At 71.3% G+C, this 56,746-nt stretch carries 49 protein-coding genes and 1 riboswitch (2 of these 50 running past the window's edge); of the genes, 29 read left to right on the top strand and 20 right to left on the bottom strand.

Features of this window, described 5'->3' with window-relative positions; genetic code table 11:
• The 7 genes from ribD to Microterr_RS03130 all read left to right on the top strand — a co-directional run.
• Positions 1–814, top strand: the 3' portion of a protein-coding gene (gene ribD, locus Microterr_RS03160) for a bifunctional diaminohydroxyphosphoribosylaminopyrimidine deaminase/5-amino-6-(5-phosphoribosylamino)uracil reductase RibD (protein WP_263796183.1). 272 nt of this gene lie to the left of the window's left edge; 814 of the gene's 1,086 nt are visible here — the last part of the coding sequence; its start codon lies beyond the left edge, outside the window; it ends in the stop codon at positions 812–814.
• Positions 814–1,446, top strand: coding sequence for a riboflavin synthase (locus Microterr_RS03155; protein WP_263796184.1), 633 nt, complete (start codon positions 814–816; stop codon positions 1,444–1,446). The genes ribD and Microterr_RS03155 overlap by 1 nt, the downstream gene beginning before the upstream one ends.
• Positions 1,443–2,720: a GTP cyclohydrolase II gene (gene ribA, locus Microterr_RS03150; RefSeq protein ID WP_263796185.1), complete on the top strand. Its 1,278-nt coding sequence runs from the start codon at positions 1,443–1,445 to the stop codon at positions 2,718–2,720. Before Microterr_RS03155 ends, ribA begins: the two co-directional genes overlap by 4 nt.
• Positions 2,717–3,196: a 6,7-dimethyl-8-ribityllumazine synthase gene (gene ribH, locus Microterr_RS03145; protein ID WP_263796186.1), complete on the top strand. Its 480-nt coding sequence runs from the start codon at positions 2,717–2,719 to the stop codon at positions 3,194–3,196. Before ribA ends, ribH begins: the two co-directional genes overlap by 4 nt.
• 59 nt (positions 3,197–3,255) lie before the next feature.
• Entirely contained in the window at positions 3,256–3,612 is a 357-nt protein-coding gene (locus Microterr_RS03140; RefSeq protein ID WP_263796187.1) for a Fe-S protein, read from the top strand.
• Positions 3,613–3,785: 173 nt separating this feature from the next.
• Entirely contained in the window at positions 3,786–5,264 is a 1,479-nt protein-coding gene (locus tag Microterr_RS03135) for an MFS transporter (RefSeq protein WP_263796188.1), read from the top strand.
• Positions 5,265–5,368: 104 nt separating this feature from the next.
• The gene (locus Microterr_RS03130) at positions 5,369–6,490 is read left to right on the top strand and encodes an LLM class flavin-dependent oxidoreductase (protein ID WP_263796189.1); all 1,122 of its coding nucleotides are present in this window, start codon (positions 5,369–5,371) and stop codon (positions 6,488–6,490) included.
• Positions 6,491–6,500: 10 nt separating this feature from the next.
• Here Microterr_RS03130 and Microterr_RS03125 read toward each other — a convergent pair whose 3' ends face one another.
• Genes Microterr_RS03125 through Microterr_RS03095 form a run of 7 tightly spaced genes read right to left on the bottom strand, consistent with a single transcriptional unit; the run spans position 6,501 to position 16,309 of the window.
• Positions 6,501–7,184 carry an ABC transporter ATP-binding protein gene (locus Microterr_RS03125; protein WP_263796190.1) on the bottom strand — a complete coding sequence of 228 codons (684 nt, stop codon included), beginning with the start codon at positions 7,182–7,184 and terminating at the stop codon, positions 6,501–6,503.
• Positions 7,184–8,083 carry an ABC transporter ATP-binding protein gene (locus tag Microterr_RS03120; RefSeq protein WP_263796191.1) on the bottom strand — a complete coding sequence of 300 codons (900 nt, stop codon included), beginning with the start codon at positions 8,081–8,083 and terminating at the stop codon, positions 7,184–7,186. Before Microterr_RS03120 ends, Microterr_RS03125 begins: the two co-directional genes overlap by 1 nt.
• Entirely contained in the window at positions 8,083–10,632 is a 2,550-nt protein-coding gene (locus Microterr_RS03115; RefSeq protein ID WP_263796192.1) for an FtsX-like permease family protein, read from the bottom strand. The genes Microterr_RS03120 and Microterr_RS03115 overlap by 1 nt, the downstream gene beginning before the upstream one ends.
• A complete protein-coding gene (locus Microterr_RS03110) occupies positions 10,629–13,643 on the bottom strand; it encodes a hypothetical protein (RefSeq protein WP_263796193.1) in 3,015 nt (1,004 codons plus the stop codon). Before Microterr_RS03110 ends, Microterr_RS03115 begins: the two co-directional genes overlap by 4 nt.
• Before the next feature lie 40 nt (positions 13,644–13,683).
• Positions 13,684–14,505, bottom strand: a complete 822-nt coding sequence (locus Microterr_RS03105) for an ABC transporter permease (protein WP_263796194.1) — start codon at positions 14,503–14,505, stop codon at positions 13,684–13,686.
• Positions 14,502–15,371 carry an ABC transporter permease gene (locus Microterr_RS03100; RefSeq protein WP_263796195.1) on the bottom strand — a complete coding sequence of 290 codons (870 nt, stop codon included), beginning with the start codon at positions 15,369–15,371 and terminating at the stop codon, positions 14,502–14,504. The genes Microterr_RS03105 and Microterr_RS03100 overlap by 4 nt, the downstream gene beginning before the upstream one ends.
• Complete coding sequence (locus tag Microterr_RS03095) at positions 15,368–16,309, bottom strand: ABC transporter ATP-binding protein (protein ID WP_263796196.1); 942 nt, start codon at positions 16,307–16,309, stop codon at positions 15,368–15,370. The genes Microterr_RS03100 and Microterr_RS03095 overlap by 4 nt, the downstream gene beginning before the upstream one ends.
• Before the next feature lie 124 nt (positions 16,310–16,433).
• On the opposite strand from Microterr_RS03095, the gene Microterr_RS03090 reads away from it, so the two are divergent.
• Positions 16,434–16,646: an AsnC family protein gene (locus Microterr_RS03090; protein WP_263796197.1), complete on the top strand. Its 213-nt coding sequence runs from the start codon at positions 16,434–16,436 to the stop codon at positions 16,644–16,646.
• Between the two features lie 30 nt (positions 16,647–16,676).
• A complete protein-coding gene (locus Microterr_RS03085) occupies positions 16,677–18,578 on the top strand; it encodes an ABC transporter ATP-binding protein (RefSeq protein ID WP_263796198.1) in 1,902 nt (633 codons plus the stop codon).
• Positions 18,579–18,745: 167 nt separating this feature from the next.
• Here the strand turns inward: Microterr_RS03085 and Microterr_RS03080 are convergent, their stop codons facing one another.
• On the bottom strand, positions 18,746–20,635 hold the full coding sequence (locus tag Microterr_RS03080; RefSeq protein ID WP_263796199.1) for a phosphoenolpyruvate carboxykinase (GTP): 1,890 nt from the start codon (positions 20,633–20,635) through the stop codon (positions 18,746–18,748).
• Between the two features lie 114 nt (positions 20,636–20,749).
• Here Microterr_RS03080 and Microterr_RS03075 point away from each other — a divergent pair, with 114 nt between their 5' ends.
• The gene (locus Microterr_RS03075) at positions 20,750–22,192 is read left to right on the top strand and encodes an XRE family transcriptional regulator (protein ID WP_263796200.1); all 1,443 of its coding nucleotides are present in this window, start codon (positions 20,750–20,752) and stop codon (positions 22,190–22,192) included.
• On the opposite strand, the gene Microterr_RS03070 is transcribed toward Microterr_RS03075, so the two are convergent.
• Positions 22,193–23,272, bottom strand: coding sequence for a winged helix DNA-binding domain-containing protein (locus Microterr_RS03070; protein WP_263796201.1), 1,080 nt, complete (start codon positions 23,270–23,272; stop codon positions 22,193–22,195).
• Between the two features lie 68 nt (positions 23,273–23,340).
• Between Microterr_RS03070 and Microterr_RS03065 the strand changes: the two genes are divergently transcribed.
• From Microterr_RS03065 to Microterr_RS03035, 7 genes are all read left to right on the top strand, one after another.
• Positions 23,341–24,138: a transglutaminase-like domain-containing protein gene (locus tag Microterr_RS03065; protein WP_263796202.1), complete on the top strand. Its 798-nt coding sequence runs from the start codon at positions 23,341–23,343 to the stop codon at positions 24,136–24,138.
• Positions 24,139–24,188: 50 nt separating this feature from the next.
• On the top strand, positions 24,189–24,635 hold the full coding sequence (locus Microterr_RS03060; RefSeq protein ID WP_263796203.1) for a MarR family winged helix-turn-helix transcriptional regulator: 447 nt from the start codon (positions 24,189–24,191) through the stop codon (positions 24,633–24,635).
• Complete coding sequence (locus Microterr_RS03055) at positions 24,632–25,279, top strand: NAD(P)H-dependent oxidoreductase (RefSeq protein WP_263796204.1); 648 nt, start codon at positions 24,632–24,634, stop codon at positions 25,277–25,279. The genes Microterr_RS03060 and Microterr_RS03055 overlap by 4 nt, the downstream gene beginning before the upstream one ends.
• Positions 25,280–25,318: 39 nt before the next feature.
• Positions 25,319–25,864, top strand: coding sequence for a phage holin family protein (locus Microterr_RS03050; RefSeq protein WP_263796205.1), 546 nt, complete (start codon positions 25,319–25,321; stop codon positions 25,862–25,864).
• 172 nt (positions 25,865–26,036) lie between these two features.
• The gene (locus tag Microterr_RS03045; protein WP_263796206.1) at positions 26,037–26,894 is read left to right on the top strand and encodes an ABC transporter substrate-binding protein; all 858 of its coding nucleotides are present in this window, start codon (positions 26,037–26,039) and stop codon (positions 26,892–26,894) included.
• A gap of 25 nt (positions 26,895–26,919) precedes the next feature.
• A complete protein-coding gene (locus Microterr_RS03040) occupies positions 26,920–27,798 on the top strand; it encodes an amino acid ABC transporter permease (protein WP_263796208.1) in 879 nt (292 codons plus the stop codon).
• Positions 27,795–28,532: an amino acid ABC transporter ATP-binding protein gene (locus Microterr_RS03035; protein ID WP_263796209.1), complete on the top strand. Its 738-nt coding sequence runs from the start codon at positions 27,795–27,797 to the stop codon at positions 28,530–28,532. Before Microterr_RS03040 ends, Microterr_RS03035 begins: the two co-directional genes overlap by 4 nt.
• 108 nt (positions 28,533–28,640) lie before the next feature.
• On the opposite strand, the gene Microterr_RS03030 is transcribed toward Microterr_RS03035, so the two are convergent.
• Both Microterr_RS03030 and glyA read right to left on the bottom strand, forming a co-directional pair.
• Entirely contained in the window at positions 28,641–29,522 is an 882-nt protein-coding gene (locus Microterr_RS03030; RefSeq protein ID WP_263796210.1) for a bifunctional methylenetetrahydrofolate dehydrogenase/methenyltetrahydrofolate cyclohydrolase, read from the bottom strand.
• Positions 29,522–30,796 (bottom strand): serine hydroxymethyltransferase, encoded by a 1,275-nt coding sequence (gene glyA / locus Microterr_RS03025; RefSeq protein ID WP_263796211.1) that lies wholly within the window; start codon positions 30,794–30,796, stop codon positions 29,522–29,524. Before glyA ends, Microterr_RS03030 begins: the two co-directional genes overlap by 1 nt.
• A 36-nt stretch (positions 30,797–30,832) precedes the next feature.
• A riboswitch (ZMP/ZTP riboswitch) is annotated at positions 30,833–30,916 on the bottom strand.
• A 150-nt stretch (positions 30,917–31,066) separates the two neighbouring features.
• Between glyA and Microterr_RS03020 the strand changes: the two genes are divergently transcribed.
• The 5 genes from Microterr_RS03020 (at position 31,067) to Microterr_RS03000 (ending at position 36,814) form a co-directional block, all read left to right on the top strand.
• Positions 31,067–32,158, top strand: a complete 1,092-nt coding sequence (locus tag Microterr_RS03020; protein ID WP_263796212.1) for a ScyD/ScyE family protein — start codon at positions 31,067–31,069, stop codon at positions 32,156–32,158.
• A 210-nt stretch (positions 32,159–32,368) separates the two neighbouring features.
• Positions 32,369–33,829, top strand: coding sequence for a family 20 glycosylhydrolase (locus Microterr_RS03015; RefSeq protein WP_263796213.1), 1,461 nt, complete (start codon positions 32,369–32,371; stop codon positions 33,827–33,829).
• A complete protein-coding gene (locus tag Microterr_RS03010) occupies positions 33,826–34,992 on the top strand; it encodes an N-acetylglucosamine-6-phosphate deacetylase (protein ID WP_263796214.1) in 1,167 nt (388 codons plus the stop codon). The genes Microterr_RS03015 and Microterr_RS03010 overlap by 4 nt, the downstream gene beginning before the upstream one ends.
• Positions 34,993–35,033: 41 nt before the next feature.
• Positions 35,034–35,426, top strand: a complete 393-nt coding sequence (locus Microterr_RS03005; RefSeq protein WP_263796215.1) for a YrdB family protein — start codon at positions 35,034–35,036, stop codon at positions 35,424–35,426.
• Entirely contained in the window at positions 35,423–36,814 is a 1,392-nt protein-coding gene (locus tag Microterr_RS03000) for an FAD-binding oxidoreductase (RefSeq protein WP_263796216.1), read from the top strand. Before Microterr_RS03005 ends, Microterr_RS03000 begins: the two co-directional genes overlap by 4 nt.
• 116 nt (positions 36,815–36,930) lie before the next feature.
• Here the strand turns inward: Microterr_RS03000 and Microterr_RS02995 are convergent, their stop codons facing one another.
• The 6 genes from Microterr_RS02995 to Microterr_RS02970 all read right to left on the bottom strand — a co-directional run bounded on the left by Microterr_RS02995 (position 36,931) and on the right by Microterr_RS02970 (position 43,210).
• Positions 36,931–37,710: a glucosamine-6-phosphate deaminase gene (locus Microterr_RS02995; RefSeq protein WP_263796217.1), complete on the bottom strand. Its 780-nt coding sequence runs from the start codon at positions 37,708–37,710 to the stop codon at positions 36,931–36,933.
• Positions 37,703–38,629, bottom strand: coding sequence for an ROK family protein (locus Microterr_RS02990; protein WP_263796218.1), 927 nt, complete (start codon positions 38,627–38,629; stop codon positions 37,703–37,705). Before Microterr_RS02990 ends, Microterr_RS02995 begins: the two co-directional genes overlap by 8 nt.
• A gap of 43 nt (positions 38,630–38,672) precedes the next feature.
• Positions 38,673–39,575, bottom strand: coding sequence for a carbohydrate ABC transporter permease (locus Microterr_RS02985; protein ID WP_263796219.1), 903 nt, complete (start codon positions 39,573–39,575; stop codon positions 38,673–38,675).
• A complete protein-coding gene (locus Microterr_RS02980; RefSeq protein ID WP_263796220.1) occupies positions 39,575–40,537 on the bottom strand; it encodes a carbohydrate ABC transporter permease in 963 nt (320 codons plus the stop codon). Before Microterr_RS02980 ends, Microterr_RS02985 begins: the two co-directional genes overlap by 1 nt.
• Before the next feature lie 70 nt (positions 40,538–40,607).
• The gene (locus Microterr_RS02975; protein WP_263796221.1) at positions 40,608–41,945 is read right to left on the bottom strand and encodes an extracellular solute-binding protein; all 1,338 of its coding nucleotides are present in this window, start codon (positions 41,943–41,945) and stop codon (positions 40,608–40,610) included.
• 80 nt (positions 41,946–42,025) lie between these two features.
• Complete coding sequence (locus Microterr_RS02970) at positions 42,026–43,210, bottom strand: ROK family transcriptional regulator (RefSeq protein WP_263796223.1); 1,185 nt, start codon at positions 43,208–43,210, stop codon at positions 42,026–42,028.
• A 109-nt stretch (positions 43,211–43,319) separates the two neighbouring features.
• On the opposite strand from Microterr_RS02970, the gene Microterr_RS02965 reads away from it, so the two are divergent.
• The gene (locus Microterr_RS02965; RefSeq protein ID WP_263796224.1) at positions 43,320–44,768 is read left to right on the top strand and encodes a L,D-transpeptidase family protein; all 1,449 of its coding nucleotides are present in this window, start codon (positions 43,320–43,322) and stop codon (positions 44,766–44,768) included.
• A 61-nt stretch (positions 44,769–44,829) separates the two neighbouring features.
• Positions 44,830–45,282 carry a GNAT family N-acetyltransferase gene (locus tag Microterr_RS02960; protein WP_263796225.1) on the top strand — a complete coding sequence of 151 codons (453 nt, stop codon included), beginning with the start codon at positions 44,830–44,832 and terminating at the stop codon, positions 45,280–45,282.
• 103 nt (positions 45,283–45,385) lie between these two features.
• Here the strand turns inward: Microterr_RS02960 and Microterr_RS02955 are convergent, their stop codons facing one another.
• On the bottom strand, positions 45,386–47,605 hold the full coding sequence (locus tag Microterr_RS02955; protein WP_263796226.1) for an NADP-dependent isocitrate dehydrogenase: 2,220 nt from the start codon (positions 47,603–47,605) through the stop codon (positions 45,386–45,388).
• Between the two features lie 103 nt (positions 47,606–47,708).
• Here Microterr_RS02955 and Microterr_RS02950 point away from each other — a divergent pair, with 103 nt between their 5' ends.
• Entirely contained in the window at positions 47,709–48,680 is a 972-nt protein-coding gene (locus Microterr_RS02950; protein ID WP_263796227.1) for an acetylxylan esterase, read from the top strand.
• On the opposite strand, the gene Microterr_RS02945 is transcribed toward Microterr_RS02950, so the two are convergent.
• Entirely contained in the window at positions 48,677–50,812 is a 2,136-nt protein-coding gene (locus tag Microterr_RS02945; RefSeq protein ID WP_263796228.1) for an alpha-galactosidase, read from the bottom strand. The two genes, Microterr_RS02950 and Microterr_RS02945, sit on opposite strands and share 4 nt — an antisense overlap.
• Positions 50,809–51,834, bottom strand: coding sequence for a LacI family DNA-binding transcriptional regulator (locus Microterr_RS02940; RefSeq protein WP_263796229.1), 1,026 nt, complete (start codon positions 51,832–51,834; stop codon positions 50,809–50,811). Before Microterr_RS02940 ends, Microterr_RS02945 begins: the two co-directional genes overlap by 4 nt.
• A gap of 283 nt (positions 51,835–52,117) precedes the next feature.
• On the opposite strand from Microterr_RS02940, the gene Microterr_RS02935 reads away from it, so the two are divergent.
• The 4 genes in view from Microterr_RS02935 to Microterr_RS02920 are tightly spaced (at most 18 nt apart) and all read left to right on the top strand, a layout consistent with a single transcriptional unit that may run on beyond the window.
• Positions 52,118–53,437, top strand: coding sequence for an ABC transporter substrate-binding protein (locus Microterr_RS02935; protein ID WP_263796230.1), 1,320 nt, complete (start codon positions 52,118–52,120; stop codon positions 53,435–53,437).
• A gap of 18 nt (positions 53,438–53,455) precedes the next feature.
• Positions 53,456–54,454 (top strand): carbohydrate ABC transporter permease, encoded by a 999-nt coding sequence (locus tag Microterr_RS02930; protein ID WP_263796231.1) that lies wholly within the window; start codon positions 53,456–53,458, stop codon positions 54,452–54,454.
• A complete protein-coding gene (locus Microterr_RS02925) occupies positions 54,451–55,326 on the top strand; it encodes a carbohydrate ABC transporter permease (protein WP_263796232.1) in 876 nt (291 codons plus the stop codon). The genes Microterr_RS02930 and Microterr_RS02925 overlap by 4 nt, the downstream gene beginning before the upstream one ends.
• Positions 55,323–56,746: the 5' portion of a glycoside hydrolase family 2 protein gene (locus Microterr_RS02920; RefSeq protein ID WP_263796233.1), read on the top strand. It continues 1,090 nt past the right edge of the window; the window shows 1,424 of its 2,514 coding nt (coding positions 1–1,424); its start codon is at positions 55,323–55,325; the stop codon falls past the right edge of the window. Before Microterr_RS02925 ends, Microterr_RS02920 begins: the two co-directional genes overlap by 4 nt.

Below are 56,746 nucleotides of genomic sequence, written 5' to 3'. Positions count from 1 at the left end.
CGCGCTCATCGACGCCGGCATCGCCCGCGTCGTCTACGCGATCGACGACCCGGGCGACCGCTCGTCCGGGGGTGCCGGCGTCCTGCGCGCGGCCGGGGTCGAGGTGGAGTCCGGCGTCCAGACGGAGGATGCTGCCGCCCTCCTGCAGTCATGGCTCACGGTCCAGCGCCTCGGCCGCCCGCACGTCACCGTCAAGTGGGCTCAGAGCCTCGACGGGCGCGCCGCCGCCGCAGACGGCACCAGCCAGTGGATCACCGGCCCCGCGGCGCGCGCCGACGTCCATCGCCGTCGCGCGGACGCGGACGCCATCGTCGTCGGCACCGGCACCCTGCTCGCGGACGACCCCGCCCTCACCGCCCGACGCCCCGACGGCACGCTGTACGACCACCAGCCGATTCCGGTGGTGCTCGGTGCGCGTGCGATCCCCGACGGCGCGGCCGTCCTCGCCCACCCGCATCCGCTCGTGCACCGCGACGGGACCAACCTGTTCGCCGAGCGCCCCGGTGACGACGTGGCCGACTCGCTGCTCGAGGAGCTGCGCCAGCTCGGCGTGCAGCGGGTGCTCGTCGAGGGCGGCCCGACGATCGCGAGCGCCTTCCTGCGCGCGGGGCTCGCCGACGAGGTCCTCACCTACATCGCCCCCACGCTGGTCGGCCAGGGCGCCGACGGCTCGGACTCCCCCGCCCTGCGATCGCTCGGCGTGGAGACCATCGCCGCTCAGCGGCGACTGACCGTCGCATCCGTCGAACGGCTCGGCGACGACCTCCTCGTCGTCGCGCGCCCCGCCGTCCACCCCGAGACAGGAGCTGTCTGATGTTCACCGGGATCATCGAAGAGATCGGCACGGTCACGGCCGTCGAGCCCTCGGGCGACGGCGTGCGGCTGACCGTGCAGGCGCCGAAGGCGGTGACCGACGCGGCGCACGGCGATTCGATCGCCGTCAGCGGCGTGTGCCTCACCGTCGTCGACCAGGGCGCCGACTGGTTCACCGCAGACGTCATGAAGCAGACGCTCGACGTGTCGACCCTCGACGGCGTCGCCGAAGGGCGCGCCGTCAACCTCGAGCGCGCCACCGCCGCGCACGGCCGCCTCGGCGGCCACATCGTGCAGGGCCACATCGACGGCACCGGCGAGGTGCTCGAGGTGCGGCCGGGCGCGCAGTGGCGCGTCCTGCGCATCGGCCTGCCTGCCGACCTCGCGCCGCTCGTCGTCGACAAGGGCTCGATCGCGGTCGAGGGCACCTCGCTGACGGTGAGCGCTGTCAGCCCCGCCGCGGCGGTCGACCACTGGTTCGAGATCTCGCTGATCCCGGAGACCCTCGCCGCGACGACCCTCGGCACCCTCGACGCGGGCGACCGCGTCAACCTCGAGACCGACATCCTGGCCCGGCACGTCCAGCGCCTGCTCGCCTTCACCCCCGCAACGAACGAAGGAGGCTCACGATGAGCCTTTCGACCATCCCCGCCGCCCTCGACGCCCTGCGCGCCGGGCGTCCCGTCATCGTCGCCGACGATGAGAACCGCGAGAACGAGGGTGACGTCGTCCTCTCGGCGGAGCTCGCCACCCCCGAATGGATCGCGTGGACCGTGCGCTGGTCCAGCGGATTCATCTGCGCGCCCATGCCGGCGGACTGGGCCGACCGCCTCGACCTGCCTCCCATGGTCGAGGTGAACGAGGATGCCCGCGGCACCGCGTACACCGTGAGCGTCGACGCGGCCGACGGCATCACCACCGGCATCAGCGCGGCCGACCGTGCCCGGACCCTCAACGTGCTGGCGGACCCCGCGTCGGCCCCCGCCAGCGTGAAGCGCCCAGGGCACATCCTTCCGCTGCGCGCGGTGGACGGCGGCGTGCGCGAACGCGGCGGCCACACCGAGGCCGCCGTCGAGCTGATGACCCTCGCCGGGCTCAAGCCCGTCGGCGCGATCGCCGAGATCGTGGCCGAGGACGGATCGATGATGCGCCTGCCCGGCCTGATGGACCTCGGCGAGCGCGACGGCGTCCCGGTCATCACGATCGAGCAGCTCGTCGCGCACCTCGACGAGACCGACCCTCGTCCCGCCCAGGCGCACGCGGCGCACCGTCGGCGGGTCAGCCTGCGGGCCGAGGCGCAGGTGCCGACGGGCCATGGCAGCTTCCGCTTCCTGGCGTACAAGGACCGCGTCACCGGCACCGACCACCTCGCGATCGTCTCGGGCGAGCTCACCGAGCCGGCACCGCTCGTGCGCGTGCACTCGGAGTGCCTCACCGGTGAGGCCTTCGGCTCGCTCAAGTGCGAGTGCGGCCCGCAGCTGGAGGCCGCGCTCGACGCCATCGAGCGCGACGGCGGCGTCGTCATCTACATGCGCGGCCACGAGGGTCGCGGCATCGGCCTGATCAACAAGCTGCGCGCATACTCGCTGCAGGAGCGCGGGCTCGACACCGTCGACGCCAACCTGGCCCTCGGGCTCCCCGCCGACGCGCGCGACTACGCCGCCGCGGCCGGGATGCTCGCCGACCTCGGCATCGAGCAAGTGCGACTGCTGACCAACAACACCGACAAGGTCGCGCAGCTGCGCGAGCTCGGCCTCGAAGTGGTCGAGCAGGTTCCCCTGCTCGTCGGCGTCGGGCCGAACAACCACCAGTACCTGCAGACCAAGCGCGACCGGATGGGCCACATCATCGACGACGGCGACCTCGCCGACGCGCTCGACCAGATGAAGGAGACGAAGCACGCATGAGCGGCAAGGGAGCGCCGATCGTCGGCGGAACGGATGCGGCGGGCCTGCGCATCGTGATCGTGGCCGGAACGTGGCACGACGTGATCACCGACGGCCTCATCGCCGGCGCTGAGCGCACGCTCGAGGCGGCCGGCGCAGACTGGCAGCTGGTGCGGGTCCCCGGGTCGTTCGAGCTGCCGATCGTCGCGAAGGCAGCCCTCGAGGAGGGCGCGGACGCCGTGGTGGCGCTCGGCGTCATCATCCGCGGCGGCACCCCGCACTTCGAGTACGTGTCGGCCGCCGCGACCGACGGGCTGACGCGTGTCGCGCTCGACACCGGCAAGCCGGTCGGCTTCGGGCTGCTCACCCTCGACGACGAGCAGCAGGGCCTCGACCGCGCCGGGCTGGCGCACTCGCGCGAGGACAAGGGCGCCGAGGCGGCCGACGCGGCGATCCGCACCGCTCGGGTGCTGCAGGCGCTCCGACAGGCTGAGTGAGCGGACTGCATCGAATCCAGACCTTCAGCAAACCTGATGGTTGGGGGTAGACTCGCCCCATGCTCGAAGTCCTGCGCCACATCGTCGTCTTCATCCACCTGGTCGGCTTCGCCGTGCTGTTCGGCGCATGGGTCGTCGAGGCGGTCGCCCGGCGCATCCGCGTCACCCGGCTGATGAACATCGGCCTGGCGATCGCCGGTGTCGCCGGCCTCGCCCTGGCCGCGCCGTGGGGCATCGAGTACGACCTGAACTACGTCAAGATCGGCGTGAAGCTCGTCGTGCTGCTCGCGATCGGCGCACTCCTCGGCATCGGCGCCGCGCGTCAGCGACGCACCGGCAGCCTGCCGCCCGCGATGTTCTGGCTGATCGGCATCCTCACCCTGCTGAACGCCGCGATCGCGGTGATCTGGCGCTGACGCCGACGCCCCGCGCCCCAGGAGGGGCGTAGGCTGGACGCTTGTGCGTCGGCGATCCCGTCGGCGTCCCGGTGATCCAGCGTCGCGTCGCCCGCTGCACCACCCCCGCTCCGGGAGACCGCCACCGGCCCGTTCCACGAGGACGTCAACACCCACGTCGACAGGCCCCCTTCATGTCCTCTGCCTCCGCGGCGACCGCCGCGCCCGCCCCCGCCAACCCGCGCTCGCGCGTCATCACCGCGAGCCTGGTCGGCACCACCATCGAGTTCTACGACTTCTACGCGTACGCGACCGCGGCCGTCCTCGTCTTCCCGATCCTCTTCTTCCCGACCGGCAACGACACCACCGCACTGCTCGCGTCATTCGCCGTCTTCGGCGCGGCGATGGTCGCCCGCCCCCTCGGCGCGGTCGTCTTCGGCCACTTCGGCGACCGCTTCGGCCGCAAGGCCACCCTGGTCGCGTCGCTACTGACGATGGGCATCGCGACCTTCCTGATCGGCTGCCTGCCCACGTTCGCCGACATCGGCTGGTGGGCGGCGCTCCTGCTGCTGATCCTGCGACTGGCCCAGGGCTTCGCGCTCGGCGGCGAGTGGTCGGGCGCGGCGCTCGTCGCCACCGAGAACGCCCCGAAGGGCAAGCGCGCCTGGTACGGGACGTTCCCGCAGTTGGGCGCCCCGATCGGCTTCATCATCGCCAACGCGGTGTTCCTCGCGATCAACTTCGCCCTCCCCCACCCCGACGGCACCGCGCAGCGGTCCACGGAGTTCCTCACCTGGGGCTGGCGCGTGCCGTTCCTCTTCTCCGCCGTCATGGTCATCATCGGGCTGTGGGTCCGACTGCGCCTGGTCGAGTCCGAGACCTTCGCGAAGGCCGAGCAGAAGGGCGCGATCCGCAAGTTCCCGCTCGCCACGGTGCTGCGCCACCATTGGAAGCACCTCATCCTCGGCACGTTCATCATGCTGGCGACCTACGTGCTCTTCTACCTGATGACGAACTTCACGCTCTCCTACGGCACGAAGGCGGCCGACCTCGACACCGCCTCCGCCGTCGCGCAGGCGAGCGCCGAAGCGGCGGGCAAGCCGTTCGACGCGGCGGCATTCGCCGCGCAGTTCTACCCGGGCCTCGGGTTCGGGTACACCGACTTCGTCGTGATGCAGATCATCGGCGTGGTGTTCTTCGGCATCTTCACCCTGCTGTCCGGGCCGATCGCCGATGCGATCGGGCGGCGGAAGCTGCTCATCTGGGTGACCGTCGGGATCATCGTGTTCGGGCTGACGTTCAACCTCTTCCTGCTGCCGCAGGCCGACCCCAAGTTCACCGGCGCTCTGGTGCAGGCGTTCCTCGTGATCGGGTTCATGCTCATGGGTGCGACGTTCGGCCCGATGGGCGCGGTGCTGCCGGAGCTCTTCCCGACCAACGTGCGGTACTCCGGCTCGGCGATCTCGTACAACGTGTCGTCGATCCTCGGGGCGGCGCTCGCCCCTCTGGTCGCGGTGTGGCTGTGGGCGTCCGCTGACGGCAGCCCCTGGCTCGTCGGCGTGTACCTGTCGGCGATGGCCGTGCTGACGCTCATCGCGCTGCTGCTGTCCAAGGAGACGAAGGACATCGACTACGACAGCAACGTCGGCGTCGGCGAGACCGCGTCGGTCTAGTCACAGCGGGGATGGATGCTGCCGCACGGCGCAGCATCCATCCCCTCCGTCATAGAGCGAAACCCACGGAGGGCGGCCTCGCGCCCGAGCCGTAGCCTGAGTCGGTGACCCCGGACCCGACCGAGCTCGCCCCGCTGATCCTGGACTGGTTCCTGCCGCTCACGGGCGACTCCCGCACGAACCTCGCACTCGGCAGCGCGACCAACAACGACCAGGCGCTGCTGGCCGCGACCCGGCCGCCCGGACTGCCGTACATCTCGCAGATCGCACGTGCCGCCGAGCACCTCGGCTTCGCAGCCGTGCTCATTCCGACCGGCGGCGGCAACGAGGAGAGCTGGACGATGGCGACCGCCCTCACCCAGCACACCCGCGACCTCGACTACCTCGTCGCGGTGCGGCCCGGGTTGGTCTCGCCGACGCTGCAGGCGCAGGTGACCGCGACCTTCCAGAACGTCAGCGGCGGCCGACTGCGCATCAACGTCGTCGTCGGCGGCGAGGATGCCGAGCAGCACCGCTTCGGCGATCGGCTCGCCAAAGAGGACCGCTACCGCCGCGCCGACGAATACCTCTCGATCCTGCGGCGGTTGTGGACCGGTGAGCACGTCACCCACCACGGGGAGTTCTACGAGATCGATGACGCGTGGATCGCGCCGCTGGACCACGTGCCCGAGATCTACCTCGGGGGGTCATCGCCCGCCGCGCTCGATGTCGCGGCGGCCCACGCGGACGTCTACCTCACCTGGGGCGAGCCGCCTGCGCAGGCGGGCGCGAAGATCGCCCAGGTGCGTGACCGAGCAGCGGCGCTCGGCCGCACGCTGCGCTACGGGGTGCGCCTGCACGTGATCGCCCGGCCCACCTCGGACGAGGCGTGGCGCGTCGCCGACGAGCTCGTCGCCGGCCTCGATCCGGAGGTCATCGCACGCCAGCGCGCCGCCTTCGCCTCCTCGGGCTCGGAAGGGCAGCGCCGCCAGGCGGCCCTCGCGGGCGCGGGCACGACGCGCGCCGACCTCGAGGTGCACCCGGGCCTCTGGGCCGGTGCGGGTCTCGTGCGCGGCGGCGCAGGGACCGCTCTGGTGGGCAGCTACGACGAGGTGGCCGACCTCATCGCGGAGTATCGCGCCGAGGGCTTCCAGGAGTTCGTGCTGTCGGGGTATCCGCACCTCGAGGAGGCGTACTGGTTCGCCGAGGGCGTGCGCCCCGAGCTCGCGCGGCGCGGGCTGCTGTAGCCGGGCCGCCTCACCCGGCCGGCCGCACCCGGCCGTCGTGCAGCTCGATGACGCGGTCGGCGATGGCGACCAGGGCCGGGTCGTGCGTGGACACCAGGGCCGCGACCCCGTCCGAGTGCACCCGGTCGGCGAGCAGTCGCATCATCTCCTCCGCGGTGGCCGAGTCCAGCTGAGCCGTCGGCTCATCGGCGAGCACGACCGTCGGACGGTGGACGAGCGCGCGGGCGATGGCCACCCGCTGCTGCTGTCCGCCGGAGAGCTCGTCCGGACGCTGGTGGGCGTGCGGGGTGAGCCCGACCAGCTCGAGCAGCTCCGCCACGCGGGCGGCGCGCTCGTCCGCGGCGACCTGGGACAGCCGCAGCGGGAGCTCGATGTTCTCGGCCGCGGTGAGCATCGGGATGAGCGCGAACTCCTGAGCGACGATCCCGAGGGTGCCACGACGCAGATCGGCGAGCTCGGTCTCCGACGCGGCCGTCACCTCGAGATCACCGATCCACGCGCGACCCGTGGTGGGCGCGTCCAGCCCGGCCAGCAGGGAGAGCAGAGTGGTCTTGCCCGCCCCCGAGGTGCCGCGGAGCACGACGAGCTCTCCCGCCGCCACATCCAGCGCAGCATCCCTGAGCGCCACCGTCCGGATCGCCCCGTCCCCGAACACGCGACCCAGGCCTTCGCCCCGCACCACCCGCCGGCCCATCACTCCTCCGTCTCCGCCGGCGACTGCGCGGGGTGCACCTCGATGTGACGTTCCGCGAAGTCCAGGCGCACCCGGTCACGCAGCCCGATGCGATCGAGCTGGTCCTTCGGCAGCTGCAGGCGCCCGACGCGGTCGAGGACCGCGAACTCCTCGGCGACGTGGCTGCGGATCCCGCCCTCATCGACCGATGTGGATCGCAGCACCTCGGTGGAGGTGCGGCCGTCGCGGATCTGCACCGCGCGGCGCACGTGCGCAGCGACACCGGGATCATGGGTGACGATCAAGACCGTCACGCCGAGTTCCTCATTTGCTGTGCGCATCGCACCGAGCACGAGCGCGGAGCTCTCATCGTCGAGCTCTCCGGTGGGCTCGTCCGCGAACAGCACCTCGGGCTCGTTCGCGAGCGCGACCGCAATGGCGGCCCGCTGACGCTCCCCGCCGGTCATCGCGCCCGGCAGCCGACCGCGGACGTGGGAGACGCCCAGCAGGTCGAGGATCTCGTCCACCCGGGTCGCGCGCGCCTTCGACCCCCCGGTGTCGCGCAGCGAGAGTGCGAGCGCGATGTTCTCGGTGATGGTGAGCTCCGGCAGGAAGTTCCGCGACGTCTGCTGCCAGACGAAGCCGGCGACGCGGCGGCGGTACCGCGCCCGTTCGGGAGCAGACAGTGTCAGCAGGTCATGGGTGCCCACCCTGGCGCGCCCCGCGGTGGCGACGTCCAGCGCGGAGAGGATCGCCAGCAGCGTCGACTTGCCGGAGCCCGACGCACCCACGATCGCGGTGAGCTCGCCGCGATCGACGCGGAGGTTGAGGCCCTGGAGAGCCTGCACCTCGACGCCCGCGCCGCGGAAGATGCGCACGAGGTCGACGCACTCGATCTGAGGACTGGCGGACACGCTCATCATGCTCCCATCCGGACGGCGCCGCGGGGCGGAACCCGCACCGTCCACGCAGCGAGGGCGGTGCCGGCCCCCGCGATCACGAGGACGAAGACGACCCCGCCGAGCGCGATCGCGGCGATCGGCGGATCGAGGGCGAGCGCGACGCCCCCGACCGTCGCGCCGAGGTCGGCGGCGGCCACCAGAAGCGCGGCGAGGACGATTCCGAGCCCGGCGCCCGCGGCCGTCGCCGAGATCGCGCCGGGCAGCGTCTCCCAGAGCACCACCACGGCGGCTCGGCCGGCGGGCATGCCGAGCATGCGCAGCGCCCCGAGCGTCCGCGCGCGCTCGGCTGCAGCGCCGAGCACGGCCAGGAGCACCGCGAGCAGAGCCATCACGAGCGAGGCGACCGCACACAGCTGCAGAATGCCGCGCAGGGCGGCGAAGGCGGGCTGCGCAGTCAGCTCGGCGCGGGTCGTCTCCGCGTCGGCGATGTCGAGCTCTGCGCCGAAGGCCTCGTGCAGCCGCGCGGCGACCGTTGCCGTGGACGCGCCAGGCTCGGTGCGCACCAGCATCCACTCCGCTGCGGTGTCGTGCTCGCCGGCGACCGCGGCCGCATCGAGGAGCACCCACGAGGCGCCGTCCGTGGGCAGTTCAGCAGTCCGTGCGGTGGCCGCGCGCTCGAGCGGCGCGCCATCGAGGGTCAGCGCGCCGTGGTCGGCGAGCGTGAGCTCGTCGGAGAGGACGGCCGCGAGAGCGCCGTCGGACGCGGCCGGCAGGTCCAGGTCCGGGCGGGTGCGGTTCCAGCGCTCTGCGTCGGCGACCAGCACGAGGGCTGCGCGCTCGCGCCCCTCCTCCGCGATCACCGCTTCTTCGAGGCGCCGCACCTCGACGGCCGCGGCGACCCCGCCGACCCGGGCGACGCCGTCGACGGACGGCAGCGCGGAGTCGGAGCTGAGGCGGAGGTCCCCACCCACGCTCTGTCGCGCAGCGGCCGTGGCGGCGCCGTCCAGGGTCGCGGAGAGGGTCGCCGACAGTGTCGTGGCGCTCACGGCGATGACGATCGCGAGGGTCGCCGCGACACCGAGCGTGGCACTGCGGGCGACGCGCGCGACGGCCACGAGGCTCACCGCCCCACGCCCTCGGCTCAGCGCCCGCTCGATCGCCCTGAGCACCCACGGCAGCGCCCGCACGAGCAGCACACTCACCGCGAGTGCCGCCAGCAGCGGCGCGACCGCCAGCAGCGGATCGACGCCGGCGTCGGTGAGCGCCAGCCCACGCCGCAGGAGGAGGATGCCCGCGACGACCGCAGCGGAGAGCACGACGAGCTCGCCGATGAGACGGAGCGCCGGGTGCACCGACGCGGTGGCGGCCGCGCGCGCAGCGAGCACCGCGGCCACGACGCACGCGGCGATCGCGACGGCGATCGCGGGGAGGGCAGTCATCGGGCCGAGCTCGCCTGGTACGACCAGCACGGCGGATGCTGCTCCGAGCACGACAGCGGGAACGACGGCGATCGCCGTCTCCACCGCGCCGTCGCGCGCAAGACGGGAGACACCTGCGCCACGGGCGCTCAGCAGCCGGCGGGCGCTGCGGCGGCGCGCGGCGAAGGCCTGGGCTGCCAGCAGCACGGTGGCGGCGAGCCCGCCCAGCGGAGCGGACGCGATGAGCACCGCGGCCGCCGAGAGCGCCGCATCTGCCGCATCCAGCGCATCGAGTGCGACCGCCAACCGCGAGGTGACGTTCAGCGGCGCGGCGTTGCGGAGCAGCAGCCGCGCGCTCGAGGCGGCGCGCAGCGCATCGGTCAGGGCGGGGATGTCGTCGGGCGAGAGTCCCGCTCCGTGGATCGGGTACGACGCGGTGAGCCGCGCGCGGGCGAGCGACGCGCCGAGGGCGCCCGCGCCGCCCTCGTCGATCCACGCCCGGGCCGTGATCTTGGCGCCGCCCGCGGCGAGGGGCTCCTCCGCAGGAGGGGCGAACCGATCCGCGTCACCCGGGGAGGCCGACGCGTCCGCGCGCGGCGCGATGATCCCGCTCACCACGAGCGGCGCAGCGTCGGACTCGAGGCGGTCGCCGACACCCAGCCGCAGCCGATCGGCGACCGCCTGCGATACGGCGACCTCGAGCGGGCCGTCACCCTTCCACGGCGCGGGCGCGGCACCCGCGACGACATCCGCGTGCGCAGCGAGGGTGGGCGAGATGCCGAGCGCGAAACGCACGGCATCGCCTGGCGCCGTGGCGACCCCGATGCTCCATGGCTCCAGCACCAGCTGCCAGTCGGCCTCGCCCATCGCGTCCGCCAAGGGCGCGTCCACGAGCCGTGGATACGGCTCCAGCACACTCTTCAGCGTGCCGATGACGGTCGCAGGGTCGGCGGCTTCGGCGGGTTCGCCGCTGATCGTCACGTTCGCGATCGACTCCTGCGCGAAGACGGCGGCGAAGCGCTCGTCGGCGACCCGGGTGAGCACCCTCGGCAGCGTCGTCAGACCGGCCGTGAGCACACCCGCGGTGACCGCGAGCAGCACCAGAGCGGCCAGATGCGGCCGGAGCTGCCGTCGGAGCAGGCGGGTCATCGCTCGCCCGTCCTTCCCGCAGAACCCTGCGGGCGTGGCGCTGTGAGGAGGAGCGCGGCGGCGAGCGCGAGCAGGAACCCGCCCACCGACACCGCAAGCCACAGCGGATCGGTGGCGGGCGCGATCGATCCGAGGTCGGTGCCGGCCACCGCGCCGCGCGCGACCGCGGGCACCAGCAGCAGCGCGATGCTCGCGCCGGCCGCCACGCCGATCAGCGAACCGGTGCCGCAGGCGATCGCCAGCTCGCTCACTCGTGCACCGGACTGCCGCCGCGCGGTGAGCCCGATCATCCGGAGCGCATCGGATTCGTCGCGCCGTGACCAGGCCTGGGCGCCGGCGACGCCTGCTACGGCGCCGAGCGCGAGGAGCGAGGTGCCGATCGCGCCGATCCACAGCGCGATCGCCGACGCGGTTGCGGCGGTGTCGGCGTGGGAGACCGCCGTGCCGTCGACCGTGTATGCCGTCGGAAGCGCTTCTCGCACCGCGGCGATCACCTCGTCGGTCTGGCCGGTGACCTCGAGCCACGCTCGGTCCGGTGCCGGCGTCTGGCGCTGGTGGATCAGGTGCACGGGCAGGACGGAGCGCAGGTCGACCAGCAGAGCCACGGGGGTGCCGGCTCCGGGAACGGCCTGCACGACCGCGGCGACGCGGACCGACGTCGGGCCGGTGAACGAATCCAGCACCAGCGGCACGAGGTCGCCGACCTCGACCCCTGTGCGCTCCGCGAACAGGGCAGACACCACCACCGGCGGCGGGGCCGGCACGGGCACCGCGACGAGTCGCACCCCGTCGATCCCCGGCGGGACGAGGAGGGCGTTCCCCGTCTCGGGTCGTTCGAGCGGAAGCGGATAGTCGCCGAGGTCGCCGCCGTCCCATCGACCGGGCGCGACGTCGGCCCCGTCGACCTCCAGTCCGGTGACCTCGATCGTGCTGCCCGATGCCGGCGGCGCGGCGGCGACCACATCGACGCCCGCAAGTCGCCAGGTGCCGGTGGCAGCTCCATCCGAGCCGGGGACCTCGACGCGCACGGTGCCCGCGCCGTCATCGAAGCGGATCGCCTCGAACGCCGACGACGCGATGTTGCCCCACTCGTCGGCGAACACCCCCGAGACCGTGGCCTCGGCCGGGCCTCCGGCCCAGTCGAGGGAGACGCCGACGCTGTCGCCGGGCGCCACGAACCCTCCCGTCTGCGCAGGCGTCATCGCCGCGACGGCGTCCGCGAGGTCGGGGATCGCCGGGTCCCCGAGTTCGGCCAGCGCCGGCGCCGACATGGTGACGAGAGCGGTCGACTCCGCCGCGACCGAGATCGACTGCACGCTCACCGGTGCAACCGCACCGACTCCGGGGATCGCTGACACGCGCGCCATGACGTCGGAGGTGAGCGACCCGACGGGGCCGGTGACACCCACGGCGGTCCCCTCGTGGCGGGCGGATGCGGCAGCCGACGCCGCCTGCCATGTGCCCGTGTAGCCGGCCGCGATCACCAGCTGACCGATGGCCAGGGCGCACAGCAGGATGGGAGTCAGCGCGAAGCCGCGCCGCCGGACGAGGCCCCGCACCACCAGGGATCGCGTCGCACGAGTGGTCCGCGCCGCCCACCGTTCGAGCGGACGACGCGCCAGCAGGAGGGCGCTCTCGAGCAGCAGGACGATGCCGATCAGGCACAGGGCGGGGGCGACGACGGCGAGCGGGTCCGCGCTTGCGCGGATGCCCGCATCGCTGCGCGCCGACCCGTAGAGCATCAGCTGCCAGCCCGAGACAGCCGCCGCGAGCACCGCCACGACCACGAGCACTGCACGGCCGGTGGCCGCCAGCCGGGGGTCGCGCCGGCGAACCGGGGCGTCCAGCGCGCGAGCGTCGTTCGCCGTGCGGGCGACGATGATCGCGGCCGCGGCGACGGCCGCGACGAGCGATGCGGTCACGAGCGAGGGCGCTCCGTCACGGAGCATCGACACGCCCCCCACGGCAGCGAGCGCGACCGCGGCCGCGACGGCGCCGCCGAGCGCGCCCAGCACGGTCGCGGGTGCGACCTCGCGGGCGGCGTCGGTGATCAGCCGGCGCCGCGAAGCCCCGCGGGACCAGAGCAGGGTCAGCTCGGACGTGCGGGTGGCGCCGAGCAGCCGCGCAATCTCCACGAGGGCGACAAGAGCGACGATGCCGAAAGTCGACAGCGCCAACGGCGGCGCGGTGGCCATCGCCGCCGCCTGAGCACGCGCGACGAGCACGGTCGGCAGGAGCCTTCCGCTGGTCTCGAGCTCGTCGACATCGACGCCCGCTGAGCGCAGCGCCGCAGGCACCGCGCGCCACGCAGCGACCGCGCCGTCGAGCCCGCTCGCGGTGGCCGTGGCCACGTTCGGGACGACCGTCCAATGGGCTGTGACCTCGACGCCGGCGCCTCGCGCCACCTTCTCGAGGGTCGCCTCGTCGACGACGATGCGCGTGCGGGACTCTCCGTCCACCGGCGACGGCGGCTGAGGGAGGGCGAACCACCGTCCGTCCCGATCGTCGAGAAGCCGCCAGGTGCCGGCCACCGTGAGCGCGACGCCGCCGACTTCGAGCGTCTCGCCGGCATCCGTCGCCCGCGCTCCTGCGCTGTCCGCCTCGATCGCCGCATCTCCCGCGGTCCGCGGCCAGGCACCGGCATCGAGGACCGCTTCGTCATCGAGGTGCGGGATCGATGTGACGATCACCGCGCCGATCGGCGTGGAGATCGTGCCTGCGGCGACCGTCCGATGCACCGAGATCGCCAGTCCTGCGCCTCCGGGCCCGAACTCCGCCTCGATCGCGCCCCGCACTGCCGCGTCCTGCTGCGCGGGGTCGACCGCATCCAGCGGCAGGGCGATGTCGAGCGCGACGTCGCCGCCGTCGCGGCTGCCCAGCAGCTGCCGCGCCCCCTCGTCCGTCGCGTAGGCCAGGTAGGCCGGAAGGAACGCACCGAGGGCGGCGACCACGGCGACGACTCCGGCGGTGGCCAGCAGCAGAGAGCGGCGCGGGCGGTGGGGGGTGGACAACACATCCTCGTCGATCGGGTCTGTGCCCAGGGTAGTGCGCTCAGTCGAGGAAGAGCGCGCGCAGCCGCTTCGTGGTGAAGACGAGCCCGATCGCGATCATCACGACGTAGTACAGGATGTGCCAGCCCATGTCGGGGCTCATGACGCCCGTCGTGAAGCCGCGGATCAGCTCCACCCCGTGCCACAGCGGGAACGCCATGATGATCCCCTGCACCCACTCGGGGTAGACGGTGATCGGGTACAGCGTCGCCGAGAACAGGAACATGGGCAGCAGCACGAGGTTGATCCAGTCCATCTGCTGGAACGTCTTCATGTAGCTGGTGATCGCCATGCCCAGGCTCGCGAACCCGAACGCGATGAGCAGGACCGTGGGGATGGCGAGGATCGCCGTCCAGGCGAGGTTGAGCCCGAGGATCTGCATGATCACCATGAACCCGGTGGCGTACAGCAGTCCGCGCAGCAGGGCGTAGAGGATCTCGCCGAGCGCGACGTCGAGCGGACCGAGGGAGGTCGCCAGCATCCCCTCGTAGAGCTTTCCGTAGTTCATCTTGAAGAAGACGTTCCACGTCGAGTCGTAGATGGCGCCGTTCATGGCGGACACCGCCAGCAGGGCCGGCGCGATGAAGGCCGCGTACGGAACGGAGATGCCGCCGCTGGTCTGCACGTCCCCGATCAGCGCGCCGAGACCGAGTCCCATCGAGGCCAGGTAGAAGACGGGCTCGAAGAACCCGGAGAACACCACGACCCAGCTCGACGAGCGCGCGGCGATCAGCCCGCGCTGCACCACGGCCTGCGGGTTGCCCGCCCACAGCGCGCGGACTCCCCCGCGACGCGTCTGGGTGTCCTCTGCCACGGCGGTCATTTGGCGAGCCTCCTGGTGAACACGCGGCGCGCCACGATGTGGCCGCCGACGGCGAGGACGAGCAGGTAGACGACGTGCACCGCGATCATCACCGGCGCGACCGGCTTGCCGTAGGTGACCACGCGCCCGAGCTCGGAGGCGTGCCACAGCGGCGAGATCCATCCGATCCACTGCAGCCAGATGGGCAGCACCCCGAGCGGGTAGAACGTGCCGGAGAACAGGAACATCGGCATGAAGACGAACCGCTGGACGAGGGCGAACTGGCCGGTGTCGTCCTCGAGCGTGCCGGCGTATGCCATCAGGGGAATGCCGAATGCCAGGCCGCCGAGCAGGCCGATCGGCACCGAGAGCCAGGCGGTCCCGGGCGAGGTGACGCCCGGATACATCCACACGAAGAAGATCGCGATGAAGACGAAGTAGGCGGCCACCGCGAGCAGCATGCGCGCACCCGCACCCAGCACGACGCCGTTGGCCAGCTGCCCCGATGACAGGGGCGACGCGTTGAAGCCGTAGAAGTAGCGGCGCCACTTGAAGCCCTGCATCACGGGATACGTGAACTCCTCTGACGCCACCGCGATCGCCGCGGTGGCCAGCAGCGCCGGCGCGACGAACACCAGATACGGCACTGCCTGCCCTGCGTCGTCGATCGGCTCCGCGATGAGGGCGGCGAGCCCGACGGCGAGGCCGAGCAGGTAGAGGATCGGCTGCCCGAGGGCGCCGACGACGATGGTCCAGCCGTAGGCGCGCATCGCGCGCACGATGTGCTCGGTGACGTACCAGGTGCCGCGGCTGCGCGGCTTGCGCGCCCACTCGATCGCCTCGGCGCGCAGCTCGTCGAGCGAGAGCCCGGTCTCGGCGGCGGTCATTCGATCAGCGACCTTCCGGTCAGCCGGAGGAACACATCCTCCAGGCTCGAACGGCGCACCAGGCTCGTCACCGGCTGGAGCCCGAGCTGCGTGATGCGCTCGAGCGCCGCTTCGCCGTCGGCCGTGTAGATCAGGATGCGGTCGGGCAGAGCCTCGACCCGATCGCCGAGACCCTGGAGCTGCGCGGCGACCTGCTGGTTGCGGTCGGAGCCGAAGCGCACCTCGAGCACCTCACGGGTGGAGTGCTCGCGGATGAGCGCGGCAGGGGTGCCCTCCGCCATGATGCGGCCCTTGTCGACCACGATGAGCCGGTCGCAGAGCTGCTCGGCCTCGTCCATGTAGTGGGTCGTCAGCACGAGCGTCGTGCCGCGCTCCTTCAGACGGAACAGACGGTCCCACAGCACGTGGCGCGCCTGCGGGTCGAGCCCGGTGGTCGGCTCGTCGAGGAGCAGGATGCGCGGGTCGTTGATCAAGCCGCGGGCGATGGTGAGCCGGCGCTTCATGCCGCCGGAGAGCTGGTCGACCTTGCTCTTAGCCTTGTCTTCGAGCTGCGCGAAGGCGAGCAGCTCGTCGGCCTTCTGGTGGCACACTTTGGCCGGCAGGCCGAAGTAGCGGCCGTAGATGTAGAGGTTCTCGCGGGCGTTGAGCTCGCCATCGAGGTTGTCCTGCTGGGGCACGACGCCCAGGCGCGAGCGGATCTCGGGGCCGTACTGATCGGGGTCGAGGCCGAGGATGCTGAGGTCGCCGTCGGTGCGGGTCGAGACCGCGCCGACCATCTTCATCGTCGTGGACTTGCCGGCGCCGTTGGGCCCGAGGAGACCGAACGACTCGCCGGGTGCCACCTCGAAGCTGAGGCCGTCGACGGCCAGGAAGTCGGGCTTGCCCTTGACCTTGTAGGCCTTGACGAGGTTCTGCGCAGAGATCACGGGAGCGGGCACCGGACAAGGTTACCCGGCGGTTCGGACATCCCTGCCCGTCAACCGGAGTTGACTTCCGGTGGCGGTGTCAACTACGGTTGACGATCGGATGCGGTACACCACCGCATCCGATCCAGGAGAAACCGTGAGCGATCAGATCCGCACCGCCATCGGCGCCATCGACGGCGGCGAGCCCCTCGCCCAGCTGCGCGAGCTGACGGAGCTGCGCTCCGTGCTCTCGCGGGCCGAGGCCGAGCAGGTGCGTCGGGCACGCGCGTCGGGCTACTCCTGGGTCGCGATCGCCGCCGCCCTCGGTGTGAGCAAGCAGGCCGTGCACAAGAAGTACGGTCGTAGGTAACCCCCCGACCAGGATGAACGAGGCACCACCATGTCCGCACCCGCCCCTCGCCGCGGCCGCCGCTCCGCACCCCAGGACGGCCCCCGCGCCCGCCTGACGCAGCTACTGCCGTACATCTTCGAGCACAAGCCGGTGCTCGTGGTCATCGTGATCCTCAGCATCGCGGGCTCGATCACGACCCTGGCCCAGCCGCTGCTGGTCGGCCAGGTCATCGAGCGCGTGCAGTCGGGCGAGGCCCTCGGCGTGCTGGTGTGGGGCATCGTCGCGCTGGTCGTGGCGTCCTCCGTCATCAGCGGATACCAGCACTACCTCCTGCAGCGCACCGGCACCGCCGTCGTGTACTCCAGCCGCCGCAAGCTCATCGCGCGCATCCTGCACCTGCCGATCAGCGAGTTCGACTCGCGGCGCACGGGGGATCTCGTCTCGCGGGTGGGAACCGACACCACCCTGCTCTACGCCGTGCTCACCCAGGGCCTGGCCGACTCGGTCGGCAACGCGCTCCTGTTCGTCGGTGCGATCCTCGCGATGGCGTTCATCGACCCCGTGCTGCTGGTCTCCATCGTCGGCGTGCTCGGCATCTCGGTGGTCGGCGTCACGCTGCTCAGCAGCCGCATCCGCACGGCGACGCAGGAGCAGCAGGACAAGGTCGGCGAGCTCGCCTCGGGCGTGGAGCGCGCGGTCGGCTCGATCCGCACCGTGCGCGCGGCCGGCGCGACGGAGCGCGAGGCAGCGGACGTCACGCGCGTCGCGACCGACGTGTACGGCGTCGGCGTGCGGATCGCGAAGGTCTCGGCCCTGGTCGTCCCGATCGCGGGCATCGCGCTGCAGGTGTCACTGCTGGTCGTCCTCGGCCTCGGCGGGTACCGCGTCGCGTCCGGAGCGATCACGGTCGCCGATCTGGTCACGTTCGTGATGTTCCTGTTCCTGCTGATCGCCCCCCTCGGCTCGTTCTTCGGCGCGATCACCTCGGTCAACCAGGCGCTCGGCGCGCTGGGCCGCATCCAGGAGGTGCTCGATCTGCCGATCGAGACGGATCAGGATGTGGCGATCGCCGCGACCGTGCAGCCTGCTGCGACCGCGCCCGGGGCGAACGACTCGCACGCGGCGCTCGAGTTCCGCGACGTGCGGTTCCGCTACCCGGCGTCGGTGGTCGCCGCTCGTCGGACCGCCGAGTCGGCCGCCCTCGCGGCGCTGAGCGACGCTCATGTCGACACCTCCGCGGTCGAGCTGCCGGCCACCGCGGACTCCGACGGCGAGGTGCTCAAGGGCGTCTCGTTCCAGGTGCCGCGTGGGTCACGCGTCGCCCTGGTCGGGCCGTCCGGCGCGGGCAAGTCGACCACGCTCGCGCTGATCGAGCGCTTCTACGACCCCACCGACGGCGCGATCCTCCTCGACGGCGTGGACGTCCGCACGCTCGACCGCACCGACCTACGTGGACAGCTCGGATACGTGGAGCAGGACGCCCCGACCCTGGCAGGCACCATCGCCGAGAACCTGCGACTCGCGTCGCCCACCGCATCCGACGAGGAATGCGAGCGGGTGCTGCGCGCGGTGAACCTCGGCGAGGTGCTCGAGCGCAGCCCGCTCGGCGTCGACGCACCCGTCGGCGAGGCGGGCGTCATGCTCTCGGGCGGCGAGCGCCAGCGCCTCGCGATCGCGCGGGCGCTGCTGGCCGCTCCCCCGATCCTGCTGCTCGACGAGTCGACCTCGTCGCTCGACGGGCTGAACGAGCAGCGCATGCGCGACGCGATCGACGCCGTTGCGACGGGCCGCACGCTCATCGTGATCGCCCACCGCCTCTCGACCGTGGTCGACAGCGATCTGATCGTCGTGCTCGACCACGGACGGGTCGTCGGGCAGGGCACCCACTCCGAGCTCGTCGAATCGACCCCGCTGTACCGGGATCTCGCGCGTCACCAGCTGCTGGTCTGACCCAGGGCCGCGCCGCGCGCCCTCACCCGCCCGAAACAGGGGATCCGGCCGGCACAGGACGCTTCCGGCACGGTTCGTCCTGTCTCCGCCAGATCTCCTGTTCTGGAACGGCCGGCGGGCCGCCCAGGAGCCGCCCAGGACCGACCCAGGAGCGACCCAGGAGGGGCTCAGGCCTGCTGCGAGCGCTTCAGGCGGTAGCGGAGGGCGGCCAGCTCGGCGAACAGCTGCGCCGGGACTCGCCCCTCGAACGTGGAGTAGAACTGCTCGGTGAGGTCGGCTTCGGTGAGCCACGAGTCCTCGTCGACGGCGAACAGCTCGTCGAGGTCGGTCTGCGGCACGTGGATGCCGTCGAGGTTGAGGTCGTCCGTCCGCGGCAGGCGCCCGATCGGGCTGTCGACGGCGGCGACCTGGCCCTCGACGCGGCGGATGATCCAGTCGATCACGCGCGAGTTGTCGCCGAAGCCGGGCCACAGGAACCGGCCGTCCGTGCCCTTGCGGAACCAGTTCACCTGGAACACGCGGGGCGCGCGGTCGAACCGCAGCTTCTGCCCCACCTTGAGCCAGTGGCCGAAGTAGTCGGCCATGTTGTAGCCGCAGAACGGGAGCATCGCGAACGGGTCGCGGCGCAGCTCGCCGACCGTGCCCTCGGCTGCCGCCGTGCGCTCCGACGAGATCGTCGAGCCGAGGAAGACCCCGTGCGCCCAGTCGGTGGCCTCCACGACGAGCGGGACGTTCGTGGCGCGGCGGCCGCCGAAGAGGATGGCGTCCAGCGGCACGCCCTCTGGCGCGTCCCAGTCGTCGGCGATCTGCGGACACTGCGCAGCGCTGACCGTGAAGCGCGAGTTCGGGTGCGCGGCCGGGCGGCCGGATGCGGGCGTCCACGGCTTGCCCTGCCAGTCGGTGAGCTCTGCGGGGGCCTCGTCGGTCAGGCCCTCCCACCACACGTCGCCGTCGGGGCGGAGGGCGACGTTCGTGAAGATCGTGTTGCCCCACAGCGTCTCGACCGCCGTGACGTTGGTCGACTCGCCCGTGCCGGGGGCGACGCCGAAGAACCCCGCCTCGGGGTTGATCGCCCAGAGCCGCCCGTCCTCGCCCGGGCGCAGCCAGGCGATGTCGTCGCCGAGGGTCTCGACGCGCCAGCCGGGGATGGTGGGCCGCAGCATCGCGAGGTTGGTCTTGCCGCAGGCCGAGGGGAAGGCCGCGGCGACGTGGTACGCCTTGCCTGCCGGGCTGATCACCCGGATGAGGAGCATGTGCTCCGCCAGCCAGCCCTCGTCACGGCCGATCACCGAGGCGATGCGCAGCGCGAAGCACTTCTTGGCGAGGATGGCGTTGCCGCCGTAGCCGGAGCCGTAGGAGTAGACCTCGAGCGTGTCGGGGAAGTGCACGATGTACTTCTCCGCGTTGCACGGCCACGCGACGTCCTCCTCGCCGGGAGCGAGCGGGGCTCCGACGCTGTGCACGGTCTTGACCCACGCGGCGCCGGCGGCGATCTCGTGCAGCACGGCGGTGCCGACGCGCGTCATGATGCCGATCGAGGCGACCGCGTAGGGGCTGTCCGTGATCTGGACGCCGATGTGCGAGAGCGGCCCGCCCACCGCGCCCATCGAGAAGGGCACGACGTACATCGTGCGTCCGCGCATGGCGCCGGCGAAGAGCCCGTCCATGGTGGCGCGCATCTCGGCGGGGTCCGCCCAGTTGTTGGTGGGACCGGCATCCTCCTCGCGCTCGGAGGCGATGAAGGTGCGCCCCTCGGTGCGGGCGACGTCGCTCGGGTGGGAGCGGGCCAGGTACGAGCCCGGCCGCCACTCGGGGTTCAGCTTGATGAGCGTGCCGTCCTCGACCATCTGACGCAGGAGCGCCTCGTTCTCACCGCGCGATCCGTCCATCCAGTGCACCCGGTCGGGCTGGGTGAGCGCGGCGATCTCGTCCACCCACGCGAACAGCGCGGCGGCACCATCGCCGTCCAGCGCCGGGCGCGCACCATGTGAGAGCGTCGCGAGCGGGGCAGTCGTGGTGCGGGGCTCGGGTCGGGTGAAGATGTCCGCGATGGCCATGGGGTCTCCTTGGATGCCGTCAGATTCAGGCTTGTGTCCACTATCCGCGGGCGACAGCATCCCTTCTCCGGAAACGCTCGCTAAGAAATCGACTTCTTTCGTTATGCTCAAGGAATGCCCCCCACCGCCCTGGAACTGTCCACCCTGGGTCACCGCATCCGCCATCAGCGGGTCGCCCACGGCTTCACGCTCGACGAGCTCGGCGCAGTGGTCGGCGTCGCGGGCAGTCAGCTCAGCCTCATCGAGAACGGCAAGCGCGAGCCCAAGCTGTCGCTGCTGCAGGCCATCGCCACGGCGACGGGCGTCGGCGTCGCCGACCTGCTCTCGACCGAGCCCCCGAACCGTCGCGCCGCGCTCGAGATCGAGCTGGAGCGCGCCCAGGCCAGCAGCGTGTTCCGCCGGCTGGGGGTCGCCCCGGTGAAGGTGACCAAGGGGATGAGCGATGAGACCCTCGAGTCGATCCTCGGGCTGCACGCCGAGCTGCTGCGCCGCGAGCGCGAGGCCATCGCCACCCCGGAGGAGGCGCGCCGCGCCAACACCGAGCTGCGCCTCATGATGCGCGAGCGCGACAACTACCTCGGCGACATCGAGAAGCTCGCCGAGAAGCAGCTCAAGTCCGCCGGCCATGTCGGCGGCGCGCTCACCCACCGCTCGGTGAGCATCATGGCCGAGCAGCTGGGCTTCGAGCTGATCTACGCGAGCGACCTGCCGCACTCGACCCGCTCGGTCACCGATCTGGAGAACGGCCGCATCTACCTGCCGCCCGCATCGATCCCCGGCGGTCACGGGCTGCGCTCGATGGCCCTGCAGGCGATGGCGCACCGTCTGCTCGGCCACGAGCGGCCGAGCGACTACGCCGACTTCCTGCAGCAGCGGCTCGAGATCAACTACTACGCCGCCTGCTGCCTCATGCCCGAGACCGCTTCGGTCGCCTTCCTCACGCAGGCCAAGAAGGACCGCAACCTCGCCGTCGAGGACTTCCGCGACGCATTCGGCGTCACGCACGAGGCAGCCGGGATGCGGATGACCAACCTGCTGACGCAGCACTTCGGCATCCCGCTGCACTTCCTGCGCGTCGACGGATCGGGGGCGATCGGACGCGTGTACGAGAACGACGATCTGCCGCTGCCGACCGATGTCACCGGCGCGGTCGACGGCCAGATCGCGTGCCGCAAATGGTCGGCGCGGGCAGCGTTCGAGGAGCAGAACCGCACCACCGAGCACTACCAGTACACCGACACCCCCGCCGGCACGTTCTGGTGCTCCAGCCAGACCGGCACCACCGCAGAGGGCGAGTTCTCGATCACGGTCGGCGTGCCGTTCGACGACGCGAAGTGGTTCAGGGGCCGCGAGACCGGCAAGCGCGCCGTCTCGACCTGCCCCGACGACGCCTGCTGCCGCCGCGCGCCGAGCGATGTCACCCAGCGCTGGGCCGGCAAGGCCTGGCCGAGCGCCCGCGTGCACATGCAGATGTTCTCGCCGCTGCCGCGCGGCGCCTTCCCCGGCGTCGACGACAACGAGGTGTACGCGTTCCTCGATCGGCACGCGGCCGGCTGATCAGGCGGTGATGAACGTCCGGTAGCGATCGAGCGCCGCCGCGACCTCCTCGTCGGGGACGACGCCGGGCACGAACAGCTCGGGCACGGGGTCGTTCGCGTGCCGCCCGACCGCGAGCGAGTGCGCCCACACCCCGACGATGGTGCCGTCCGCGACGATGATCGGCCGCACGATGCCGTTGAGCCCCGGCCCGACCGCGCGCAAGAACTCCGGCGCACAGGGCACCGTGCGATCCGCGTACGAGATGAAGTACTCCTCGAACGGCGGCAGTGCCAGGACGGCGGATGCTGTCGCGCTGCGCCGCGGTGCGCTCCCCGCGGCGATCCACACCGGCTCCGGCGTCTCGTCGACGAGCTCGAGCCGGTCCGCCGCCGCCGCAGCCGCGAGGCGCGCCTGACCGAGCGGCAGCCCAGACCACCAGGCGAAGTCGCGGGCGCCGGCGGGCCCGTGCGACGCGATGAACCGGGCGAACATCTCGGCGAGCGGATCGGCGGGGGTGGCGACATCCGACAGCCATTCGTCCGTCCGCACGATGTACTGCTCGCGGGTCGGTCCGCCCTCCCGCGGCACGACCGGTCCCTGGCAGACCAGACCGCGCACGGACAGGCCCACCAGCACGTGGTAGCCGCGCTGACCCGCGGTGGACACCCCGCCCTGCTCGAGAACCTCGAAGAGCTCCCTGCGGGAGAGCCGACCGCCGCCGGCGAGCGCCCCCAGGGCGATCCGCTCGGCCCGGGCGAATTCGCGGGCATCGAGGCCTTCCCGCCGGTGCGTGGCCGCCGCCGAGCGGAACTGCCGGTCACCGGTCACCGAGAGCACCGTGCCGAGGTCGCGGGCCGGCACGATGTGGATCGTGCCCCGCATCGTCCACGAACGCACGATCTCGCCACGGTCGAAGGCGGCGTCGACGTCGCGGACGCTCGGGTTCCCGGCCGTGCGGGCCGCGAGTGCCCACCGGCCGCCCCAGAACTCCTGCCCCTGGGTCGCGAGCATGTGCGCGGCCGCATCCGCGACGGTGGGCGCCGGCGCCGCCAGCCGGTGCGAGCGCAGGCGGCGGGCGATGACGTCGGCGGGATGCACGGCACCATCCTCGCGCACCGGATGTCAACCGTCATCCGCCCGCAACGACGACGTGCCAGGCTGTGCCCATGCAGCGAGACATCACGAGTCGGATCACCCTCGACGTCACCGAGCCCGCGGACCTGGTGTTCGCGGTCGCAGCGGCGAGCTCGTATGCGCCGTCGCGCGAGATCATCACCGCGACGGTCGACGGTTCGCCCGTCGAGGTCAGCGAGGTCGCCGATGCGCACGGCGGCCGGCTGCACCGGGTGCGGGCCGCGGCCGGTCGGTTCGTGTTCGAGTACGCCGCGACCATCTCCGGCTCCGCTGCGCCCGCGGAGGGTGCGGAGGCCGACCTGCTCGTCTACCAGCGCCCCAGCCGCTACGCCGAGTCCGATTCGCTCGCGCCGACCGCGGCCGCCGAGTTCGGCGGCATCACCGACCACGCGCAGCTGCTCACCTCGGTGTCGTCCTGGGTCGGCACCCGCCTGGCCTACGTCTCCGGCTCGTCGCTGCCGACGGACGGAGCGATCCGCACCCTGCTCGGCCGCCGCGGCGTCTGCCGCGACTACGCCCACCTGTGCGTCGCGCTGCTGCGGGCGCTCGGGGTGCCGGCCCGCCTCGTCGCCGTGTACGCGCCGGGGCTGCACCCGATGGACTTCCACGCCGTCGCCGAGGCGTGGGTCGGCGGGCAGTGGCGCGTCGTCGATGCCACGACGCTGGCGCCGCGCTCGACGCTCGTGCGCATCGCGACCGGACGGGATGCTGCCGACACGGCGTTCCTGAACGTCCTCTCCGGCCGCGCCGATCTCGTCGACGTGCAGGTGAGCGCTGTCGCCGACTTCCTCCCGAACGACGACCTGGATCAACTCGTCTCGATCGGCTGATCTCGAGTAAACCTGTTGACACAGTGCGAGTCAACAGGTTTACTCAGTGCATGACCGCACGCATCACCGCGACCCTCCATCATCTGGTGGGCACGCTCGACGGCTTCGCCGACGACTTCCTGCGGCGGCACCACGGCGTCTCCTTCGCGACGTTCCACTTCCTCGCCGCCGCCGCCGACGTCGAGCCGGTCGACATCACCACCCTCGCGCGGTGCCTCGGCGTGACGAAGGCAGCGGTCAGCAAGCGGGTGCCTGGTCTCGTCGCCGACGGCTGGATCACGACGACCACCGGCTCGGGCCAGGGCCGTCGGGTGCTCATCTCCCTCGCCCCCCGCGCCCGCGAGCTCGTGCACGCCGCCGGCGGTGAGCTCGAGGCCGCGTTCACCGAGCTGTTCACCGACCCGCGACTCGCCGCGCAGTCCATCGACGTCGACGCGCTCCGCGCACAGCTCGACCTGCTGATCACCCTCGTCCAGGAGAAAGGCCCCCTGTCATGACCCGCCGCATCCTCGTCATCATCGGCACACCGCTGCCGACGACCCTCACCCACGCGCTCGCCACCGCCTACATCGAGCGCGCCCGCGTCGGCGGCGCCGACGTGCGCGTCATCGACCTCGCCGAAGACCCCATCCCCGGGCACCCCACCAGCCGCGACCAGCTCCGCGCGCCGCGCACTGCCGACGACCGGCAGCTCGATCCGGAGGTGGCCGCCTACCTCGGCGACGTGCAGTGGGCGGAGCATGTCGCGCTCTTCTTCCCGCAATGGTGGGGCACTTACCCCGCTGCCCTGAAGGCGTTCATCGACCGCGTCTTCCTGTCGAACGCCGCTTTCCGGTACCGCGAGCGCTCAGCGATCTCCGACCGGCTGCTCACCGGGCGCACCGCCCGCCTCGTCATGACGATGGACTCCCCGCGGTTCTGGAACCGCCTGGTCTACCGCAATGCCGCCGAGACGAGCCTCACCAAGGCGATCCTGGGCTACTGCGGCATCCGGACGACGGGGATCACCCGGTTCACGCCCGTGCGGTTCTCCGAGACGGAGGCGCGTGCGGGGTGGGTCGCGAAGGCCGCACAGCACGGCGCGACGGATGCGACAGCATCCGGTTCCCGCGTGAAGGAGCCCGCGCCGACCCTCGCGTGACTCCTGGCCGGTGCGTCGCGGCCGTGACACCCTGGAGGAATGAAGGCCTGGATCGTGCGTTTCGCCTCGCTGTATGTGTTCAATGTCGTGGTGCTCTGGCTCATCGGAGCGCTGCTGCCCAGTGTGTCCGTCGGCTGGGCCGCGCTCTGGGCGGCGGTGGTGCTGACCGCCGCGACCCTGTGGCTGAAGCCCCTCGTGGCGAGGCTGCTGTCCGGCCGCGCCGCGAAGAGCGCGCACCAGCGGACGAAGGCGGGCGAGAAGCTCGTGCAGTTCGGCCTCGTGTTCGTCGTCGAGCTCATCGTCTGGGTGCTGGTGGTGCTGCTGTCGGCCGTCGACGTGCGGGGCTTCTTCTGGGGCTACGTGCTTCCGCCGCTCCTGCTGCTGCTCGTCTGGATCGTGTACGACGCGATCGACGACACGCTCGAGGCGCGTGCCGGCTCGCTCTACGACCGCGCCCGCGGCATCTCCCGCGGACGATCGAGCGCTGACCCGGCGCCGAGCTCCGTGGAGAGCCCCGCCGCCCGCGACGAGCTGCGCGACGGCCTCACGGCCGAGCAGCGCCGGATGCTCGACGAGCTGGGCTGACGCACCCCGAGTCCCCCGCGACGTGCCGCGACGTGCTGCGACGTCGCCGCGACGAGCGGCGTAACACGGCGACCCGCACCGGGCGCGGCCCGCGCGATCCGAGCAAGATGGGACACGCCCGCAGGCGCACAGCACGCCGGCGCGCCCCGCACCCGAATCCTGGAGGCCTCCCATGTCGCGTCCCATCCTGCGCATCGCCGCGTTCGCCCCGCTCGCCGCAGCCGCCCTTCTGCTCGGAGCCTGCAGCTCCGGCACCGGCTCCGCCGCGCCGAGCGAATCGGCCGCCGCCGACGAGGGGTGGGTGACCGACGGGAAGTTCACGGTCGCGACCGGCGAGCCGGCCTACTACCCGTGGGTGATCGACGACGCCCCCGAGAGCGGCGAGGGCTTCGAGTCCGCCGTCGCCTACGCCGTCGCGGCCGAGCTCGGGTTCGCCGAAGAGGACGTCGTCTGGGTGCGCACGACGTTCGACGAGGCCATCGCGCCGGGCCCGAAGGACTTCGACGTCAACCTGCAGCAGTTCTCGATCACCGACGAGCGCAAGGAGTCGGTCGACTTCAGCTCGCCGTACTACGAGACCACGCAGGTCGTCATCACGACCGGCTCGTCGCCGGCGGCCGACGCGACGTCGCTCGCCGACCTCAAGGACCTCCTCATCGGGGCTCAGGTCGGCACGACCAGCTTCACCGCGATCGAGCAGGCGATCGCTCCCACCCAGGGTGCGCAGGCGTTCAACAGCAACGACGATGCGAAGCTCGCGCTCGAGAACGGCCAGGTCGACGCGATCGTCACCGATCTGCCCACCGCCTTCTACATCTCCGGGGTGGAGCTCACCGACGGCAAGCTCGTCGGCCAGCTGCCCGCCATCGAGGGGCAGGACGCCGACGCGTTCGGGCTCGTGCTCGCGAAGGACTCCCCGCTGACCGACCAGGTCACCGCCGCCGTCGACGCGCTCCGCGAGGACGGCACCCTCGACGATCTGGCCACCGAGTGGCTGGGCGGCGAGGGCCAGGCGCCGCTGCTGCAGTGAGCCGCCCCTGGGCTAGCCTGGCCGGATGACCCGCGCACCCGCCCCGGTCGTCGGCGCGCGCCGGGAGGTCAGCGCCGTCGAGCTCGAACGACAGGCGTATCGCAAGCGCCAGGGCGGCCGCTCGGTCGTCATCAGCCTGATCTCCACCCTCGTCGTCGCCGCGCTCATCTGGGTCGCCATCATCAACACGCCCGGCTGGGCGCGCGTGCAGCAGCAGTTCTTCAACGGCGAGGTGTTCCTCGCCTCGCTCCCCCGGGTGTGGGACGGCTTCCTGCTCAACCTCCGCGTGCTCGCGATGTCGGCGGTCCTCGTGCTGCTGTTCGGGATGCTGCTGGCCACCGTCCGCACGCTGCGTGGCCCGGTCTGGCTGCCGCTGCGCGCGCTCGCGGCGGGGTACACGGACGTCTTCCGCGGCATCCCGCTCATCATCGTGCTGTACCTCGTCGGCTTCGGGATCCCCGGCCTGCAGATGATTCCGGTGCGGATGCCGACCGAGTTCTGGGGCACCATCGCGATCACTCTGACCTACTCGGCGTACGTCTCCGAGGTCTTCCGTGCGGGCATCGAGGCGGTGCACCCGTCGCAGCGCCACGCGGCGCGGTCGCTCGGCCTGAGCCACGCCAAGACGATGCGGCTGATCGTGGTGCCGCAGGCGGTGCGCAAGGTCACCCCGGCCCTCATGAACGACTTCGTCGCGATGCAGAAGGACGTCGGCCTCATCTCGCTGCTCGGCGCCGTCGACGCGGTGCGCGCCGCGCAGATCGAGACCGCCGCGTACTTCAACTTCACCCCGTACGTCGTGGCCGCGCTGCTGTTCGTGCTGCTGGCGATCCCGACGATCCGGCTGACCGACTGGTACACCGCCCGCGTCCGCGCCAGGGAGCAGATCGGGGGCATCGTATGACCGCGCCGCTGCTGCGTCTCGAGGACGTCTGGAAGTCGTTCGACGGCCACGACGTGCTCCGCGGGATCGACCTCGAGGTCGCCGCGGGCGAGGTCGTCGCCCTGATCGGCGCGAGCGGGTCGGGCAAGTCCACGCTGCTGCGCACGGTGAACCTGCTCGAGCCGATCGACGACGGGCGGATCTGGCTCGACGGCGCGGACATCAGCGACCCGCGCGTGGACCCCGACGCCGTCCGCGCGCGCATCGGGGTCGTCTTCCAGCAGTACAACCTGTTCCCGCACCTCACGGTGCTGGCCAACATCACGCTCGCGCTGCGCCATGTGCACCGCACCTCGAAGCGGGATGCTGCCGCCGCCGCCCTCGCGCTGCTCGAGCGGGTGGGGCTCGCCGACAAGGCGGACGTGCACCCGGACCGGCTCTCCGGCGGTCAGCAGCAGCGGGTGGCGATCGCGCGGGCCGTCGCGACCTCCCCCGCGCTGCTCCTGCTCGACGAGATCACCTCGGCTCTCGACCCGGAGCTCGTCGCGGAGGTCCTGGACCTCGTGCGCAGCCTCGCCGACGACGGCCGGACGATCGTGATGGCCACGCACGAGATGGCGTTCGCCCGCGACGTCGCCGACCGCGTCGTGTTCCTCGACGACGGGCGCATCCTCGAACAGGGTCCGCCCGCCGAGGTCCTCGTCGCCCCGCGGGAGCCGCGCACGCGCGAGTTCCTCGCCCGCTTCACCGCCTGACGCGGGTCGAGCTCCTCGCCCCGCACCGTTTACGGACGGGACACGCCGCGCGAACGGGCGCACAAGCGGCGTGTCGCGTCCGTAAACGGGTTGGGGGCGGAGCCGGGGTCAGGCGGCGGAGCGCTCCGCCGCCTCGACCACGTTGGTGAGGAGCAGGGCCACGGTCATCGGGCCGACGCCGCCGGGGTTCGGCGACACGAATCCGGCGACCTCGGCGACGTCGGGGTGGACGTCGCCGTAGACCCGCGCCTTGCCGGTCTCGGGGTCGGTCTCGCGGGTCACGCCGACATCCAGCACGGCGGCGCCGGGCTTCACGTCGGCGGCCGTGACGAGGTGCTTGACCCCGGCCGCCGCGACGATGACATCCGCCTGCCGCAGGTACTGCGCAGCATCCACGGTTCCGGTGTGGGTGAGGGTCACGGTCGCGTTGATGTCGCGGCGCGTGAGCAGCAGCCCGATCGACCGGCCGATCGTGACGCCGCGGCCGACCACGACCACGTGCTTGCCCCTGAGGTCGTAGTCGTTGCGCAGCAGCAGCTCGATCACGCCCCGCGGCGTGCACGGCAGCGGCGAGGTGATCGGCGCGTTGACGTTGAGCACGAGCCGGCCCAGGTTGGTGGGGTGCAGCCCGTCGGCGTCCTTCGCGGGATCGATGCGCTCGAGGATCGCGTCGGTGTCGATGTGCTTCGGCAGCGGGAGCTGCACGATGTAGCCGTGGCAGTCCGGGTCGGCGTTGAGCTCGTCGATCAGCGCCTCGACCTGCTCCTGCGTCGCGTCCGCGGGCAGTTCGCGCTGGATCGAGTTCATCCCGATCGCCTCGGACTGCCTGTGCTTCATCCCGACGTACAGCTGCGAGGCCGGGTCGGCGCCCACCAGCACGGTCGCGATGCCGGGCGTGATGCCGCGCTCCTTCAGCGCGGCCACCCGCTCGACCAGCTCGTCCTTGATCGCTGCGGCCGCAGCCTTGCCGTCCAGGATCCGAGCGGTCATCACTGCGTCAGACCGGGGTACAGCGGGAAGGCGGCCGTCAGCGCGGCGACGCGCGCGCGCAACGCCTCGACATCGGCACCGGGGAGCAGCGCGAGGGCGATCACGTCGGCCACCTCGGTGAACTCGGCGTCGCCGAATCCGCGCGTGGCGAGAGCCGGCGTGCCGATGCGCAGGCCCGACGTCACCATCGGCGGACGCGGGTCGTTGGGCACCGCGTTGCGGTTGACCGTGATGTGGATCTCGTGCAGCAGGTCCTCTGCCTGCTTGCCGTCGATCTCGGCGTTGCGCAGGTCGACGAGCACGAGGTGCACATCGGTGCCGCCGGAGCGCACCGCGATGCCGGCGTCCTGCACGTCCTGCTGCGAGAGGCGCTCGGCGATGATGTGCGCGCCGCTGAGCACGCGCTCCTGGCGCTCCTTGAACTCGGGGGTCGCGGCGAGCTTGAACGCGGTCGCCTTGGCGGCGATCACGTGCATGAGCGGGCCGCCCTGCTGGCCGGGGAAGACCGCGGTGTTGATCTTCTTCGCGATGTCGGCGTCGTTGGTGAGGATGAAGCCGGAGCGCGGGCCGCCGATGGTCTTGTGCACGGTCGAGGAGACGACGTGGGCGTGCGGCACCGGGTTCGGGTGGAGGCCCGCGGCGACGAGGCCGGCGAAGTGCGCCATGTCGACCCAGAGGAGCGCGCCCACCTCGTCGGCGATCGCGCGGAACGCCGCGAAGTCGAGCTGGCGGGGGTACGCCGACCAGCCGGCGATGATCACCTTGGGCTGGTGCTCGACGGCGAGCCTGCGCACCTCGTCCATGTCGATGACGCTGGTCTCGGGGTCGACGCCGTAGGCGACGATGTTGAACAGCCGGCCGGAGAAGTTGATCTTCATGCCGTGCGTGAGGTGACCGCCCTGATCGAGCGAGAGGCCGAGCAGCGTGTCGCCGGGACGGGCGATCGCGTGCAGCACGGCGGCGTTGGCGGTCGCGCCGGAGTGCGGCTGGACGTTCGCGAACTCGGCGCCGAACAGCGACTTGGCGCGCGCGATCGCGAGCTCCTCCGCGACGTCGACTTCCTCGCAGCCGCCGTAGTAGCGGCGACCCGGGTAGCCCTCGGCGTACTTGTTGGTGAGGACGGAGCCCTGCGACTGCAGCACCGAGACGGGCACGAAGTTCTCGGAGGCGATCATCTCGAGGTAGCCGCGCTGACGCTCGAGCTCCCGCTCGAGCACCTCGGCGATCTCGGGATCGACCTCGGAGAGGGGGGCGTTGAAGTACTGATCGGTCATGGCGATCTCCTGACGACGGCTCGCAAATGGATGGTCCGCATCGGCCCAGGCGTGCGGTCGAATGCCGTGTCGGTCGCTTCCCGATGGTGACCCACCTCAACGCCAGTCGCGACGACCCGAGCATACCGGATGCGCCTGTGCCGCTCGTCTCCGTCGGCGGTGCCGGGAGCGCCCGCGGCGGCAACATCCCAGGAATGTGGGATGGCCCGCCCGCTGGGCCGGGCGGGACGATCGGGAGATCCCCCGTGCCGATCGAACAGAAGGACAGTCATGAGACGACAACTCGCCCTCGCCGTCGGCGCGGCGCTCGCACTGCCGCTGGCGCTCATCGCAGCCCCGGCCACCGCCGCACCGGCACCGCCACCGCCGAAGGTGCTGCACGAAGACCTGTTCAGCCCACTCAAGCTCGCCCACGATCTCGACGGCAGCGTGTACGTGACCGACAACTTCGCCGGCTCGCTGCACAAGATCGCCCGCGGGGGGAAGTTCTCCACCCTGTACACGACGGCGACGCCCGGCAACGAGGTGGGGGCGGTGTCCGCCTTCCTCGGGTCGGTGTACTTCGCCGAGACCACGGCCGACGGCGCGCTGCTGAAGAAGGTGGACCGCAAGGGCAGGATCACCCAGCTCGCGGACCTCGGCGCGCACGAGAAGGCGAAGAACCCGGACGGGAAGTCGTCGTACGGCTTCAGCGATCTGTCCGCCGACTGCCTCGCCCAGGTGCCGGAGGGCATCCCCGCGTCGTACACGGGCGAGGTCTACTCGCACCCCTACGCGACACTGGGCACCCCGCTCGGGACCGTGGTCGCCGATGCCGGCGGCAACGCGCTGCTGACGGTGAGCAGCCGCGGCACGGTGCGCACGCTCGCGGTGCTGCCGCCGCAGCGGGCCATCATCGGCGAGTGGGCGCTCGAGCTCGGCTTGCCGGAGTGCTCCCTGGGGCACCCGTACGATTTCGAGCCGGTGCCCACCGACGTGGAGCTCGGACCGGATGGCTGGCTGTACGTCTCGCTCCTGCCCGGCGGGCCGGAGACACCGGCCGCGGGCGCCCGTGGCTCGGTCGTCAAGGTGAACCCGCTCACCGGCAAGCTCGTCACGGTCGCCACCGGGCTCGTCTCGGCGTCCGACCTCGCGGTGTCTCCCCGCGGTGACATCTACGTCACCGAGCTCTTCAGCGGCCGGATCGCGGTCATCAAGAAGGGCACGAAGACGGCGGTCACGTTCCGCGAGGCTGCACTGCCCGCCGCGGTCGAGTGGGCGCCGAAGGGCCTCTACGCGACCGTCGACGCCGTCCCGGCCTTCGGTCCGCCGGAGACGCCCCCGCCGCCGCCTGCCGGCGACGTGGTCTTCTTCCGGTTCTAGTCCGCCACAGCCCCGAAGGGCGCGGTGCCAGCGCACCGCGCCCTTCGGCGTGCGCGCGCTCGCCTCCCGGCGGGCGGCGCGATAGGCTGGCTCCAGCCTTTTGTTAGGACTCTTTACATGCGTGGTGGCCGACGCCGTTCCTTCGCAGCCGTGCTCGCTCTCGGGTTCGCGCTGACAGCGTGCGCGCCACCTGCCGAGAATGGAGACACCGTGTCGCAGCCCGCCATCGTCCCCGCACCCGCGCACCTCCGGATCGCCGCGGATGCCGAGCCGTTCGGCCTGCCCGGCGCAGAGCGGGACGACGCCATCGCGGCGGCGCTCGACACCGTCGAGGAGACGGTCGACGCCGACGCGGCACTGGGCGCGGAGGGCTACCGCCTCACCGTGGACGCCTTCGGCCTCCGCGCCGAGGCCGCGAGCGAGGCCGGCCTGTTCTACGCGCGCCAGACGCTCACCCAGCTCGTCGCGCCCTCCGGCGACGGCTGGGTCGTCCCCGCGGTCGCCATCACCGACGTTCCGCGCTTCGCCTATCGCGGCGTGATGCTCGACGTCGCGCGGCACTTCTTCCCCGTCGAGACCGTCGAGGCGTACATCGACCGCGCGGCCGCCCTCAAGTTCAACGCGCTGCACCTGCACCTCTCGGACGACCAGGGCTGGCGCATCCAGATCGACTCCCGCCCTGAGCTCACCGCGCGCGCATCGGCCACCGCGGTCGGCGGAGACGCCGGCGGCTTCTTCACGAAGGACGACTACCGCCGGATCGTCGACTACGCCGCGTCACGTCACGTGATCGTGGTGCCCGAGATCGACATGCCCGGCCACACCCACGCGGTCGGCCTCGCCTACCCCGAGCTCGCCGAGGAGCCGGTGCTCTCGGACGAGATCCTCGCCACCGCGCGCGAGTACGGCGGCGGCACCCCCACCTCCGGCACCCCGTACGAAGGCATCGCGGTGGGCTTCTCCTCGCTGAAGATCCACGACGAGGCGACGTACGACTTCGTGTCGGATGTGCTGGGCGAGCTCGCCGAGATGACACCGGGGCCGTACCTGCACATCGGCGGCGACGAGGCCCTCGGCACCGATCCCGCTGACTTCGCGCTGTTCGTCTCGCGCGTGAGCCGGATGGTCTCCGACCTGGGCAAGACCCCGGTGGCGTGGCACGAGGCGGGCACCGCCGCCGACCTGTCCCCCGACACGGTCGGCCAGTACTGGGGGTTCCTCACGCCGACCGACGGGATGGACGACAAGGCCAGGGCGTTCGTGGCGAACGGCTCGCAGGTGATCGTCTCCCCCGCCGACGCCATCTACCTCGACATGAAGTACGCGGACGACGCGCCGCTCGGGCTGACCTGGGCGAACGCGCCCGTCACGGTCGAGCGCGCCTACTCGTGGGATCCGGCCGCCCTCATCGACGGGATCGCCGACGATGGCATCCTCGGGGTGGAGGCGCCGATGTGGGCCGAGACGCTGCGCACCCTCGACGACATCGACCACATGGCCTTCCCCCGCATCGCGGCGGCGGCCGAGGCGGCCTGGTCGCCGGCGCTGGGCTCCACCGACCTGCGCACGTGGGAGTCCTTCCGCAGCCGCGTGGGTGCGCTCGGCCCGCTGTGGACCGACGCGGGCATCGCCTTCCACGCGTCCGACGAGATCCCGTGGGTCTCCGAATGACCGCAGCCGCAGCATCCGTCATCCATTCGGTGCGCCTCGCCGGCGCCGACGGCATCGTCGCCGACGGGTGGGTGCGCTTCGCGGCCGGCCGGGTCGTGGCGACGGGCACCAGCAGGTCGTGGACGGCGGATGCTGACACCGCCGTGCTCGACGGGCGCGCGCTCGCCGGCGAGGGCGCGATCCTCAGTCCTGGCTTCATCGACATCCACGGCCACGGCGGCGCAGGCGTCTCGTACGACGACGGACCCGCCGCGATCCGCGCAGCGCGCGCCCTGCATCGGGAGCACGGCACCACGAGAGCAGTGCTCTCGCTGGTGACGGCGCCGCTCGCCGAACTGGAGCAGCGCGCCGCGATGGTCGCCGACCTCGCGGCGACCGACGCCGACGTCCTGGGCTCTCACCTCGAGGGTCCGTTCCTCGACCCCGGCCACAAGGGCGCCCACGACGCGGCGCTGCTGCGGGCACCCGACGCCGACGGCCTCGACCGCCTGCTCTCGGCGGGGCGCGGAACCATCCGCCAGATCACCCTCGCCCCCGAGCTCCCCGGGGGTCTCGACGCGATCGGGCGCATCGTCGAGGCGGGCGTCGTCGCCGCCGTCGGACACACCGCCGCCGCCTACGACCTCTGCCGCGCGGCCTTCGACGCCGGCGCCACGGTCCTGACGCACGCGTTCAACGCCATGCCCGGCCTGCACCACCGCGATCCGGGCCCCGTCGCCGCTGCAGCGGGCGACCCGCGCGTCACGCTCGAGGTCATCGCCGACGGCGTGCACCTGCACCCCGAGATCGTGCGGCTCGCATTCGCTGCGGCGCCCGGCCGGGTGGCCCTGGTCACCGACGCGATGGCGGCGGCCGGTCACTCCGACGGCCACTACGTGCTCGGCAAACTCGGCGTCGACGTGCAGGGCGGCGTCGCCCGCCTCACCGACGGCGGTGCGATCGCCGGATCGACGCTCACGCAGGACGCCGCGCTGCGCACGGCCGTCGGTGCAGGGGTCGGGATCACCGAGGCGCTCACCGCGCTCACCACGACCCCCGCCAGGGCGATCGGGCGCGGCGACGACCTCGGCCGCCTTGCGCCGGGGTTCCTGGCCGACGCGGTCCTCCTCGACGGCGATCTGACCGTGCGAGGAGTCTGGACGGCGGGCGAGCGCTCGCTCTGACCCCGCGGCAGCCGCGCACGGCTGGTCGTAGACTGGAAGCCATGTCCGACACCCCCCGCGTCGTCCCTCAGGCGCCCGCCGCTCCCGCGCCGGGCACGCGCGCCCCGCTGTCGGCGATCGACGTGCTGGCCTTCGTCTGCGAGCTGTTCGCGTTCGGGTCGCTGCTGCTCTGGGGCTTCGCCGCCTGGCCGTTCCCGTGGAACATCGTCGTCGGCATCGGCGCACCCGTCATCGCCATCCTGGTCTGGGCCCTGTTCGTCTCTCCCCGCGCGGTCTTCGCGGTGCATCCCTTCGTGCGCGCCGTCGTGGAGCTGCTCGTCTACGTGTCGGCGACCATCGCCTGGTGGAGTCTCGGCTTCGCGTGGGTGGGCATCGTCTTCTTCGCCGTCGCCGCCGCCGTCGGCGTCATCGCCGGTCGTCGCCGCTTCACGTGACTTCTGCCGCCGACGTCCTCGCGCAGCTGCGCGATGCGCTCGGCGAGCGGGTCGACACGTCGCCCGCAGCCCTCTCGGCCGCCCGCGCCGACAAGTCCGGCCACGCCGCACCAGGGGCACCGCTCGCCGTCGTCCACGCGGCATCCGTCGCCGACGTGCAGGCCGTGCTGCGGATCGCGCACGAGAGCGCGACTCCCGTCGTCACCCGCGGCGCCGGCACCGGCCTCGCCGGCGGTGCGAACACCGGCTCCGGCGAGATCGCCCTCTCGGTGCGGCGCATGGACCGCATCCTCGAGGTGAGGCCGGACGACCTGCTCGCGGTGGTCGAGCCCGGCATCATCAACGCCGACCTCAACGCCGCCCTCGCCGCGCAGGGGCTCTGGTGGGCGCCTGACCCGGCCAGCCGCGCCATCTCCACCGTCGGCGGCAACATCGCCACCGGCGCGGGCGGACTGCTGTGCGCGAAGTACGGGGTGGTGCGCGACGCCGTGCTCGCCCTGGACGTCGTGCTCGCCGACGGGCGACTGCTGCACCTCGGTCATCGGACCGTGAAGGGCGTCTCCGGCTACGACCTCACCTCGCTGCTGATCGGCTCCGAGGGCACGCTCGGCGTCGTCGTCGGCGCCACCCTGAAGCTGCGCCGCCTCGTGCCGGGGCAGATCTGCACCATCGCGGCGACGTTCGCGGACGTCCGCGCGGCGGCCGTGGCCTCGTCGGCCGTGACGGCGGCGGGCCTGCAGCCATCGATCATGGAGCTGATGGATGCGGCGTCCCTCGCGGCGGTGCACGCCCTGCTCGCCCTCGATCCGCCGACTGCCGGAGCCGCTCAGCTGACGGTGCAGACCGACGGAGCAGCGGCGACGGCCGACGCCGACGCGATCGCCGACGTGCTGCGCGCGGCGGGAGGCGCGGTCGCGGTCACCCACGACAGGGCGGAGGGCGAACGGCTGCTCACCATCCGCCGGTCGATGCACCCGGCGATGGAGACGCTGGGCACCACGCTGATCGAGGACGTCGCCGTGCCGCGCAGCGCGCTGCCGGAGATGTTCGACGAGATCGCCCGCATCGAGCGGGCCTACGGCCTGGTGATCCCGACGGTGGCGCACGCAGGCGACGGCAACCTCCACCCGAACTTCGTGTTCGAGCCGTCTGCCGGTGCAGGGGCGGACGGCGCGGTGCCGGACGAGATCTGGGATGCTGCCGGCGAGCTGTTCCGCGCAGCGCTCCGCCTGGGCGGCACGCTCACCGGCGAGCACGGCGTCGGCGTGCTCAAGCGCCGCTGGCTCGCCGACGAGCTGGGCGACGACCAGTGGGCGCTGCAGCGCGGGATCAAGTCGCTGTTCGACCCGACCGGCGTCCTCAACCCCGGCAAGGTGTTCGCTCCCTGACAGGTCGGGCCGCGGCGCCCACAACTCAGGCAGAACCCACGCCGGAGGAGTCTCTCGGGCCGCGGGCACACCGGTCTGCCTGAGTTGCGCGCAGCCCGGCCCGCCCGCCTGTGCGCCTAGAGCCCCTGCCAGGCCGGCTTGTTCGCGAAGGCGTAGCGGTAGTAGTCGGCGTGGGCGAGCTCGGCGGCGGCCGCCTCGTCTGCGACGACCGTCACGTGCGGGTGCAGCTGGATCGCCGATCCGGGCAGGGCCGCGCTGACCGGGCCCTCGAGGGCCCCGGCGAGTGCCTCGGCCTTGCCCGCGCCGAACGCCAGCAGCACCAGGTGCCGTGCGCGCAGGATGGTGCCCAGGCCCTGCGTGATGCAGTGCATCGGCACGTCGTCGATCGCGTCGAAGAACCGGGCGTTGTCCTGCCGGGTCTGCGCCGTCAGGGTCTTCACCCGCGTCAGGGAGGCGAACGACGAACCAGGCTCGTTGAAGCCGATGTGGCCGTCGGTGCCGATGCCGAGGATCTGGAGATCCACGCCGCCTGCCGCCGTGATGGCCGCTTCGTAGTCGTCGCCGGCGTGCTCGATCCCGTCGAGGGAGCCGTCCGGGGTGCGGATCCGGTCGGGGTCGAGTCTGAGCGGCTCGACGACCTCGCGGCCGATCACGGCGCGGTAACTCTCCGGATGCGCGGGGTCGATGCCCACGTACTCATCCAGCGCGAAGCCGCGCACGCGCGACACGTCGACGCCGGCGAGCCGTGGGCGCAGGGCCTCGTACACCGGCAGCGGGGTCGAGCCGGTGGCGAGCCCCAGCACGGTGTCCGGGCGCGACCGGATGAGCCGGACGATCTCGTCGGCGACGAGCGCGCCGGCCGCCGCGGCGTCCGCGACGATGATGACCTCAGCCATGAGTGAGTGCCTCCTCGGTTTCGGCGGCGGCGCCGATCAGGGCGGCGCCGAGGGCTGCAGCGGGTGATCCGGACGGGAGCAGCTGGACGCGCTCGCCGAGTCGGAGCGAGCGCAGGAAGGGAGATGCCTCCGCGCTGGTGGCGAGCTCCGCCCGCACGCCGTCGATCAGCCGGTCGCCGAGGGCGGTGAGCCCGCCGCCGAGCACGACCGCGTCGACATCGGCGGTGAGCACGAGCACGCGCACCGCAGAGGCGATGCCCAGCGCGATGCCGGCGCGCAGGCGGAGCGCCTGCGGGTCGCCGGCGTCGGCCGCGTCGAACACATCGCGCACCGGCAGCGCGCCGGGGCGGGCCCACCGCTCGGTGACCGCGCCGCCGCCCGCGAAGGCCTCGATGCAGCCGCGCTGGCCGCACCGGCAGACCGGTCCGTGGGGGTCGACCGAGATGTGCCCGACCTCGCCGGCCGTGCCGCGGGCGCCGCGCAGCAGCAGTCCGTCGGTGACGATGCCCGCGGCGACGCCGGTGCCGACGTTCAGGTACGCCATCGCGCCGTCGGCGCCGTGCAGCGTGTACGCGCCGAGCGCCGCCGCCTTGACGTCGTTCTCCACCCCGATCGGCACGCCCAGCCGGTCGCCGGCCGCGGCGCGCAGATCGAGTCGGTCGACGCCCAGGTTCACGGCGTGCGCCACCAGGCCGGAGCCCGGCTCGACCTGGCCGGGGATGCCGATGCCGACGGAGCGGATCGCGGATCGAGGGATGCTGCCGCTCGCGCACAGTTCGTCGACCGCGGCCGCGACGGTGCGCACGACCTCGTCCGGGCCGTACCCGGTGGCCAGGCGCACGCGGGCGACCACATCGCCGGCAGCGTCGACGGCGACGGCATCGGTCTTGGTGCCGCCGACGTCCAGGCCGACCCTCATCGCCCGTCCTCCCAGCGGGAGGCGGTGGTGGTGTCGCCGCGCATCAGCCCTTGACCGCCCCGGAGACGAGTCCGCTCGTCATCCGTCCCTGCACGATCACGAAGAAGATGATGACGGGGATCGCGACGATCGTCGACGCGGCCATCACCTGCCCCCAGTCGATCGCCCGCGTCGCGCTGGCCTGCACGAATCCGCGCAGCCACAGCGGCAGTGTCTCGTTGTCGGCGCTCATGATCACCAGCGCCACGGTGAACTCGTTCCAGCACTGCAGGAACGCGAACACCCCGGAGGCGACGAGCCCGGGCGCCAGGAGCGGCAGGGTCACGCGCATGAAGGCCTGCGTCCGGCTGAGGCCGTCGATCATGGCGGCCTCCTCCAGCTCGGCGGGCACTCCCTGCACGAAGCCGCGCAGCATCCAGACCGTGAACGGCACGACGGCCGCGATGTACAGCAGGCTCAGGCCCAGGATGTTGCTCAGCAGGCCGAGCTCGCTCATCATCTTGTACTGCGCGACGAACAGGCCCTCGGCCGGCAGCATCTGCACGACGAGGATGGCGATGACGAACGTCGTCCGCCCGCGGAAGCGGAACCGGCTGATCGCCACGGCCGCGAGGAAGGCGAACAGCAGGCAGCAGAACACCGCGATCAGGGTCACCGAGACGCTGATCCCCAATGCGCTCCAGAACTGCGGGCCCATCACGGCGGTGTAGTTCGCGAACGAGCCCCCGAACGGGTGGAACGTCGGCGTGAACGACTCGAGGGTCGTCGTCGACAGCATCGACGAGGTGACCATCCAGTAGACGGGGAAGGCCCATGCGGCGGCGAGGACGAGCGCGAGCACGCTCCATCCCCAGGCCGCGGGGCGGAACCGGCGGCGTCGGACCGGCGTGACCGGGTCGAGCCCGACGAGCTCGGCCGAGGCGGCGGTGGCGGTGGATGCGGACATCAGGCCTTGTCCTCCTTGAGCAGGCTCCTGATGTAGAACCAGCTGACGGCGATGGTGAGCGCGAGGACGAAGATCGACATCGCCGCGCCGTGGCCGAAGTCGAGCCCGGCCACACCGTTCTTGTAGATGTAGGTGCCCAGCAGGTCGTAATCGGTGGACTGGGGGCCCGCGTCCTGCAGCATCGTGATCTGGGCGAACACGCGCAGATCCCAGATGAGGTTGAGCAGCAGCACGATCATGATCACCGGCCGGATCATCGGCAGGATGATGTAGCGCAGGCGATCCCAGCCGCCCGCCCCGTCGAGCTGGCTCGCCTCCATGACCTCCTCGGAGACCTGGGTGAGCCCGGCGTAGGCGGAGAACGCGACGAACGGCACGGACATCCAGATGACGATGACCGACGCGACGACGAAGAAGAGGGCGGGGCTGCTGCCGATCCAGTTGAACCCGTGCATGTCGACACCGGGGATCATGCTGAGCAGATAGTTGACGACGCCGCGACGACGGTCGAAGAGCCAGATCCAGACGGTCATCGCCGCGACCACGGGCATGGCCCAGGCGATCAGCAGGGCGAGCTGCAGGATGAGGCGGACGGCGGCGGGAACCTTCGTCATGAGCAGGGCCATCAGCATCCCGATCACGACGGTGACCGCGGCGGTGACGACGCAGAAGGCGAGCGAGCGGACGGCGACCTGCCAGAAGGTCGGGTCGGTGGCGATGTCGATGTAGTTCTGGAGGCCGACCCAATCAGGGGCCTTGCCGCCGAGCTGCTGCATGGCGCCGTACTTCTGGAACGAGGTGACGATCTGCCAGTAGACGGGGTATCCCATGCCGAACAGCAGGATCGCGACGGCTGCGGTCAGCAGCAGGTAGGGGGCGGTCGGGACGCGACGGCGGCGGGCGCCGACGCTCTCGTCGACTCGGGGGCCGCCCTCGAGGGTGGGGGCTGTGGTGAGGGCCATGCCAGGTATTCCTTGGTGGTGGGTGAGGTCCTCCGGGGCCGGACGCGCGGCCCGGCCCCGGAGGCGAGGATCAGCCGTTGATGATGGCGTTGATCTTCTCGTCGTACTCTGCAGCCAGGGCGGCGATGTCGCCACCGGCGGCAACCTTGCCGAAGAACTCCTCGAGGATCTTCTTGCCCTCGACCGCGGCCCAGCCGGGCGCTGCCGGGGTGAGCTTCGAGCCGAGCGCCGAGTCGATCAGAGCCTTGGCGAACTGGTCGTCACCGAGCGAGGACACGAACTTCGTGTTCGCCGGGCCGAGGCCGTTCTTGCCGAGCATCTCCTGGTACTCGTCCGAGAAGACGATGCGCAGGAGCTCCTTGGCGCCGGCCTGGTTCTTGCTCGTGGCCGAGATGCCGATGTTGGAGCCGCCGGCGAAGACCGGAGCGACCGAGCCCTCCTCGACGCCGGGCAGCGGGAAGACGCCGAACGTGTCGTCGTTCCACTCGCGGACCTCGGTCTTGGTGCCGTCGTCGTTGGTCTTCTCCTCGACGAAGTCGCCGATCGACCAGTGCGCCCAGCCGGGTGCGATGATCGTGGCGGCGGTCGGCGGGTTGCCGTCCTTGTCGTTGTTGATGTTGACCCACGGCGTGCTGTCGGCCTCGGTGACCGGAGCGGTCGAGGCGTTCGTGAACAGGTCCTGGAACTGCGTCAGGCCCTTGATCGAGTTCTCCGCGGAGAGCGTCGACTTCCAGGTGTCGCCGTCCTTCTCGGCGAGCTCTCCGCCGTTGGCGAAGATCCACGAGATGCCGTTGCGCCAGTCCTGGCCGCCGATGTAGAAGCCGGCCTGGCCGTCGCTCTTGAGGGTCTTGACGTCCTCGTTGAACTGGTCGAGCGTGGTCGGGACGTCGAGACCCGCGGCCTCCCAGATGTCCTTGCGGTAGGTGATGTAGCGCGAGCCGAAGTAGTACGGCAGCGCGTACTGCGCGCCGTCGACCTCGCCGACCTCGACGAACGACGGGAGCAGGTCAGCGCCGCCCAGGTCCTCGTAGATGCCGCTCAGGTCGCTGAACGCACCCGCCGTGGTGAAGGTCGGCGCCCAGGTGTTGCCGATCTCCGTGACGTCGGGGGTGTTGTTCGCGTCGGGCAGCTGGTTGGCGAGCTTGGTCAGTGCGTCGCCCCAGGACTGCTCCTCGATGGTGAGCGTCCCGCCGGTAGCCTCCTCGTACGCGTCGACGAGGTAGTCGCGCGCTTCCGCAGGAGTGTCGCCGCCCATGACCCAGAACGTGATGTCCTGGCCCTTCGCGCCCTCCGGGTCGAACCCGTCGGTGTCGGAGGGGGCGGCGCTGCCCGAGGGGCTGGCCGAGCAGCCCGCGAGCACGATCGCCGAAGCGGCGAGCAGCCCGAGAGCACCGAGCTTCTTGTTCATTGTGCTTCCTTCGTTTTCTCTTGGTTGTTCCGGATCGGGCCGGGCGGCCCATCCGGGGGGATGAGGGTGCCGTGTTGCTGCTACGACACCCCGAGTTGTCCCGACAGGACCATGACGGCCGCGCCGCGCAGGACGATGTCCTCGCTTTGCTCCGTCAACCGAACCCGCACGCCGTCGTGGAACTCGGCGAGCGTTCGAGCTCGGAGTGTCTCGGCGGTCGCTTGCGCGAGGGGTCCGTCGAGAAGTTCAGGGGGGCCGGAGAGCACGATCTCCGACACGTCGAGCACGCCGACGATGGGGGCCAGGGCGATGCCCAGACGCTCGCCGGCGTCGCGCAGGATGCCCTCGCGCTCCGCATCGGCGGATGCTGCTGCCAGCCGCGCCGTCAGCGCCGGCACCGCCAGCCAGGCCTCGAGGCAGCCGACCTTGCCGCACGCGCAGCGCGGGCCGCCGTCGGTGCCGACCGTGACGTGGCCGATCTCACCCGCGGCGAAGTGGGCGCCGCGCATCGGCTGGCCGCCGGCGAGGAGGCCGGAGCCGACGCCTCGGCCCACCTTGACCAGCAGCACGTCGTCGCCGGCGCCGCCGAAGGTGTACTCGGCGAGCACGGCGGCGTTGGCGTCGTTCGCGACGAGCACCGGCAGCCCGAGGGCGGCGCTGAGCGCGCCCTCGAGGTCGAAGCCGACCCAGCCGAGGTTCGGGGCCGTGAGGATGATGCCGCGCTCCCCCACCACACCCGGCGTGCCGACGCCGATGCCGAGCACCGGCGCGTGGGCGTCGTCGACGAGCTCGCGGGCGAGGGCGATGACGGTGTCGACGATCTCGTCGGTGCTCGCCGGCACCGGCACCTCGCGGCGGACGACGATGTCGCCGTCGAGGGTGAGGATCCCGCCGACGAACGTGTCGCTGCCCGACAGGTCGAGGCCGACGATGCGGTGGCCGTCGCGGTCGAGGTCGACCAGGATCGCCGGCTTGCCCGGCCCGGACACCTCACGCACGCCGAGTTCGGTCACGAAGCCGTCCACGATCAGCTCGGCGACCAGGTCGGAGATGGTGACGCGGGTGAGCCCCGTCTCGCGGGAGAGGTCGGCCCTGCTCATCGCGCCGCCGTGGAAGAGGGTCTGCAGCACGAGCGAGCGGTTGTGGCCGCGGGCGTGCTCCGGCAGCACCTTGCGCCCCTGGCGGAGCGTGCGCCCGAACGAGCGCTCGGCCGGTGCGGACGGTGTCCGGTCGGCCGCGGCGTGGTGCGCTTCGGTGTGAACCATGTTTGTTAGTAGACCTTACGAACAAAATATTCGCAACTCTTCGACCACCGGTGCGACCGCCGGGTTACCGAATCGTTATCGCCGCTCCTTTACCATGGGACGAGACGACATGACGAACCGGGGGGTGGATGACGTGACCGAGCTGGCAACCAGGCACGATGCCGAACAGGCACCGCAGGGCGACGGCACCTCGCCCACCTACGCCTGGGCGCCGGCCGAACCCGAGCCGAAGAAGCGCCACCTCGGCTGGTGGATCGGCGTCCCCGCCGGCATCGCCGTCATCGCGCTCGTCGCGAGCTCTCTCGTCCTGATCGCGCCGGGCACCGCCGTCGCCGGCGTCGCCGTCGGCGGACAGACGGTCGGCGCCGCCACCGAGTCGATCCAGGCCAGGCTCGCCGACACCACCATCGTGCTCACCGGAGACGGGGGCGGCGCGGAGCTCACCGGCGCAGACCTCGGCGCGACCGTCGACGCGCAGGGCCTCGCGGACGCCGCCTTCTCGGGCCACCCGATGTGGAACGTCACCGCATGGAACGCCGAGCCCCTCGACGCCGCGGTGCAGCTCGACGTGGCGGCGGCAGCATCCGCTCTCCGCGCCGCGGCACCGGAACTGTACAGCGACCCCGTCGATGCGTCCGTCGCGTTCGACGCCGAGGCAGCCGAGTACACGGTGACGCCGGCCATCGACGGCGCGGGCGTCGACACCGAAGCCCTCCGCTCCGCGCTGCAGCAGGCCTTCGCCGCCGGCCAGACCCGGGTCGAATTCGACCCCGCACTGGCCCCCGTCGCGCCCGCGATCACGACGGCCATCGCCGAGACCACGGTCGACGAGCTCAACGCCACGATCGCCAAGGCCGGCTTCTACGTCGGCAAGGAGCGCGCCGTCCCACTGAAGGCCGCGACCGTCGCCTCGTGGATGACGGTCACCCCCGCCGAGGCAGGGTTCGACGTCGCCGTCGATCAGGCGGCGATCCAGAAGGTCGTCGACGGTCTCGCGAAGCGGGTGAACCGCAAGGCGGTCACCGCGACGGTCATCACCGACACCGCCGGCGCAGTGCTGCGCACCGACGTCGCGGGCGTCGAGGGCCGCCAGCTGCTCTCGAGCGACAACATCGCCGGACGCTACGCGGAGCAGCTCGCCGCGGGCGACGGCGCGTACAAGCTCGAGGTCGCGAAGACCCCCTTCAAGACCACGGCTTACGCCCGCCGCCTCGAGGTCGACCTGAGCACCCAGACCGCCTACCTGTTCCAGAACGGCAAGGTCTACAACTCGTACGCGATCTCGTCGGGCAAGAGCGGCACACCCACCGACCAGGGTCACTTCCGCATCTACGCGAAGGTCGCCCTGCAGGACATGGGCGGCCCGTCGTTCGGCTACCTCACCGAGAACGTGCCGTGGATCTCGTACTACAACGGCGACGAGGCCTTCCACGGTGCGTACTGGCACAACAACTTCGGCCACCCGATGAGTCACGGGTGCGTGAACATGCCCGTGAGCATCGCCAAGTTCGTCTACGACTGGGCTCCGGTGGGCACCGAGGTCTGGGTGCACGCCTAGGCGGCACCCACTCCTCCACAGGGGTGTGCGACCGCGGGGGAAAGCCGGTTACCCTGTGGACATGGCTGAACTGCGTCTCGTGGAACTGTCGGCATCGACGATCGTCGCGGTCAACAACATGTCGCTCAAACCAGGGCAGGAGCGCTTCCTCGCCCCGGAGAGCTACGCCATCGCCGCGACCGTCGTGAACCCCTCCACGTCGTGGCAGCGGGTCGTGCTGGACGGCGACGAGGTCGTGGGGTTCGTCAGCGCCGGGTTCGACCCCGAAGCGCCGCAGGAGCACTTCCGCTCCGTGCTGTGGCGCATCAACGTCGACGCCGACGACCAGGGCCGCGGCGTCGGCCGGTTCGCCGTCGAGCAGCTCGTCGAAGAGGCCCGCTCCCGCGGGCTCGACCACGTCGACGTCATCTACGAGGCGGGCGAGGAGGGGCCGCAGGCCTTCTTCAGCCGCGTCGGCTTCACGCCGGTGGCCGAGACCGAGTTCGGCGAGGTCGTCGCCGAGATCCGTCTCTGACCCCGGCTCCCCCGCGGGCACCCGCTTCGCCTGTCGCCATCTGCGCGTCGAGCGGCAGAGTGCGACAGGCGAACGAGGGTGAGCCCGGCGGCCGGCCCGGCGACTAGCGCAGGCCGTCGACGATCTGGTTGAGCGTCGTGGACGGACGCATGACCGCCTCGACCTTGGCCTCGTCGGGGCGGTAGTAGCCGCCGATGTCGACCGGCGAGCCCTGTACGGCGTTGAGCTCGGCGACGATCTGCTCCTCCTGCGACGCGAGCGACTCGGCGACCGGCGCGAAGATGCCCGCCAGCTCGGCGTCGGACGTCTGCGCGGCCAGCTCCTTCGCCCAGTACAGGGCGAGGTAGAAGTGGCTCCCGCGGTTGTCGATCGTGCCGAGCGCACGGCCGGGCGACTTGTCCTCCTCCAGGAAGGTGCCGGTGGCGGCGTCCAGCGTGTCCGCGAGCACCTGGGCACGGGCGTTGCCCGTCGTCACCGCGAGGTGCTCGAGCGAGGCGGCCAGGGCGAAGAACTCGCCGAGCGAGTCCCACCGGAGGTAGTCCTCCTCGACGAGCTGCTGCACGTGCTTGGGGGCCGACCCACCTGCGCCCGTCTCGAACAGACCGCCGCCGGCCAGCAGCGGGACGATCGAGAGCATCTTGGCGCTGGTGCCGACCTCGAGGATCGGGAACAGGTCGGTGAGGTAGTCGCGCAGCACGTTGCCGGTGACCGAGATCGTGTCGAGGCCGTGGCGCATGCGCGCGAGCGTGTACCGGGTCGCCTCGGCGGGCGAGAGGATCGAGATCTCGATGCCCTGGGTGTCGATCGTCGCGAGCGCCTGGTACACCTTCGCGATGATCTGCGCGTCGTGCGAGCGGTTCACATCGAGCCAGAAGACCGCGGGCGAGCCGGTCGCGCGTGCGCGGCCGACCGCGAGACGGACCCAGTCGACGACGGCGATGTACTTCGTCTGCGTGGCGCGCCAGATGTCTCCCGCCTGGACGTCGTGCTCGATGACGACCTGTCCGTCGCCGTCGACGATCTGCACGACGCCGTCCGCGGCGATCTCGAACGTCTTGTCGTGGCTGCCGTACTCCTCAGCCGCCTGCGCCATGAGGCCGACGTTCGGCACCGTGCCGATCGTGGCGGGGTCGAGCGGGCCGTTGGCGATGACGTCGTCGATGACGGCCTGGTAGACGCCGGCATAGGACGAGTCGGGGATGACCGCGATCGTGTCGGCCTCGCCGCCGTCGACGCCCCACAGCTTGCCGCCGTTGCGGACGAGCGCGGGCATCGACGCGTCGACGATCACGTCGGAGGGCACGTGCAGGTTCGTGATGCCCTTGTCGGAGTTGACGTACGACAGGCGCGGGCCGGCCGCGAGCGCCGAGGTGAACGCGGCGGCGATCTCGTCGCCGCCCTCGACCTCGCCGAGCCCGGCGAGGATCGAGCCGAGGCCGTTGTTCGGCGTGAGGCCGGCCGCCGCGATGCGGTCGCCGTAGCGGGCGAACACGTCCGCGAAGAACGCCTTCACGACGTGGCCGAAGATGATCGGGTCGCTGACCTTCATCATCGTGGCCTTGAGGTGCACCGAGTAGAGCACGTCGTCGTTCTTCGCCTCGTCGAGCGTGGCGGCGAGGAAGGCGTCGAGAGCGGATGCGGACAGGAACGTCGCATCGATGATCTCGCGCGGGAGGACCTTGAGGCCCTCCTTGAGCACCGTCTCGGTGCCGTCGGCGGTGACGTGACGGATGGTGAGCACGTCGTCGTGGGCAGCGACCCACGACTTCTCGTTGCTCTTGAAGTCGTCGTGACCCATCGTCGCGACGTGCGTCTTCGAGCCGGCGGCGAACGGCTTGTTGCGGTGCGGGTGCTTGCGTGCGTAGTTCTTGACCGAGAGCGGCGCGCGACGGTCGCTGTTGCCCTCGCGGAGCACGGGGTTGACCGCGGAGCCCTTGATGCGGTCGTACCGGGCGCGGATGTCCTTGTCCTCGAGCGTCGTGGCCTCATCCGGGTAGTCCGGGATGTCGTAGCCCTGCGCCTGCAGTTCAGCGATCGCGGCCTTCAGCTGCGGGATGGACGCCGAGATGTTCGGCAGCTTGATGATGTTCGCCTCGGGCAGCGTCGCGAGTCCGCCGAGCTCGGCGAGCGCGTCGCCGACCTGCTGCTCGGGCGTGAGCCGCTGCGGGAACGCCGCGAGCACGCGGCCTGCCAGCGAGATGTCACGGGTCTCGACAGCCAAGCCCGCCTGACCTGTGTAGGCCTGCACGATCGGCAGGAACGAGGCGGTGGCCAGAGCCGGTGCCTCGTCGGTGTGGGTGTAGATGATGGTCGAGTCGGTCACCTGTGTCGTCTCCGTTCAGTCTCTGCCAGCCTAGTGCACGGCTCGAAAAGTATCTTGACGTCAAGACAAATCACCGGAGCGGGCGACCGGGTATCGTGACAGCGTGCCCCGCTTCGACCTGCCGCTACCCGAGCTCCGCGACTACCGCCCCGCCGTGCGCGAGCCCGCGGACTTCGACGACTTCTGGTCGGCGACCCTCGCGGAGTCGCGCGCCGCAGGAGGCGACGTGGTCGTCGAGCCCGTCGCGACCCCGCTCACCCTCGCCGACGCCTACGACGTCACGTTCCCCGGTTTCGGGGGCGAATCCGTGAAGGCATGGCTGCTGGTCCCGGCCGGCGCCGACGGCCCCCTCCCCGCGGTAGTCGAGTTCAACGGCTACGGCGGCGGGCGCGGCCTTCCCTTCGAGCGCCTCGGCTGGGTGGCTTCCGGCTACGCGCACCTGTTCATGGACACGCGCGGCCAGGGCAGCGCGTGGGGAAGCGGCGGGGCCACCGCTGATCCGCACGGCACGGGCCCGTCGTTCCCCGGTTTCATGACCCGCGGCATCGACGCGCCGGAGGAGTACTACTACCGACGCGTGTACACCGACGCGGTGCGCGCCGTCGACGCGGTGCGGTCGCTGCCGATGGTCGACGCGGACCGCGTCGCCGTGTGCGGCGGCAGCCAGGGCGGCGGGATCGCGATCGCCGCCGCGGGTCTGTCGACCGGTCTCGTCGCGGCCCTGCCCGACGTGCCGTTCCTGTGCCATTTCGAGCGGGCCGTGGGCTTCACCGACAGCGATCCGTACCAGGAGGTCGTGCGCTACCTCTCGGTGCATCGTCGCGCGGAGGATCGCGTCTTCGAGACCCTCTCGTACTTCGACGGTGTGAACCACGCGAAGCGCGCCCAGGCGCCCGCGCTGTTCTCGGCCGGCCTGATGGACCCGGTCTGCCCCCCGTCCACGGTCTTCGCGGCGTTCAACCACTACGCCGCAGCCGACCGGTCGATCGAGGTCTACGGCCACAACGAGCACGAGGGCGGCCAGGCGTACCAGTGGGCCGAGCAGGCCGCGTTCCTCGCGGCGCGCGTCGGCTAGACCGCCGTCGCGTGCAGCACGAACGCCTGCGCGGGCCAGAGCGCGGGCAGCTGCAGCCCGACGTCGGCGAGCACGGACCCTGGCAGCTCGATCCCGCCGTCTGAGAACCACTCCGGCGTCACCCACGACGCGCTCCGCGCCGCACCGATCTCGTCGCGGACCCGCACGCGATACCGCCGCGACCTGTCCACGCCGGGCAGCCGCAGCCGCTCGGCGCGGGCGTCCTCGAGACTGCGTACCGTCGCGGCCACGACGACCGCCTCGGCGGCATCCGGCGCGGTGAACATCGTGACGCGCCAGGCGGGGTCGCGCAGCTCCGGATGGGAGACCGCTCCCCTGTGGATGATCGGCCGCAGCTCCCGGTAGAGGGCCGCGAACCGACCTGCGGTCTCGCGCTCGTCGTCGGAGAAGGCCTGGATGTCGCATTCGAACCCCGCGGAGCCCAGCAGGCTCGTGGCCATCCGGTAGGAGAGGTCGGTCGTGCGCCCTGAGCTGTGCGACTCGGCCGGACCGACGTGGGCGCCGACCAGCTCGGGCGGCAGCAGCAGGCCGGTCCAGCGCTGGATGTCCTGACGCTCGACCGGATCGTTCGAGTCGCTCGCCCACACGCGATCGGTGACCTCGAGGATTCCGAGATCGGTGCGTGCGCCGCCGCTCGAGCAGGACTCGATCTCGAGTCCGGGGTGCCCGACCTTGAGCTCGCGGATCAGGCGGTACGTCGCGAGCATCTGCGCGTGCACGCCCGGACGCCCGTCGTGCACGCTGTCGACGAGGTCGCGGTTGTGGTCCCACTTGATGAAGTCGATGCCGAGCGCGGCGATCAGCTCCGACATCTGGTCGCGCACATGGGCGTACGCGTCGGGATGCGCGAGGTTCAGGACGTACTGTCCGCGCCACGACAGCGACGGATCGTGCGAGAGGTGGCCGGCATCGTGCAGGAGCCACTCCGGATGAGCTCGCGCGAGATCGGAGTCGAGGCTCACCATCTCCGGCTCGAACCACAGTCCGAACTGCATGCCGAGCGCGTGCACCCGGTCGGCGAGCGGCTCGAGCCCGTCCGGCCACACGGTGCGGTCCACGACCCAGTCGCCCAGGCTCGTCGAGTCGTCGCGGCGCCCCTGGAACCACCCGTCATCGAGGACGAACCGCTCGATCCCGACCGTCGCAGCGGTATCGGCGAGCGCCAGGAGACGTGCGGGATCGTGATCGAAGTACACGGCCTCCCACGTGTTCAGTGTCAGCGGACGCGGCGACGAGGGATGCTGCGGCCGCACCCGCAGCCAGGCGTGCACGCGCTGCGCGAAGCCGTCCAGGCCCTCGGCGCTCCAGACGAACGCCGCGCGCGGCGCCCGATAGGTCTCGCCGGGCTGGAGGACGATCTCGCCGGGGCGGAGCAGCTCGCCTGCCCCGACGAGGGTCGACGAGTCCGTGACCCGATCGGTGCGGTAGGTCGCGTCCGACGACCAGGCGAGGTGCGTCCCCCAGACCTCGCCGGCGGTCCACCGAGGCTCGCCGATCGTGAGCAGCGCAGCCGTCGGGGCGTCATGGCCCGGACGACCCCGCCGGGACTGACGCGCCACCGCGCCGGCCGGAACCGGCGTCGTGACCGGGCGCTTCTCGCGGGTCCACCGACCGTCGAACGTCGTCAGATGCGTGACGCCGGTGGGAACCGGAAGCGTCGGCTCCAGCCACTCGAGCTCCACCGGCGGGCCGTCGCCGTTGCGGAGCTCGACGTCCACCCACACGACGCCGCCTGTCTCGATCGCCGCCGCCCAGCGGAGCGTGAGGGCGGATGCCGTGTCCACCGCCTCGATGACCACCGTGTCAGCGGCGGCACGCGCAGACGAGGTCTGCCAGCGAGGCCGGTGCAGCCCGTCGGCCGTGCGCACCTGCAGGCCAGGCCGCCCGGTCCAGCCGTCGGACTCGGCAGGCAGGATCGATATCTGCCATGCCGCATCGAGCGTGCCCGGCGCCGCCTGGCGACGGACCCCCGCAGCGAGCAGCGCGAGGTCGTCAGCGGACACCGCACCGAGCGAGGGTCCCCAGTGCAGGATGCACGGGAGACCGGTCGTGGGCACTTCGAGGACGAGCGCGATGCCGTGGGCGTCGATCGCGAGGTGGTCGGCGGTCATGCGTCTCCTTCGACGGGGGGCGGGCGCTCGCCGGTGCCACGTTCGATGATCCACGTGGGCAGGGTGATGAGCTGGACGAATCCGGCAGGGTCGGCGATGCGCTCGATGGCGAGCCGGGCAGCACGTCGGCCGAGCTCGAGCGGGTCGTAGGAGATGACCGAGACGCCCAGGATGTCGGCCGTGTCGAAGTCGTCGAAGCCGATGAGGGCCGTCCGGTCGCCGTCGCCCAGTTCGCGCAGCGCCTGCAGGGCGCCGATCGTCATCCGGTTGTTGCCCGTGACGATCGCGGTCGGCTGCTCGTCGCGCGCCATCAGCTCGCGCATCATGTCGATCGCGGGCAGCGAGAGGTCATCACGCAGCAGCTCCCACGGCGCGGTGTCGGTGATGCCGGCCTCCGCCATGGCCTGCCGGTAGCCGGCGAGCCGCTCGGACTGCGTGTACACCGAGACCGGGTTGCAGACATAGGCGATCCGGCGGTGCCCGAGCCGGACGAGCCGCCGGGTCGCCTCGAGCACCGCGAAGCGGTTGTCGAGCACGATCGAGTCGGCGGCGAGGTTGCGGGCCGGCCGGTCGATCGCGATGATCGGCGTGCCCAGCTGCCGCTCCCCCTCCAGGTACGACTGGTCCTCGCTCACCGGGATGAGCAGCAGCGCGCCGACGCGCTGCGACAGCAGGGCGTCGGCGACCCGGCCTTCGCCCTCCTCGGTGTCGTCGGTGGTCGCGACGACGAGGCTGTACCCGTTCAGGGCCAACTCCTTCTCGAGGCCGGCGGCGACCTTGTAGTAGAAGGGGTTGCTGAGCTCACCCATGATGAAGCCGAGGGTCTTCGTGCCGCCGCCGCGACGCAGGCCCTGGGCGAGCGTGTTGGGGCGGAACCGCAGCCGCTTCGCGGCCGTCAGGACGCGCTCGACCGTGAGCGGCGACACGAGCTCGCGCTGCGTGAACACCCGCGAGACCGTCTTCGAGCTGACCCCGGCGAGTCGTGCCACATCGTCGAGCGTCGCGCGCTGTTGAACCGTCATCGGCCCTCCTGTGGAAGTCACCCTAGCAGGATCCGACCGCAATGACGACGATAGACATTTACCAGACATCCAGCACGTCATACGAGCAGAAGGCGTCTGCTTTATCCCAGATCAGCGCCATTTCTCTCCGCCACGTGCCTCGCTAGACAGACAGAGACAGCGTTGACATCGACCCCTTGCCAATGCCTGCACGGCGGTCTACCGTGGGCCGCGCGGGCCCCCTCGAAGAAGCAGGCCGGGCGCGTGATCGGTTTCAAGGGTGAACCTGACAAGGAGAACGAACATGGCACGCAAACCACTCGCAGCCATCGCGCTGCTGACCGTCGCCGGCGTGGCCCTCGCGGGCTGCTCGAGCGGGGGCGGCGGCGGTGGCGACGCGGACAACGCGATCGACGGCGAGGTGAAGGGCGACATCAAGGTCGTGACGTGGCGCACCGACCTGGTCGAGGACGGGACGTTCGACAAGTACGCAGCGGAATTCAACAAGAAGTACCCCGATGTGAACGTCACGTTCGAGGGCATCACCGACTATGCGGGCGAGATGCTCACCCGCATGTCGACGACGAACTACGGCGACGTCATCGGCATCCCCGCCATCAAGCCCGACCAGTACGAGCAGTTCCTCGAGCCGCTCGGCAAGACGGCCGACTTCGAGGACACCTACCGGTTCCTCCCCGCGGCGAGCTTCGACGGCACGCAGTACGGCATCGCCTTCGGCGGCAACGCGAACGGCGTCGTCTACAACAAGAAGGTCTTCGAAGAGGCCGGCGTCTCGGCCACACCCACGAACGAGGACGAGTGGCTCGATGCCCTCCAGAAGGTGAAGGACAACACCGACGCCATCCCGCTGTACACGAACTACAAGGACGGCTGGCCGCTGACGCAGAGCTTCGGCAACCTCGGCGTCGTCACCGACGACCCCGATGCTCCGATCACCATGGCCGAGGACAAGGCGCCGTGGACCGAGGGCTCGGACGTGTACGCGATCGACTCGCTCCTGTACGACTCCGTCGCCGCCGGCCTCACCGAGGACGACCCGCTGACCACCAACTGGGAGCAGTCGAAGGTCGATCTCGGCACCGGCAAGATCGCCGCGATGACGCTCGGCTCGTGGGCGATCTCGCAGATGCAGGCCGCTGCGGACGACAACGGCGCCTCCGCCGACGACATCGGATACATGGCCTTCCCGGCCAACGTGGACGGCACCCAGTACGCCGTCATCGGCGGCGACTACAACCTCGCGGTGAGCAAGCACTCCAAGGCGAAGGCCGCCGCATGGGCGTGGATCCAGTGGGTCGTGTCCGAATCCGGCTACACCGAGGCGCAGGGCATGATCTCGCCGCTCATCGACAAGGAGCTGCCGCCGAACCTCGCGGGCTTCACCGACGCCGGCGTCGAGCTCATGGAGATCAACCCGGCCCCCGCGGGCAAGGAGGGCCTCATCAACCAGGTCGCCGACGACTCGCAGATCGACCTCTACGGCCCGATCTACCGCCAGAAGCTCGTCGACATCGCCCGCGGCGCCGCCGACGGCGACAAGGACAGCTACTTCGCCGAGCTGAACGAGCGCTGGGGCGCCTCGGTCGACAAGCTCGCAGGCTGACCGGGAAGGATCATCATGATGGCGATCGCAGCACCTGGCTCCGCGCCCGCGGATGCCCCTGCGGTCCTGTCTGCACCCGCTCGGTCCCGGCGGGCGCGTGGCTTCGGCCGCGCGCCCGCCGGCGCCGGCGGCGCACGCGGGACGGCGGGACGCACCCTCCTGCAGAAGCTGACCCCGTGGCTCTTCCTCTCCGGAGCGGTGGCCCTGCTCCTGCTGTTCACGTACTGGCCCGCGCTGAACCTCTTCTACTACAGCGTCACCGACTGGGACGGCATCGACCTGACGAAGCACTTCGTCGGGTTCGAGAACTACGTCCAGGTGTTCACCGATCCGCGCGTCTTCAGCGTGTTCTGGGTGAGCCTGTACTACTTCGTCGCGTCCTTCGTCCAGATGGCGATCGCGCTCTACTTCGCTGCACTGCTGAGCTTCTCGACCCGGTTCTCGAACCTCTTCCGCGGCATCCTCTTCTTCCCGTACCTCATCAACGGGGTCGCGGTCGGCTTCGTCTTCCTCTACCTGTTCCAGCCAGGCGGCACCCTCGACACCGCACTGGCGTGGTTCGGCGTGGCCGACCCGCCGCAGTGGCTGGGCAATCCGGACATCGTGAACTGGTCGCTGGCGAGCACGTCGGTGTGGCGGTACACGGGGCTGAACTTCGTCCTGTTCCTCGGCGCGATCCAGTCGATCCCGCATGAGCTCTACGAAGCCGCCGACCTCGACGGTGCGAACCGGTGGCAGCAGTTCTGGGCGATCATCTTCCCTGGCATCCGCCGCATCATCGGCCTGTCCTTCATCCTCGCCATCGCAGGATCGCTCTCGGTGTTCGAGATCCCGTTCATCATGACCGGCGGCGCCAACGGCTCCGCGACCTTCGTGATCCAGACCCTGCAGACCGCATTCAGCTTCCGGCAGGTCGGCCTCGCCTCGGCGATGGCCGTCGTGCTCCTGGCGATCGTGCTGGTGATCACGTGGATCCAGCGCAAGGTGTTCCCCGACGAGAAGGTCGACCTGACATGACCGCCACCGCACCCGCCCGTCCGGACGCCCGAGGCAGGTCGCTGACCGAGCGCCTCGGCTCGATGACCGCGTCGACCGCCAAGTACGTGAGCCTGATCCTCGCCGCGGTGGTCACGCTCCTGCCGCTGTCCGTCCTGCTGTTCGCGAGCCTGAAGACCGCGCCGGAGTACGCCGAGACCGGCCCGTTCGATCCCCCGTCCGACTGGTTCAACTTCGACAACTTCGTCACCGCGTTCACCAGCGGCAAGATGCTCGAGGGGTTCGTCAACACCACCATCGTGCTCGCGGTGTCGCTGGTCGGCACCATCTTCCTCGGCACGATGGCCGCGTACGCGCTCGACCGCTTCGCGTTCCGCGGCAAGAAGCTCGTCTTCGGCCTCTTCCTCCTCGCGACGCTGATCCCGGGCGTCACGAGCCAGGTCGCGACGTTCCAGCTCATCAACGGCATGGGGCTCTACGACACCAAGGCCGCGCTGATCCTGCTGTTCATGGGAACCGACATCATCGCGATCTACCTGTTCATCCAGTTCATGCAGGGAATCCCGGTGTCGCTCGACGAGGCGGCCATGATCGACGGCGCCAACCGCTGGACGATCTACTGGCGGATCATCCTCCCGCTGCTGCGCCCCGCCATCGCGACCGTCGTGATCATCAAGGGCATCGCGATCTACAACGAGTTCTACACCCCCTTCCTCTACCTGCCGTCCGAGGGGCTCATCTCGACCTCCCTCTTCCGCTTCAAGGGCCCCTTCGGCGCCCAGTGGGAGGTGATCGCAGCGGGCACGATCGTCGTGATCATCCCGACGCTCGTCGCCTTCCTGCTGCTGCAGCGGTGGATCTACAAGGGCCTGACCTCAGGAGCCGTCAAATGACATCCCTCTCCTCCCGCACCATCCACGACGGCTGGACGGCCCGTGCCGCCTCGGGCCCCGCGCCGGCGGAGGTCAGCGCGCAGACGCTCCCGGCAGCGGTTCCCGGCTGCATCCACGTCGACCTGCTCGACGCAGGGCTCATCCCCGATCCGTACCAGGGCGCCAACGAGGCGCTCGTCGCCTGGATCGGACTCGTGGACTGGACCTTCGAGACCACGTTCGCCTGGTCGCCGGACGGCCACACCAGGCAGGACCTCGTGTTCGAGGGCCTCGACACCGTCGCGGCGATCCGGCTGAACGGCCGGCTCCTCGGCGAGACGGCGAATCAGCACCGCTCGTACCGCTTCGACGTGGGCCCGCTGCTCGTCGACGGCGACAACCACCTCGAGGTCGCCTTCCGGGCTCCCGTGCCGTACGCCAACCTGCAGAGCGTCGCACTGGGCGCTCGTCCCCGCCCGTACCCGCTGCCGTACGAGGCGATCCGGAAGTCGGCATGCAACTTCGGCTGGGACTGGGGCATCGCGACCTTCACGACCGGGATCTGGAAGCCCGTGCGGCTCGAATCGTGGTCAGGTGCACGGCTGGCGGAGGTGCGGATCACGGCCGCCCCCGAGGGGGACGGCGGCGCGGTCGAGGCGGACGTCGTGATCGAACGGGACGCCGCCGACCTCCCGGTGTCGGTGTCGCTCCAGGTGACCGGCCCCGGACTCGACGCCGACGCGCCACCGGCCGCCGCGGCGCCGGTCGACGGCGACCGCGTGCACGTGCGCCTCGCGCTCGCCGCGGCCGAGCGCTGGTGGCCGGCGGGATACGGGGAGCAGCCCCGGTACGTCGTGGATGTGCGTCTCGACGGCGACGAGACCGTCGACGCCGCGCAGCGGGTGGTCGGGTTCCGCACCGTGGAGTGGGACACCACGGCGGATGCCGCGGGCAGCGCCTTCACGCTGGTGGTGAACGACCAGCCGATCTTCGTCAAGGGCGTCAACTGGATCCCGGATGACGCGCTCCCCGTGCGGGTCGACCGCGCCCGCGTGGAGCGACGGCTCCGGCAGGCGCTGGACGCGAACCTCAACCTCATCCGGGTCTGGGGCGGCGGCCTCTACGAGTCCGAGGACTTCTACGACCTGGCGGACGAGCTGGGGCTGCTGACGTGGCAGGACTTCCTGTTCGCGTGCGCCGGCTACCCGGAGGAGGAGCCGCTGCGCTCCGAGATCGAGGCGGAGGCGCGCGAGAACGTGGTCCGGCTCGCCTCGCATCCGTCGCTCGTGCTGCTGACCGGCAACAACGAGGCCCTCGAGGGATTCGAGGACTGGGGCTGGAAGCAGCGCCTCGACGGCCGCTCGTGGGGAGCCCACTACTATTACGAGCTGTTCCCTCGCGTGATCGGCGAGCTCGCTCCACATGTGCCGTACATCCCCGG

This window comes from Microbacterium terricola (assembly GCF_027943945.1).
Lineage (GTDB): Bacteria > Actinomycetota > Actinomycetes > Actinomycetales > Microbacteriaceae > Microbacterium > Microbacterium terricola.
Note: the sequence above shows the minus strand (reverse complement) of the source record. Positions and strands in the feature narration are given on the sequence as shown.

Excerpts from the sequence above, each read along its gene's own strand:
- Microterr_RS03155 (WP_263796184.1), top strand. The coding sequence starts at position 814 with ATGTTCACCGGGATCATCGAAGAGATCGGCACGGTCACGGCCGTCGAG.
- ribA (WP_263796185.1), top strand. The coding sequence starts at position 1,443 with ATGAGCCTTTCGACCATCCCCGCCGCCCTCGACGCCCTGCGCGCCGGG.
- ribH (WP_263796186.1), top strand. The coding sequence starts at position 2,717 with ATGAGCGGCAAGGGAGCGCCGATCGTCGGCGGAACGGATGCGGCGGGC.
- Microterr_RS03140 (WP_263796187.1), top strand. The coding sequence starts at position 3,256 with ATGCTCGAAGTCCTGCGCCACATCGTCGTCTTCATCCACCTGGTCGGC.
- Microterr_RS03135 (WP_263796188.1), top strand. The coding sequence starts at position 3,786 with ATGTCCTCTGCCTCCGCGGCGACCGCCGCGCCCGCCCCCGCCAACCCG.
- Microterr_RS03125 (WP_263796190.1), bottom strand. The coding sequence starts at position 7,184 with ATGGGCCGGCGGGTGGTGCGGGGCGAAGGCCTGGGTCGCGTGTTCGGG.
- Microterr_RS03120 (WP_263796191.1), bottom strand. The coding sequence starts at position 8,083 with ATGAGCGTGTCCGCCAGTCCTCAGATCGAGTGCGTCGACCTCGTGCGC.
- Microterr_RS03115 (WP_263796192.1), bottom strand. The coding sequence starts at position 10,632 with ATGACCCGCCTGCTCCGACGGCAGCTCCGGCCGCATCTGGCCGCTCTG.
- Microterr_RS03105 (WP_263796194.1), bottom strand. The coding sequence starts at position 14,505 with ATGACCGCCGTGGCAGAGGACACCCAGACGCGTCGCGGGGGAGTCCGC.
- Microterr_RS03100 (WP_263796195.1), bottom strand. The coding sequence starts at position 15,371 with ATGACCGCCGCCGAGACCGGGCTCTCGCTCGACGAGCTGCGCGCCGAG.
- Microterr_RS03085 (WP_263796198.1), top strand. The coding sequence starts at position 16,677 with ATGTCCGCACCCGCCCCTCGCCGCGGCCGCCGCTCCGCACCCCAGGAC.
- Microterr_RS03080 (WP_263796199.1), bottom strand. The coding sequence starts at position 20,635 with ATGGCCATCGCGGACATCTTCACCCGACCCGAGCCCCGCACCACGACT.
- Microterr_RS03075 (WP_263796200.1), top strand. The coding sequence starts at position 20,750 with ATGCCCCCCACCGCCCTGGAACTGTCCACCCTGGGTCACCGCATCCGC.
- Microterr_RS03065 (WP_263796202.1), top strand. The coding sequence starts at position 23,341 with ATGCAGCGAGACATCACGAGTCGGATCACCCTCGACGTCACCGAGCCC.
- Microterr_RS03060 (WP_263796203.1), top strand. The coding sequence starts at position 24,189 with ATGACCGCACGCATCACCGCGACCCTCCATCATCTGGTGGGCACGCTC.
- Microterr_RS03055 (WP_263796204.1), top strand. The coding sequence starts at position 24,632 with ATGACCCGCCGCATCCTCGTCATCATCGGCACACCGCTGCCGACGACC.
- Microterr_RS03050 (WP_263796205.1), top strand. The coding sequence starts at position 25,319 with ATGAAGGCCTGGATCGTGCGTTTCGCCTCGCTGTATGTGTTCAATGTC.
- Microterr_RS03045 (WP_263796206.1), top strand. The coding sequence starts at position 26,037 with ATGTCGCGTCCCATCCTGCGCATCGCCGCGTTCGCCCCGCTCGCCGCA.
- Microterr_RS03040 (WP_263796208.1), top strand. The coding sequence starts at position 26,920 with ATGACCCGCGCACCCGCCCCGGTCGTCGGCGCGCGCCGGGAGGTCAGC.
- Microterr_RS03035 (WP_263796209.1), top strand. The coding sequence starts at position 27,795 with ATGACCGCGCCGCTGCTGCGTCTCGAGGACGTCTGGAAGTCGTTCGAC.
- Microterr_RS03030 (WP_263796210.1), bottom strand. The coding sequence starts at position 29,522 with ATGACCGCTCGGATCCTGGACGGCAAGGCTGCGGCCGCAGCGATCAAG.
- glyA (WP_263796211.1), bottom strand. The coding sequence starts at position 30,796 with ATGACCGATCAGTACTTCAACGCCCCCCTCTCCGAGGTCGATCCCGAG.
- Microterr_RS03020 (WP_263796212.1), top strand. The coding sequence starts at position 31,067 with ATGAGACGACAACTCGCCCTCGCCGTCGGCGCGGCGCTCGCACTGCCG.
- Microterr_RS03010 (WP_263796214.1), top strand. The coding sequence starts at position 33,826 with ATGACCGCAGCCGCAGCATCCGTCATCCATTCGGTGCGCCTCGCCGGC.
- Microterr_RS03005 (WP_263796215.1), top strand. The coding sequence starts at position 35,034 with ATGTCCGACACCCCCCGCGTCGTCCCTCAGGCGCCCGCCGCTCCCGCG.
- Microterr_RS02995 (WP_263796217.1), bottom strand. The coding sequence starts at position 37,710 with ATGGCTGAGGTCATCATCGTCGCGGACGCCGCGGCGGCCGGCGCGCTC.
- Microterr_RS02990 (WP_263796218.1), bottom strand. The coding sequence starts at position 38,629 with ATGAGGGTCGGCCTGGACGTCGGCGGCACCAAGACCGATGCCGTCGCC.
- Microterr_RS02985 (WP_263796219.1), bottom strand. The coding sequence starts at position 39,575 with ATGTCCGCATCCACCGCCACCGCCGCCTCGGCCGAGCTCGTCGGGCTC.
- Microterr_RS02980 (WP_263796220.1), bottom strand. The coding sequence starts at position 40,537 with ATGGCCCTCACCACAGCCCCCACCCTCGAGGGCGGCCCCCGAGTCGAC.
- Microterr_RS02975 (WP_263796221.1), bottom strand. The coding sequence starts at position 41,945 with ATGAACAAGAAGCTCGGTGCTCTCGGGCTGCTCGCCGCTTCGGCGATC.
- Microterr_RS02970 (WP_263796223.1), bottom strand. The coding sequence starts at position 43,210 with ATGGTTCACACCGAAGCGCACCACGCCGCGGCCGACCGGACACCGTCC.
- Microterr_RS02965 (WP_263796224.1), top strand. The coding sequence starts at position 43,320 with ATGACGAACCGGGGGGTGGATGACGTGACCGAGCTGGCAACCAGGCAC.
- Microterr_RS02960 (WP_263796225.1), top strand. The coding sequence starts at position 44,830 with ATGGCTGAACTGCGTCTCGTGGAACTGTCGGCATCGACGATCGTCGCG.
- Microterr_RS02945 (WP_263796228.1), bottom strand. The coding sequence starts at position 50,812 with ATGACCGCCGACCACCTCGCGATCGACGCCCACGGCATCGCGCTCGTC.
- Microterr_RS02940 (WP_263796229.1), bottom strand. The coding sequence starts at position 51,834 with ATGACGGTTCAACAGCGCGCGACGCTCGACGATGTGGCACGACTCGCC.
- Microterr_RS02935 (WP_263796230.1), top strand. The coding sequence starts at position 52,118 with ATGGCACGCAAACCACTCGCAGCCATCGCGCTGCTGACCGTCGCCGGC.
- Microterr_RS02930 (WP_263796231.1), top strand. The coding sequence starts at position 53,456 with ATGGCGATCGCAGCACCTGGCTCCGCGCCCGCGGATGCCCCTGCGGTC.
- Microterr_RS02925 (WP_263796232.1), top strand. The coding sequence starts at position 54,451 with ATGACCGCCACCGCACCCGCCCGTCCGGACGCCCGAGGCAGGTCGCTG.